Below are 56,916 nucleotides of genomic sequence, written 5' to 3' on the forward strand. Positions count from 1 at the left end.
CCTGCCCCCGCAACCAAACTTCAAACATCCCCAGCAATACATAAACACCCGCCCCGCCAGGCTCTTGACGTCTAATGTCAATCCGCAGTGCCAAAGCCACATCGCTCCCAAAAAGATCACATAATCATCCGAACAAGGCCCGCCGGGTAAAACCAGCGGGTTTCTTGACGTTTGATGAAATCGGAAATGCAAGTGTTCGCAGCAAAACCAGTGGGTCCGGCCTTACTCCGGAACGGACTGCGTCATGATCTCGCTGCGCAGAACCGGTCCTTCATCTCCGAAATAGGTCTTCAACAGCTTCGGAAAATCATCGGACTGGTAAAATTCGGTAAGCGTCTGATCCACGAGGAGGCGGAAGGTGGAATCGTCGCGCCGTAGCGCGATCCCATAGGGCTCATGTGTGAACAGGCGGTTGCCGATCGCCAGCGCCGAGGGCGCGCGCGCATGCGCGGCAAGGCTGATAAGGAGGGCGCGGTCGGCGAAATAGGCGTCGATCTTGTGGTTTTCGAGCGCATACAGCCCATCCTGATGGTTGGGGAAATCGACGACGCGGGTTTGCGGGACATCGGGGCCGAGGGCCTCACGCAGCGTTGCGCCCGTGGTGGTGTCCGCGCGGACGCCGATGATGCTTGCCGAAGGCGATTTCGTATCCGTGGCCCGGGTCGGGCGTTTGTCGAGGAAGAGGATCTGCAGGTATTCGGGCGAATCCTTGCGCAGCAGCGCGCTCGCGCCGGTCAGGAAGATCGGCTGGGAGAAGTCGACGCTTTCACGCCTGGCAAGATTGATGGTGACGGCGCCGCAAAGAAGATCGATCTGGCCGCTTTTCACCGCGTCGAAGCCGTCGGCCAGAGTGATTTCGATATAATTTCGCTTCACCTGCGGAAGCTTGCGGGCGACCGCATCGGCGATCTTGCCGCAGAGATCGATGGTATATCCCGCCGGATTGCCGTCCTTCTTCTTGAACGAGAAGGGGGCCTCGTCGGTGATATAGCCGATCCGGATGGTTCCTTTCTGCGCGATAAGGTCGAGCGTTTGCGCGGCGGCAGCGTTATGCGCTGCAAGGCCAAGGGCGAGGCCTGCCAGAACCAACCGTCCGATACATTTCGCCAGCATGATCTTCATCTCCGAAAGAATGGTGGCGATTGCAAGCGCTTGAGGGGAGATTATGGCCTGCCCGACATTTGTCAACGGTGGATTGTTTTCGGAAAATTTCGCGGCAAGCTTGCGTATCTTAGGGATCACGAAGAGTTTCGTTATCATCCCGCGCGTTTTCACTTAATCCAGGGTGCATGATCAGGCCAATGCGACCTTGGGACTTGGAGAGAGGGACGTCATGAGAGATATCGGCGGTGTGATGCGGAATTCGGGCTTTGCTTTCGGCATTGGTTTGATGGCGCTTAGCGCGGTCCTGAGCCCCTTTGGCGCTTCAGTGGCTTCCGCCCAGACCATCATCGACGACTGGCAGACGGTGAAACCGCCGGCGGCGCCGGAGCTGAAGCCGGTGACGGTCGATTTGAAGACGACGGCGCTGCTGATCCTTGATTTCAATGGTGCGCAGGATCCGACCAAGGGGCCGTGCAACAAGAATACCAAGCCGCGCTGCCTTGCCTCCGTGCCGAAGGTCAAGGCGATGCTGGACGAGGCGCGCGCCAAGAACGTGTTCGTCGTCTATAGCCTCGCAGGCAAGGGTGAGCCGCAGGACATCGCAACGGATCTTGCGCCGCTGGCAAGCGATCCGATCGTGAAATCCGGTCCGGATAAATTCATCGGCACCAATCTTCGCAATATCCTCGCCGACAAGGGCATCCAGACAGTCATCGTCACAGGGACTGCGTCGGAAGGCGCGGTTCTCGATACTGCTACCGATGCGGCGCTGAACGGCATGAACATCATCCTGCCCGTGGATGGCATGTCTTCGACCGAGCTTTACGCGGAGCAATATGTGGCCTGGCACATGGTCAATGCGCCCGGCGTCTCGCAGAAGACGACGCTGACCCGGATCGATATGATCAAGTTCTAGTCGCTCGCCTAGTTTGCCGGTAAATTCATAACACACCCCACTCTCGCGTTCGGAAGTGGGGTGTTTTCGTTTGCAGCGGACAGATCTTTCAGGACAGGGTTTCGCCGAACAAATTCAGCAGGCGTTTCCAATGCCGTTCAGCGCCCGTTTCGTCGTAGACGCCGTGGTCGGGGACGGTCCAGCCGTGGGCCATGCCGACGTAGTTCTCGATGATATGATCGACGCCGCCAACGCGGAGCGCCTCGGCGAGGCGGGCGGATTGTTCCGGGGGGAAACTGTTGTCGACGCCGGCCACGCCGACATAGACGCGCGCCTTGATGTCGGCGGCAAGACGATGCGGGCTGTCTTCGGCGTCGCTGGCGAGATTGCCGCCATGGAAGCTTGCGGCGGCCGCGATGCGGTCGGTATAGATGGCAGCCGCAGTGAGTGCGCGGCCGCCGCCCATGCAATAGCCGACGGTGCCGACCGGGCCTTCGGCGCCGGCCGCCGTTAGCGCGTCGAGGAAGGCGGCGCTATCGCGCTTGGTCATGTCTTGCGTCGTGCCGCGTAGCATCGTCATGATCGCTTCGCGCGAGGCCGGGTCGCCGAAAGCGTTGCCATTGAAGGGGCCATAATCGCCGAAGCGATAGAAGAGATCGGGCAGAAGCACGGTATAGCCGGAATTGGCAAGCCGCTGCGCCATGCCATAAAGCGATGGGCGCGGGCCCATGGCATCCATGTAGAGAATGACACCGCGCTCAGCGGAGGCACCATTGTCGGGGCGGAAGAGCGAGGCTTTCGCGACGCCATCGTCTGTATTGATCTCAATATCCTGTTTCATCGTCAAATCCCTTGCGGTCCTGGTTCGAATGGTCGTTCCCCCAAGCCGGCACTTTGGCAAATGGCCGGCAGGCGCTCAACGGCATTTGCCTTTTAAAGGGATGCGGCGGAGAGATCGGCGATCAACATCTCTTGAGTTCCCGCTTTTGCCATCGGTGGAATAGTATCCCGGACGACGGCGTCGATGCGCGGGGCCGATGGAGGATGCATTCCCATGTCTTTTCGTCAGATGGTTCCGGGCCTTGCGCTGGTCTTTTCCCTTGTCTCGACGCTCGCCTTTGCCGCACCGCCGGAGCAGGGCCACACTGGCGGCGGGGGTGGCGGCAGCGTTCTTTCCCTGTTGCCGGCTGATGCGGTCAGCGAGCATCTGCTCAATGCCGATGGCAAGAGCATTCCCTATACGGCGACGGCCGGAACGCTTGATCTTTTCGGCCAGGATGGCGCGCGCACGGCTGCGATCTTCTATACCGCCTATGTCGCCAAGGATCGGGATGCCAACAGGCCGATCACCTTCGTCTTTAATGGCGGGCCGGGGGCGGCCTCAGCCTTCCTGAGCCTTGGCCTGGTCGGCCCGCGTATTCTCGATTTTGGTCCCGACGCCCGCGACGGCGCCAATGCCAAGCTGGTCGACAATCCCAGGAGCTGGTTGAATTTCACCGATCTCGTCCTGATCGACCCGATCGGCACCGGCTGGAGCCGGACGGTCAAGCCGGACGACGCCAATGACTTCTACGATGTGCGTGCGGATGCCGACAGCCTCGCCAAGGCGGTTGCGCTTTATGTCGCCCACAACGGGCGGGCCTCTTCGCCGAAATATATTCTCGGCGAGAGCTATGGAGGGTTCCGTTCGGCAAAGGTCGCCACCAGCCTGCGGCGGGAGCAGGGTATCCTGCTTTCCGGCATCGTCATGCTGTCGCCGCTGATCGAGGGACGGCTCGTCTTTGGGGCGAATGATCTGGCGTTCGGCGCGGCGCTCGGATTGCCGTCGCTGGCGGCCGCCGAACTGGAGCGGCAAAATGCCTTTAGCGAGCAGGGGGTGAAAGACGCCGAGACATTTGCGCTGAACGAATATCTTCCGGCGCTGGCAGGCCCGCCGCCGACCGGCGATGCAGGCCGCGCCTTCTATGGGCGCGTGGCCAAGCTGACGGGTATCCCCGAAGATGTCGTTGCTCGGAACCAGGGCTTTCTGGGCGGCGTCTATCAGAAACACTCCGATGGCGCCGGCGCGGATGTTGCCAGTATGTACGACGCCTCGTTCCTGGCGCCCGATCCCTATCCCCAGTCGGATGCCGAGCATGGCGGCGATCCGATCCTGGATGGTTTTGTGCGTGCTTATGGCGGCGCTTTTTCGAGCTATGCGCGCGACGAACTCGGCTTCCATACCGACATGACCTATACGCTGTTGTCGAATTCCGTGAACGAGCAATGGAACTGGGGCGGCCGTAAAGGCGGTTCGCGGCTGAGTGCCAGCGCGACGGACGATATCAAGGAAATGTTGTCGCTGGTGCCATCCTCCCGGCTGCTGGTGGCACAGGGCTATAGCGACATCATCATTCCCTTCGGCGTCAACAAATACGTGCTCGATCACATGCCGCCGGCCTTTGCCGACCGCGTGGCGCTGAAGCTCTATCGCGGCGGGCATATGTTCTACACGCGGCCGACGTCGCGCGAGCAGTTCACCGCGGATGCTGAGGCATTCTTCACGGCGAAGCCGGCAACGCCGCCCGCGGCGCAGTCGAATTAGAGCGGATGCATGCCGCTGTCAGACGTTCCTGGCAACCATGCCGACGATGGTTTCGAAGAGTTCGGCCTGTGCTTCCTCAGCGGTAATATCCCCGGTCGCCGCGGCATAGGATAGCGCTTCGGCCGCACCGAGCATGGCCCACAGACCGGCGGAAGCGATGGTGCCGGCCTTTGCAAACGGGGAGAGGGCGATCCGGCATTTCTCGATGAACACGGTCTCATAGTCGCGTTTGATCTTTTCGAGCTCGGGTGAGCCAGCCAGTGCCGCGATTACGCCGGGTATTTCACGCCCCTGAAGCAGCACGCAATCGACATAGGCGGCGGCGATGACCGATGCCCTGTCGGTCAGGGTCGGCTCGCTTGCCTGAAGTGCAGCGTCCATGGCTGTCGTCTGCCGCGCGTCGAAATCCTGGTAAAGGGCCGCCAGCAGGCCCGGGCGCGTGCTGAAATGATCGTAGACCACAGGTTTGGTGATGTTGGCCCGCTCGGCAAGGCGGCCGAGCGTCAGCGCTTCCGTACCCTCGTCGCGGATCACCTGCCATGCGACGGCCAGAAGCTGGCGATGCCGCTCCTCTCTCGTCAACCGGCGGCGCGGTGGCGAGTTGGAAGCCTGTTCCAGATCTTCGGTGCTTGACATCACTATATACCAAAAGTAACTTACTAAAAGTATATAAGATGTTCTCCCAACCCGCAATCCGTTCGCAGGAGCTTTTGCCATGCACGCGCTTATCGTTGTCGCGCATCCCGATCAGAGGTCACTCAGCCATAGTGTCGCGGCACATATTGCCGAGAGCATGTCCCTGTCCCGAGAAGGCGACACCTCCGAAATCGCCGATCTCGCGGCGGAGGCTTTCGATCCGCGATTCACCGCAGCCGATATCGCTCTCCATCTGAGGCAGGCGCCGCCCGCCGCTGATGTCGCCGCAGAACAGGCGAGGATCGATCGAGCCGATGCCCTCGTGCTGGTCTATCCCGTCTACTGGTGGTCGATACCGGGGCTTCTCAAGGGATGGATCGATCGGGTGTTCACCAATGGCTGGGCCTATGATGAAGATCCGGACGGAAAATCGGAGAAGAGGCTTCGCCATCTCAAGGTTCATCTGGTCGCCATCGGCGGTGCCAGTCTGCGCACCTATGCGCGGCACGGCTATTTCGGCGCGATGAAGACGCAGATCGACCACGGGATCTTCGGCTACTGCGGCGCGCGCGTTGTTACATCAGAGCTTCTGCTCGGATCGGAGCCGCAGGATGTGGCATCTCATCTGAAGGCGGCGATCGCCATCGGCCGCAATCTCTTTCATGCACCTGAGCGACAAGAGACGGCGGACGCTGCGTGAACGGGTAGCGGCTAATCGTGCTGTATCTGAAACAGATGCTTGATGCGGGCGCTCAGCGAGCTGATGGGAGCGCCGTTGACCAGCATGTCGCTGGCGCCGAAGAGGTGATGCTCGGCTTCGACACGCTTTGAGAGGATGGCGCCTAGCTCTTCGGCGAGGGAAGGTCGGTCGCGCAGCAGCGGCGCCAGGCAATCCTCGCCGATCTCGTAGGTCACGACGAAGGTCAGTGCCCGGATCGTGCCGACTTCATTGGCATCCATCAGCAGACCGCCTTCGCCGAAATAGTCGCCGGGGGCAAGTCGTGTCAGTTCGATTTGCCGCTGAGCCTCTTTGCGGGTGATGCTGACGACGCCGGAGCGCACGATCGTCAACGCCCGCAGCCGGGTTCCCTGCTCGGCGATGACGGTGTCCTTGCGATAGGTATGGCGCTGCATATGCGATGCGAGGTGTTCCTTTTCGTCTTCGGTCAGCGACGAGAACAGCGGAATATTGTTGAGCAGCCGCCAGGGCGTACCCGGATGCTGGGCGACGCTCGCCGCCGCCTCGGCTCGCTCTTCCGGCGGCATGATGATCGCACCGGGAGGGCCGGCAAGCTTCAGGCCGCCGGCTTTCGAATGACGGTAGATGAGATCGTAGATTTCGTTCTTGGCGGCGGTGGTCTGCGATATGTCGCGGATGCGGAAGGTCAGTTGCAGCTCCACGGCCTGCGCGTCGATCGAATTGACCATCACACTGGGCTCGGGCGTCTTCTGGATCGTGTTGCAGCTGATCAGCACGTTGCGCATCACCTCGGCGATGACGTTCGGCTGCGTGGTCGGCTGGACACGCACGGTGATGGTGACGCCGTGGCTCTCGTCAGGGCTGGAGAGATTGGTGATCCGCGTCTTGGCAAGGGTGCTGTTCGGAATGACGACGAGGTCGTTGGTGCCGTTGAGCAGATGCGTGGCCCGCCAGTTGGTTTCGACGACGCGGCCCTGGATATCGTTGTCGAGCACCACCCAATCGCCGATGGAATAGGGCCGGCCGAGATTGAGCGCCAGGCCGGAGAAGACATCGCTCAAGGTGCTTTGCAGCGCCAGGCCGAGAATGATGGCGAAGACGCCGGAAGTGGCGATCAGCGTGCCGATGGGAACGCTAAAGACATCGGCGACGACGGAGAGAATGGCGCCGAGATAGATGATGCCGACGACCACATCCTGCAGCAGCCGGCCTTCGCGCGGCTTGCGCTCGAAGATCAGGAACAGCCGGACGAAGGCGACCAGCACCCAGGCGGCGTTGAGCCACCAGACGATCTTGGCGAAGCCGGTGAAGACACGCAATGTCACCGTGCCCTCAGGCGAGCTCTGCTCATAGGGCACGATGCCGTGGTAGAGTAGAAGCGCGGTGAGGCTGACAAAAAAGGCGATCTGCCCGATCAGTCGGCCGGCGCGCCGGTGGCGAAGCAGGAAGCGGCTGACGAATGTGCCGATGACCACCAGGATGCAGAACTGGACGATGGGATCGGCGAGAAGCGCAATGGACATGAGGACTTGGCCGCAATCGGTCGTTCGGATGACCGGTAAATTGGCACGAACGCTGCCGCAATACCATATAGGATGGTGTGCTCGTTTTCCCGCCCCTTCAGCCTTGATCCTCGGGCAGGGCCGGCGCATAAGGTCGTCATCGTCTTATCCTCGGGATAAGACTTGATATTTAGATGACGATTATCATCTTACATCTGTCATTTCATCCTGCTATCTGCTCCTGACGGGCGCACCTCCCAGCGCCCCGGCATCATCAAGGAATACCCATGACACAGTCTTTTGTGATTAGCGGCGATCTGCTGATTGGCGCGGAGTCGACCGGTAAAAACAAGTCCGCGCGCGCCATCAACCCGGCGACCGGCGGAAATCTCGAGCCTGCCTTCGCCATTGCCAGCGAAGCGGAGGTGGCCCGCGCCTGTGAGCTTGCTGGCCAGGCGTTCGACACCTATCGCGCTACCACGCCCGAAGCCCGGGCGACGTTTCTCGAGACCATCGCCGACAAGATCATGGAGATCGGCGATGCGCTGATCGAGCGCGCCACGGAAGAGACCGGCCTGCCGGTCGCCCGCCTGCAGGGCGAGCGCGCTCGCACCGTCGGCCAGCTCCGCCTGTTCGCGCAAGTGGTTCGTTCCGGCGAATGGCTCGACCTGCGCGTCGACCCGGCTCTGCCGGAACGCAAGCCGTTGCCGCGCCCGGATCTGCGCCTGCGCCAGATCGCGCTCGGCCCCGTCGCCGTCTTCGGCGCCAGCAATTTTCCGCTCGCCTTCTCGGTTGCCGGCGGTGATACGGCTTCGGCGCTGGCGGCCGGCTGCCCCGTCGTCGTCAAGGGCCATCTCGCCCATCCGGGCACCGGCGAGCTGGTCGGCCGTGCCATCCGCGCGGCCGTTGTCGCCTGTGGCCTGCCGGAAGGCACCTTCTCGCTGCTGACCGGCGCCAACGAGACTGGCGCAGCACTGGTGCGTGATCCGCGCATCAAGGCTGTTGGTTTCACCGGCTCTCGTGGCGGTGGCCTAGCGCTCGGCGCGATCGCAGCCGCAAGGCCAGAGCCGATCCCGGTCTATGCCGAGATGAGCAGCGTCAATCCGGTCTTCCTGTTTCCGGCAGCGCTTGCCGCCCGCGCAGAGGCGATCGGCAGCGGTTTCATCGATTCGCTGACGCTCGGCGCCGGCCAGTTCTGCACAAATCCCGGCCTGGTCTTCGCCATCGACGGCCCCGATCTCGACCGTTTCGTCGATGCCGCCAGCGCGGCGCTTACCGGCCGTGCCCCGGCGCCGATGCTAACGCCCGGCATCCATGCCGCTTTCGACAATGGTGTTGCGGCTTTAGCCGGCCATGAGGCAGTAAAGATCGTTGCTCACGGCGCGCCTGCCGAGGGCGTCAACCGTAGCCCCGGCATCTTCTTCGAAACCGATGTCAAGCAGTTCCTTGCCGATGAGCGGCTCGGTCACGAGGTCTTCGGCGCTGCGAGCCTGCTGGTGCGCTGCAAGGATATCGACCAGATGATCGCGGTTGCCGAAAAGCTGGAAGGCCAGCTCACCGCGACATTGCAGCTCGATGCGGGCGACCATGCCATTGCCGTCAAGCTGCTGCCGGTGCTGGAGCGCAAGGCCGGACGCATCCTCGCCAATGGCTGGCCGACCGGCGTCGAAGTCAGCCACGCGATGGTGCATGGCGGCCCGTTCCCGGCGACATCGGACAGCCGCACCACTTCGGTCGGCACCCTTGCCATTCGCCGCTTCCTGCGCCCGGTGTCCTATCAGGATATTCCGGACGGCTTGCTGCCGGTGGAATTGCGGGATGAGGAGGTCAAGGGGTTGCCGCATCTGCTGGATGGCATCCGCAAGGGCAATTGAGCGAGACCTCAATATCTAATAGCGATTGAGGAGATTGCCACCCTTTGGAAACGGGCCATTTTGGCCCGTTTTCTGCTTCCAGTTGATGTTATGCCGCTGTGCTGTGGCGGGCTTCGAGATGCGCCTTATAGTGCTGGAGCGATAGCTCCGCTCCGAGATGGGATAGTTCGGTGGCGACTGCCTCCGCCGCATGTTCTGCTGGCTCCATGACGCGTTCGAACATCTCTGCTTCATAGGCTCTGACGGCATTTCTCCAGTCGTCGTTTTCCAGAAGCTGACGGCCAAGTTCGGCCGCATCCAGCATAGCCGCGTTCACGCCTTCTCCACCGAAGGGCGACATCACATGCGCGGCGTCGCCCAGAAGCGTTATTCCGATACGGTTCTGCCAGCGATGCCCGACCGGCAGCGCATAGATCGGCCGCGAGACGATATGGTCATTGCTTGCGTGGATGAGGGCGAGGATCTTCGGCGCCCAGCCTTCGAATTCCGCGGCCAGCTGTGCGCGGGCTGACGCCGGCGACGCAAAGTCAAAGGCTTTGTTGGCCCAGTCGGCGGGCACGCGGAAAATCGCGTAGCCCCTGATGTGGGCATTGCCGTTGCGTTGCACGATCATGCCTCTGCCGTCAGCCTCGACACTGATCTTGCCACGGCCGACAAGGGCAGCGAGCTCGGGATGGCTGGCGTCGACGTCGTCGATGCCGAATTCGATGAAGCTGATGCCGCTATATTGCGGGCGGTAGTGGGAGACCAGCGGCCTTACCTTGGACCAGCTGCCATCGGCACCGACGACGAGATCAAAGGGGCCAGCCGTTCCGTGTTCGAAGAACAGGTCGTAGGCGCCGTCGTCCCGAGGACATACCTCGCGCAGGTCGTGGTTCCAGCGGATGATGTCCGCCGGCAGGGAGGCGAGCAGGATCTCGCGCAGCGCCGTGCGGTCCACTTCAGGCCTGTCGGATTCGTCGGCCTCGTCATCGGCAAACAGCAGCGTACCGTTCTTGTCATAGAGCCGGCTCCCCTGATCTTCGTAGCGCGCGATCTGCAGGAATTCTTCGTAGAGGCCGGCGTGGCGCAGCGCCAGCTGGCCGGATTCGACGTGCAAGTCGAGCGTTCCACCCTGCGGCCGAGCGAGTGCGTGCTCCTCGCGTTCGAAGACGGTGGTTTTCACTCCGCCCTGGTGGAGAATGCGGGCGAGTGTCAGGCCGGCGGGGCCTGCGCCGATGATGGCGATACGGGGATAAGATGTCATGGACAAGATTCTCTTCTTTCTGTAGATAGGTACCTATACAAATCAGCATAGGTACCTATACAAGTGACGAAAATATGACCGATTGGGACTTGTTCGAGAATCCGGCGCCGCTCATCAACATGGCGTCGCGCAGCTTTGCGCGGCTCGGCGAGCGTCGAGTGAAGGCGTTGGGCTTCAACATCGGTCAGCTGCCGGTGCTCTACCTGCTTCGGAATGGAGCGCGGATGTCTCAGAAGGAATTGGCGAAGTTCGCCAAGATCGAGCAGCCGTCGATGGCGCAGATGTTGGCCCGCATGGAGCGCGATGGTTTGATCCGGCGCACGCCAGACCCGGCGGATGGGCGCAGCAGCCTCGTGTCATTGACCGAGGCGGCCCTCGCGAAGCTTCCCGCAGCCCGCGATGCTTTGGACGAGGGACGGGAGATGGTTCTGGCGGGATTCAACGACGACGAGGTTCAAATGCTGCTGCAATTGATGCGGCGACTTAATCGGAACCTGGAGCGGATGATCTTGGAAGAAGATGTGTCGTAGGCACGCTTCTTTGCGTGCCTACGGTATGGGTTTGGCGTCGCCGGTTGGTCAGATTTCCGCGTAGACAATCCCCGTGAACGAGCCCGCATGATGCAGCAGCTCGCGTTCGCCTGAGCCATCGAGGCTGGCCGAATAGAGATTGCCGCCGATGTCCGTGAAGAACATGCGGTTGTTGGGGAGGTCCAGCGACAGGCCGATGCCTTCGTCGAGGCCCTCGAGGACGACTTCGGAGGTTGCCGCGAGATCGTCCATCTCGGCGCGGTTGACGGTATTCCCGCGTGGAAGATTACCGCGGTCGGTCCAGTAGATGGTGTGGGTGGCGAGATCGAGTTCGAGGTCGATCGGCTCCGGCAGCTTGTCGAGCAGGACTTCTATATCGCTGCGGCTCGTTGCCGTCTCGCCTTTCGGGATATTGATGCCGGCGCGGAAGATGCGGCCGAGGCCGGCGTCCGGTGGACCTTTCTGCGTCCAGTAGATCTGCCCGAGCGGCAGGTCGAGCGCGATGCCGACGCACCAGCGTTCGATATCGGCGCTGTCTTCCGGGCTGTCGCCGTTCTGCACGAGGGTTTCAATGTCGGAGCCGTCGATGTTGGCGCGCATGACACGCATGCCTTCACGATCGCACCAGTAGAGCTTGCCGTTGCCGTAATCGATCTGGATCTGCTTCGGCGTTACCAGCGTACTGCCAGGCGGGATCAGCGTCACATGGTTGCTGCCGTCGAGATCGATGCGCTCGATCGAGCCGTCATGGGCATTGTAGTCCGTGCCCATTTCCGTCCAGTAGAGCCAACCGTTTTCGCTGTCGACGAGAATGCCGTCCGGGCTGCGGCCCGGTCGCTGGTTGATCAGTTGGAGGTCGGTACCGTCGATGGCGGAGGAAAGAATTCGGCCGTCATTGATGTCGAGGAAGAACAGCCGTTCGGTGTTTTCGGGGGAGGTGGCAGGCGTCCGTGCTTCTGCTTCAGACATGAGAGCATCCTTTCAAAGGGGCGGATCTGCGGATCACAGCAGCGCGATGATGACATCGCTTGATGACAGCATCATTCGTCTTCGTGGTCTTATTGAGGATCTGCTGCGATGCAGCGAAGATCAAGCGCCGAGATGTCGCGGGTCATGCTTCGCCCAATGCGATCGCTGTCATGTCGAACGCGGTCGGCATCTGCGATTCCCGCCAGCGCCCCGGCGTGAGGCCGACAGATTGCGAGAAGACGCGCGTCAAATGGCTCTGATCGGAGAAGCCGCACATCAATGCGATCTCAGCAAGCGGCGTTCCCTTGCGCATCAGCTCCTTGGCGCGATCGACGCGGCGCTGCATCAGCCAGCGATGCGGCGGGATGCCGGTGCTGCGGGCAAAGGCGCGGGCGAAATGGCTGGTGGAAAGGCCGCAATTGCTGGCAAGCTGCGCGAGGGACACATCCCGATCCAGCCGGGCATTGATCGTATCGCGGGCACGTCGCAACTGCCATGGCGTCAAGCCGCCGATAACAGCGGATCGCGCCATCGGCGCGCGACCATAGCGCTCCGCGATATGTGCGTTGAACGCCCTGCCGATGGGATCGATGAGCAAAGAGCTTGTCTTATCCGGATGTTCGACGGCCGGGATCAGGCGGGACAACAGGTTTTCGAGGACGGCATCGCCGCCAGCGCAGCCGGGTGCGAGCGAGAGTTCGATGATCCGATCGAAGCTGTGGCGTGACAGATAGAGGCTGATGGTCTCCTTGTCATTCGTCTCCGCAGGCGGGTCGAGGATCAGGCGGGCAAGCGCGATCATGCCGTGAGGAAAGGGGATGATCGGAATGACGTATTCGCCAAGCTTGACCTGATGCATCGCCGGCTCGTGACGCTGTAATTCAAGTACGAAGGCAGGCGCCTCGGGACAGTCGAGGTCAATGCCGTTTTTGCAGAGGATAGCGCGAAGCGGACGCACCGGCGCGCTCAGCCTGAAATAGTCTTCGGACCCTGCGGTATCACGCATCGTTGCTACGCCCCAGCCTCACAACAGCCGGCCCCTCCGGGACCAATGCCAGTTACGATTACCAATTTTCGCGCCACTATCCTAGATAGTGCGGTGCGAAAGCAGTTAGTCGCGTTAAAATATGATATAAATATACCATTGCTAATATAGAAATTGCGCCAGCGCCAATCGAAATCGGACCCTGGCGCAGCCAAAGTTACAAGTGCTGTTTTTCCCAAGAGGCTAGGCGATCTTGTAACGCTCCGCTGGTTTCGTGCGCGATAGATTGGGCATCATGGCCTGGCGGGCGTTTTCGTAGGCGTTCCACTGCGCAATGTCGGCAAGGGCGGGCACGGTGGCGAATTCGCCCTGATCGAAGCCGGAGAGCGCCGCATCCACCAGGTTTTCGGCCGACATGACGATTTCATTTGGCAGATGCTCGACGGGCGTGCCGGCGATGCCCCAGAAATCGGTGGCGGTGGCGCCGGGCAACACGACCTGGACCCTGATGTTCTTGTCGGCCAGTTCATGCTTCAGCGACTGGCTGAAGGCGAGCACGAAGGCCTTGCTGCCGCCATAGACGCCATTAAGGGCTTCGGGCGCCACGGCGACGATCGAGGCGATATTGATGATGGCGCCGCCGCCCCGGGCGACGAAACCGGGCACGGCCGCATAGGTCAGCCGTGTCAGCGCCGTGACATTCAGGGCGATCATCTGCTCCATCTTGTCGATGTCGGTGGTCAGCAGCGGCGCGGTGCCGCCGACGCCGGCATTGTTAACCAGCAGTGTGATGCTGGCATCCTTACGCAGGGTCTCTTCGACGCGGGCGAGATCGGCCTTCTCGTTGAGGTCCGCCGCGATGGTTTCGACCGTGCGGCCGGTTTCGGCGGTAAGGCGCTGCGCCAGCGCCGTCAGGCGGTCGCCATTGCGGGCGACCAAGATCAGGTCGTAGCCGCGCTTGGCGAGCCGGTGAGCATAAAGCGCGCCGATGCCGGTGGATGCGCCGGTGACGAGTGCCGTGCCTTTGTGTTCGATGGTCATTGGGTCTCTCCTTCGGTTGAGAGCGGCGGCGGCTGCCGTTCGCTTGGAGAGAGTCATAGCCCTACTTGTTTCCGTCTCAAATGTCATATATGCCACCTTTTAGGACAAGGTAGAGATTTCGGCCATGCAGCGTATCGCCTTTCTTCTATATCCCGGCTTTCAGGTGATGAGCCTTGCCGCCGCCTCGGTGTTCGAATTTGCCAATATCGGCGTGCGTGAGCCGATCTACGATATTTCCTATGTCTCCGAGACCGGCGGCAGGATCGTCAGTTCGATCGGCATGGCCGTGGAGACGATTGCCTTCGGCGACCCGGCCTTGGATACGCTGATCATCAGCGGCGCGCCGGCGGAGGTGGTGCCGACGGAGGGGGAGCGCCGCTTCATGCAGGCGGCGCTGGCGGCATCGCGTCGTCTCGCCTCCATCTGCACCGGCGCTTATTTCCTCGCGCATGCGGGACTGCTCGACGGGCGGCGCGCGACGACGCATTGGTCTGTCGCTCGCGATATTCAGACACGCTTTCCCAGGATCAAGATGGAGGAGGATCGCATCTTCATCATCGACGGCCCGGTCTGGACGTCGGCGGGCATGACGGCCGGCGTCGATCTGGCCCTGGCGATGGTGGAGAAGGATCGCGGCATCGATCTGGCGCGGGCGGTGGCAAAGAAGCTCGTGGTCTATCACCGTCGTGCCGGCGGCCAGTCGCAGTTCTCGGCGCTCTTGGAGATGGAGCCGAAGTCGGATCGGATCCAGAACGCGCTCGCCTACGCCAAGGGCAATTTACGCACGCCGCTCTCGGTGGAACAGCTTGCCGAGGCCGCGCATCTGAGCCCACGGCAATTCAGCCGCGCGTTCCGCTCCGAGACTGGCCAGTCGCCGGCAAAGGCTGTGGAGAATCTGCGCGTCGAGGCGGCGCGGCTGATGATGGAGGAAGGGCGGCATTCGATCGATGTGGTGGCGCAGGAGACCGGATTTGCCGACCGCGAACGCATGCGGCGCGCCTTCCTGCGGGCATTTGGGCAGCCGCCGCAGGTGATCCGGCGGAATGCGCAGCGTGACAGTCTGGCATGAGCCGGTGCCCGTGCTGATCGCGAACGTGCCTCACATTTCGAGCCCATTCAAATAACTGTCATCGAACTGCTATAAATCCCCGCCATTCCCATGGCCTGCCGGCCTACAACGGCGGACCTGAAGCCGGAGATGCATGAGATCATGTCGACGCTCCAGCAAGTCGCCTTTCGCGCCGGCTGCTCGATCGCGACCGCAAGCCGGGTGCTGAATCATAACGGCCCGGTCAGCGACGAGATGGTGCGGCGCGTGCGCCGAGCGGCGGCCGAGCTGGGTTATCGCGCCAGCGGTCGCGCCGGCAGCTATACCAGTCGTCGGCCGGCGATCGGAGTCCTTATCCCCAGCATCACCAACCCGGTCTTTGCCGCTTCGCTTTCCAGCATCCAGCACCGGGCGCTGCATGCCGGCCATAGCGTGCTGATCGCGCAGTCGAACTACGATCCGGCGCAGGAGGCTGATGCCGTCGCCTCGCTGCTCCAGCAGCAGCCGACCGGGCTCATTCTCACCGTTTGCGACCCCGAGCACAGCCCGGCTCTTTCCTCCGCGCTGCCGCCGACCGTGCTGCTCGGCAACCTGCCGACGGCCCGCTTCACCGCCGCTGTCGCGACCGACAATTTCGGCGCCGGCCGGGATCTGACCGATCATCTCCTGCGTATGGGACATCGCCGCATCCTGTTCATCGCCGGGCATTTCTGCGCGTCGGATCGGGCAAGGCTGCGCTATCGCGGCCATGTCAAGGCGATGGAGGCCGCTGGCCATTCGCCCTTCGATGTGCTGGAGATTTCTTTCACAGACGGCCTCGAGCAGCTCGATCTGGCGGATGTCATATCAAGCCTGAGCCCGACCGCGATCATAGCCTCCAACGATCTCTTGGCCCTCGGCGTGATGGGAGCGTTGCGACGTCAGGGGCTTTCCATCCCGCGCGACATCTCGGTGGCCGGTTTCGACGGAATTTCCCTCGGCCAGCTGATGGAGATGTCGCTGACGACGGTGGATATACCGGACGCGACCATGGGGGCGGCGGCCGCCTCGCTGCTGCTCGACATGGCGGAAAATGCCGCGCCGCCACGCCACCTGACCGTGCCCTACCGGCTGCGGCCGGGCGGGACTGTCCGCAACCTCAACACCTCGCCCTGACGCATTCACGGACATGGAAACGCCGCCTCCGGGAAAGGAGGCGGCGCATCTGGCGGTCAATGAAGCTTAGCTGCGCGGCAGCATGCCTTCGACGTCGGACGCGGCGTCATCAAGGGCTTCCTTCGGCTCGGCCGAGCCGTCAACGATGCGCGACAGGTTGTCGACGATGGTCTGCGTGACCTTGACGCCGTTGGCGCCGGGGAAGGCGTACCAGGGGATCATCACCGGCATCTGGCTGAGGCCGGCCTGGAACAGCGGGTTCTTCTTGTAGAAGTCGCCGAGATACTCGGCCGACTTGGCGGCGAGCTCGTTGTTCGGGACATAGCCCGTGCCGGGAACGACGACCGAGGCGCCATAGGGGCCGGCGGCGAACTTGGCGAACTTCCAGGCAGCTTCTTCCTTGACCGGATCATGCGTCAGGATGACGACGGCATTGCCGCCGGTCGGCAGGCGGCCGTTGACCGGGTCGATCAACGGGATCTTGGCGGTGCGCAGGTCGAACTTGGCGCCGACATTCTTGACCGTGTTGACAAGCGCGCCGGTGGTCTGGAATTCGAAGCCGACCTTGCCGGCGGCAAAAGCCTGTTCGCCGGCAGCCTTGGTGAAGACCGGCATGCCGCCTTCCTTGACGAAGCGCTGGATCAGCGCGACGGCCTTCTGTCCTTCAGGACCGTTGAAGGCGACCTTGCTTTCATCGTCGCTCAGCATCTTGCCGCCGGCGCCGAAGAGGAGGGCGGAGAACATCCAGTCGTCGCCCTGCCAACGGAAGTCCATGCCGTCGACGCCGTTGCCGAGTGCCTTGATCTTGCCGGCAAGCGTGATGACCTCGTCCCAGGTCTTTGGCGGGTTGTCCGGATTGCCACCGGCGGCCTTCACGAGATCGGCGTTGTAGTACATGATCGGGTTCGAGGTCGCGAAAGCGAGGCCAACCTGCTTGCCCTTGACCTGGGCGAGCTTCAGGATCGTGTCGGAGAAGCCCTGCTCGGCCATATTGCCGTCCTTCTGGACGAGCGGCCCGAGATCGACGGCGACATTGCGCTCGTCGATCATGCGCAGGCGATTGAGGCCGATGAAGGTGACATCGGGCATCTCGCTGGTGCCGGCCTGGCGCAGGATGGTCTGGATGCCTTCCTCATAGGTGGCCGAGGGAGCGGCGAACTGGATCTTGATATCCGGATTTTCTTCCATGAACTTCTTCGAGATCGTGTCCATCACGTTCTTGAAGAAGCCCGGCATCGGATAGTGAACCGTCAAGGTCGTCTCGGCATAGGCCGGGACCGACACGACCATCGAAATGGCCGCGGCGGCGAGAATCTGGGTGATATGCTTCATCGCTCGTTCTCCTGTTGTGGAACCGGTCAGCCCTTGAGACCGGTCATGGTGATGCCCTCGACGAAGCGCTTCTGTGCGAGAAGGAATGCGGCGACGAGGGGAAGGGTGATGATCAGCGTGGCGGCCATCAAGGCGCCGTAGTCGTCGCCGGATTCGGCGGCGCGGAAATACATGAGGCCCAACGGCGGCGTGGCGTAGGCCTGATTGCTGATGACGATCAGCGGCCAGTAGAAGTCGTTCCAATGCGCCACGACCGAGAAGATCGCGAAGGCGGTGACGGCTGGCCAGGCGTTCGGCACGATGACGCGAGCGACGATGCCCAACTCCGACATGCCGTCGAGGCGGGCGGCGTGGATCAGATCATCAGGCATGGCGCGGAAGAATTGCAGGAACATAAAGATCGCGAAGACCGAGATCGAGAAGGGCGCGACCAGAGCGGTATAGCTGTTCAGCAACGACAGGCTGTTGAAGGCGACATAGAGCGGCAAAGCGACGGCGTGGATCGGGATCAAGAGGCCGAGCATGATCAATACCATCATCAGCCGCGCGGCCGGGAATTTCAGCTTCGCCATGGCGTAAGCGCAGGGAATGGCGATCAGCACCTGGAAGAAGAAGATCAAGCCGCAGACGACGACGCCGTTGAGCAGCAGCGTGCCCATCGGCACCTTGCTCAGCGCCTTGGTGATGTTCTCGACGTAGAAGAAATGCGTCGGGATCAGTCTCAGCGCCGACGTGAAGATATCGTCCTGCGCCTTGCCGGCGGTCGAGATCATGAAGATGTAGGGCGCCAGGAAGACGAGGGAGCCGAGGATCAGCAGCGAAAGGCGCAGGATGCGGCCGGGAGTGAAGCCTGTGGAGGTCATGTGTAATGCACCTGCCGGTCTTGGACGCGATATTGCAGGAAGGTCAGCACGACGAGAATGGCGAGAAACACCGATGTCATCGCCGAGGCATAGCCGACCCGGAGATAGACGAAGCCTTCCTGGTAGATGGTGAAGAGCAGGACTTCGGACGCATGGTTCGGGCCGCCTTCGGTCAGTACCTTGACGGTGTCGAAAACCTTCACCGCATTGATGATGCTGATGGTGATGACGAACAGCGTCGTCGGTCCGAGCATCGGCCAGGTGACCAGCCAGAAGCGATCGAACGCCGATTTCGCGCCGTCCACCTCGGCGGCTGCATAGAGTTCGCGCGGGATGGCGGTGAGGCCGGCCAGGAACAGCACCATGTTGAAGCCGACCGTCTGCCAGACGCCGATGATCGACAGGCTGTAGAGCGCGGTCGATGAGGAAGCGAGCCAGTTCGGGCGCGGCAGACCGATTTCGCCGAGCAGGGCGTTGATCGGGCCGATGGTCGGATGGAAGAGATATTGCCAGACGGTTGCCATGGCGACGATCAGCGAGGCAACGGGGAGAAAGTAGGCGGTACGGAAGAAGCTGCGGCCGATGCCTTCGCTCTCAATCAACAACGCGACGCCGAGGCCGAGCAGGATCGAGACCGGGGCGACGATGGCCGTATAGACCGCCGTATTCCACAGCGATTTCTGGAAGGTCCGGTCCTTGAGCAGATGCGCGTAATTCTCGAAGGCGACGAAGCGCAGGCCCTTGTCGCCGAGCTGGAAATCGGTGAAGCCGAGGACGACGACGGCAATGATCGGCAGCAGGATGAACAGCACGATCAGGATGATGGCGGGCAGCGCGAAGAGCAATGCGGTGCGGGCCTCGCTGCGCTCGTGCTTCACCGCCGACCGCATCGGGATAGCCGTGGCGGCAATGCTAGCCATGTGCCTTCTCCCTGCCGGCTTCGACCATAACCGGGGTCGTGCGCAGGCGGCGGCCGTCTTCGGCGAAGACCATGGCCTGTTCCGGTGCCAGCGTCAGCGCGACCGGCATCCCGGCAGAGAGGCCTGAAGTGTCAGCGGGCGTGAGCTTAGCGACGATGCTCTCGCCGATGCCGTCGAGCTTGGCATGCAGGATGACTTCCGAGCCGAGGAATTCCATCCGCTCGATATGAGCGGCGAGCGCATCCTGGCGGTTGCCGGCGAGACGAACGAATTCCGGGCGGATACCCAAAGTGACGGCAGAGCCGGCAAAGGAGCTTTCCTCCAGCGCCAGCCTGATGCCGCCGAAGGCGACGGTGCCGTTTTCGGTGAGCGCCGGCAGCAAGTTGATGCGCGGCTGGCCGACGAAACGGGCGACCTCGACATGGGCCGGATCGTCATAGATCGTCTGCGGTGAGGCCAGTTGCAGCAACTGCCCGCCGATCATGACCGCGACGCGGTCGGCCATCGACAGGGCTTCCGCCTGGTCATGGGTGACATAGACTGTGGGAACGCCGGCGCGGCGGTGCAGATCGACGATCTCGCCGCGGGCATGGACGCGCAGGTTGGCGTCGAGATTGGAGAGCGGCTCATCCATCAGGAAGACGCTGGGACGGCGCACCATGGCGCGGGCGAGCGCCACGCGCTGCCGCTGACCGCCGGACATCTGGCCAGGCTTGCGGTCAAGCAGATGGTCGATCTTCAGCGAGGTCGCCATCTCACGGACATCGCGGATGATGCCGCTGCGGGTCGCGCGCTGGCCGGGGATGAGCGCGCCGATGAAGGGCAGGCGCTGCATGCGCGTCAGGCGGCGCATGGCGAGCGGCACGGCGATGTTTTCGGAGGCCGTCAGGTGCGGATAGAGCGCGTAGGACTGGAAGACCATGGCGATGTTGCGGTCGGCGGCCGCGACGCCCGAGATGTCGTTGCCGGCAACGAGGATTTCGCCGGTATCGGCATGATCGAGCCCGGCCAGAATACGCAGCAGCGTGCTCTTGCCGCAACCGGATGGGCCGACGAGGGCGATGAATTCGCCCGGTTCGACGTCAAGGCTGACGCCCTTCAGAATGGCGTTGCCGCCAAAGGATTTGGTGATGCCGCAAAGCGAGAGCGCGCTCATTCCGTCGGCTCCTTCGCCTTGGGAGTTGCCTGCGGATAGACTTCCATGACGACGTCGTCGAGGAAGTAGGCCGTCATGTCGGGGACGGCGACGATTTCGGTGGTGACGGTGTCGCCGAGTTCGTGGATCGCGGCACCGATGAGACGTTCGCCCGGCATTTCGCGCTCCATCTTATCAAGGATGAAAGCGGCGGGCGGCGCCCAAACGAGCGCGGTATCATTGAACCGGCCTTCCCAGGTCCAGTGCAGGTGACCGCTGCCGAGCAGGGCGACGTCGTGGGCTGATATCAGATCGTAGAGACGGCGGCGTTGCGCCGGGCGCACGCTCCAATAGCCGGTGTCGCCCTCGTCGGGTGCATCGACGAACAGCGGCTTGTGGGCGAAAAGCGCCACGCGACGGTTGCCGCGGCTTTCAAGCGTCTCCTGTAGCCAATCGAACTGCTTCTGCTCTTCGGCGTCCTCGAAGCCCATCAGCAGGCTGTTGAGGCCGATCAGCCGCCAGTTGTCTACGTCCTTCGCCCAGTAGTCCGGGCCGACGAGACGGCGCCAGCGTGCCAGGCGCTCCGGGTTGACGGGCTGATAGGAGCCCGGCAGATGGCCGACATCGTGATTACCCGGCACGATCAGCATCGGCACCGAGACCTGCCGCATCAGGTCCATGGAGAAAGTGAGATCCTCATCCTTGTCAGCGCCGTCGACGCTGAGGTCGCCGGTGTGGACAATGAGATCAGCGCCGCTTGCCTCGATCCATTTCGCCAATGGCTCCCAATTGCCGTTGAAATGCGGCTTGTTCGGGCTCAAATGTGTGTCGGTGATCTGGATGATCTTCAAGGCGCGTCTCCGGAAAACGAAAAGAGAGAGCGCTTGTGGAGGGAATTTCCTTCAAAACCGGCGCTTCTTGCTGATCTCTTTAGAAGGCCCCGATGTCAGTTAGGTAACGGGTCTTTTCATCTGTTTTCCAGTTTTGTCATATATTCGTCAAATGGCGCCGGTGCCTGTCATATGCCTAATTGAAAGACTATACGTTGGCGGTTCGGGTGATATAGATCGCTGCCGAAAGAGGAACAGAGATGTCAGACGAACAAAGCCGCATCACCACGCTCGAAGAGCTGGTGGCCTATCAGGCAAAGACCATCGAGGAATTGTCCGACCAGGTGGCGGAACAATGGAAAGTGGTCGAGCAGACGAGGCTGAAGCTGGACCGGCTGGCCGAGCGCTTCCTGACGCTGGAAGAGCAAACGCTGGATGCGCCGGCCATCACCAAGCCGCCGCATTACTGAGCGGACGGTGTCGACGGGACCGGCTTGGACACCATCACGTTTCGGTGTTTCACGCGGGCGTGTGTAACAAAAGCCTCTCTCCTCCCGTATTCCTTTTGACCGGAGAATTTACACTCGCGGTCGAGAGGAGTTCATCATGAAAGATACGATCCGCAAGGCCCTGTCGCATGTTGCCCGCCCGGCGGCCTTTGCCATTGGTGTCGTGTTGCTGGCCGGCGTTGCTCTGCAATTCGTGAGCCACGCCTCGGCTGAAGACGCCCGCGTCATTCCGGCGCCGGCCGTGGATGAAAAGCTGGGCTCGGGCAGCACGGAAACCACCGTTCTTGCCGGCGGCTGCTTCTGGGGCGTGCAGGGCGTGTTCCAGCATGTCAACGGCGTCATCAGCGCCACGTCGGGCTATGCCGGCGGCAAGAAGGATACGGCTCAGTACGAGACGGTGAGCGGCGGTGATACGGGCCATGCCGAATCCGTGCGGATCGTCTTCGATCCGCACAAGGTCAGCTACGGGCATCTGCTGCAGATCTATTTCTCGGTTGCCCATGACCCGACCGAGCTGAATTATCAGGGGCCGGACAGCGGCACGCAGTATCGCTCGGCGATCTTCCCGACGAGTGCCGAACAGGCCGATGTCGCCAAGGCCTATATCGGTCAGCTCAATCACGCCAAGGTCTTCGATGCGGCGATCGTCACCAAGATCGAGCCGGAGCGGCAGTTCTATGCGGCCGAGGGCTATCACCAGAACTTCCTGACGATGAACCCCAATTATCCCTACATCGTCGTCAACGACCTGCCGAAGGTCAAAAACCTGCAGCGCATGTTCCCTGGAGATTATCGCTCCGATCCGGTTCTGGTCGCAGCGAACGCCTCGGAAAATTGAGGAAAACCGGCTAGCAATGCGGGCCGGTCAGAGCGGGTTTGCAGGAAATGCTCGTTATTCTGCCGGTGTCTGGTGTATTGCTCGGCAACGCCAGACATCAATCGAGAGCGCTTCCCACCATGATCGTCCGCGACCGGCCGAACCTGTTTCAGCTTTTCTTCATTCTCCGCGGGTCGGTGATCCGGCGGATATTGCCGCAGATCGTTGTGATCTTCCTGCTGTCGGCGCTGATCGTCTGGGGACATGAAGAGCGGCCGAACGTCATTCTCTCCTTCAACGGATCGCCCTTCGCGCTGCTCGGCATCGCGCTTTCGATCTTTCTCGGCTTTCGCAACAACGCCTGCTACGACCGCTGGTGGGAAGGGCGGCGCGATTGGGGGCAGCTTATCCAGGTCAGCCGCGGCTTTGCACGGCAGACATTGATACTGGAAGCTGCCGGTGAGGCCCGGAAGGACTTACTGCGGCTGACGATGGCGTTTGCGCAGGCACTCGTCTGCCATCTGAGGCCCGGCGGCGACGAGAACAAGGTGCTGCAACATCTGGCGCCCAGCGAAGTCGATTTCTATCGCGCGGCTCAGAACAAACCGGATCTCCTGCTGCGCCTGATGTCGGCCGATCTGGCGCGGCTGAAGGCGGCGGGCGGGATTTCGGATATCCAATATCAAATGCTCGATGCCAGCGTCGCTCAAATGGGTGCGGTGCAGGCGGCCTGCGAGCGTATCCGCAACACGCCGCTGCCGTTCGGCTATACGCTGCTTTTGCATCGCACGGCCTATCTTTTCTGCTTTCTGCTGCCCTTCGGCTTCGTCGATACGCTCGGCTGGGGTTCGCCTTTCGTGGCCGCACTGGTCGCCTACACCTTCTTCGGCCTCGATGCGCTTGGCGACGAGCTGGAAGACCCCTTCGGCAACCGTCCGAACGCGCTGGCGATCGGCGCTCTCGCCGATACGATCGAGATCAATCTCAGGGAAGCGCTCGGCGAAACTGACTTGCCGCCGATGCCGCAGCCCAAGGATTTCGTGCTGATGTAGGCGCCTGCAAAAAAATATCTGCCGGACCATGGAATAAGATCGGCCCGGCTTCCGTATATTGGGGTATGGAACGCAACAAACGGACATTCGACGTTTTAGGGCAGCTCGGTTCGCTGAGACGCTATGCCCGTTCGCTTGTCCGCAACGCGGATGAGGCGGAAGACCTGGTGCATGATGCGCTGGTCAAGGCCTATGAGCGCAAAGCGAGTTTCCGGCGCGGCGCAAACCTGCGCACCTGGCTGCTGTCGATCCTGCACAATGCCCATATCGACCGCTTGCGCCAGAAGCGCTCGCTGAACCGTCGCCATGAAGAGGCGGCCGTCGAGTTCGAGCCTGCGCTGCCGGCCTCGCAGGACCATGCCGTGCGCCTGAGCCAGGTGCGCGATGCCTTTTTCAATCTGCCGGAAGAGCAGCGCGAGGCGCTGCATCTGGTGGCGATCGAGGATCTTTCCTACCAGGAGGCGGCCTCCGCGCTCGGCATTCCCATGGGGACGCTGATGTCGCGTATCGCCAGGGCTCGCGCCAGCCTCCGGAGCTTCGAGGAGACGGCACCCAAGATTTCGCATCTTCGGCTCATCGACGGAGGCGGCAATGAAAACAATTGATCCGATCATCGATAGCGATCTCGACGCCTATGTCGATGGCGAGTTGACCGTGGCGCGCCGTGTCGAGGTGGAATCCTATCTGTCCGAGCATCCGGCGATTGCCGCCAAGGTCATGGCCGATCTCAGCATGCGGGGTGAACTGCGCATGGCGCTGGCGGGCGAAGGCTTGGCGGCAAGAGCGGAAACCCGTGAAGCCGCCCGGCGGCTGGAGCGCGGGCTTGCCTATGGTCGCGTGCTGAGTTCCTTCCAGCGGGTAGCGGCCGTCGCCATGCTGATGACGGCCGGCTGGGTGGCGCATACATCCTTCGGCGCCTTCACCGCGACCGAAGTCAATGCTTCTGTTCCGGCGCCGGCTTTCGTCGATGACGCCGTGCGCGCCTATCAGGCGACCGCCATGCGCGACACGACGAAATCGCAGCCCGGGCAGACGAGCTACAATCCGGAAGAGATCCGTGCCTCGACGGCGATCGTCCTTCCAGAGATGCCCGTGGGCTGGCGCGTCACTGATGCGCAGATCTATCCGTCCGAATTCGGTCCGAGCGTCGAAATGACGGTCGATGCCGGCAAGGGCGGGCAATTATCGCTGTTTGCCATCCGCCCGGGCAACTTCGCCGTCCAGAAGGTCAGCCATGTCACGCGCGACAACGTCCAGGCTGCCTATTGGCAGATCGGCGAAGTCGCCTACGCCCTGATCGGCGGCGGCAAGGCGAACGAACTCGATGGCGAGGCTGAAAAGCTCGCCCGTACTCTTTATTAGTTTTGATCAAAGGAGATCGACTATGAACCCGACCAATCCGCGCTTCGGCTATGGCGCCGCCGCCGGCTCGCAGGCGCTCTTCGACGAAGGCCTGCGCAAGCACATGCTGCGCGTCTATAACTACATGGGCATTGGCCTTGTGGTGACCGGTATCGTCGCGATGATCGTCGGCACGACGCCGGCGCTCTACGTGCCGATCTTCCAGTCGCCGCTGAAGTGGGTCGTCATGCTGGCGCCGCTCGCCTTCGTGCTGTTTTTCTCGTTCCGCATCCAGACGATGTCGGCGAGTGCGGCGCAAACGATGTTCTGGGCCTTCTGTGCCGTCATGGGCCTCTCGCTCGCATCGGTGTTCCTGGTCTTCACCGGCACCAGCATCGCGCGGACCTTCTTCATCGCCGCCACCATGTTCGGCGCGACAAGCCTCTACGGCTATACGACCAAGCGTGACCTCGCCAATATCGGCTCGTTCCTGATGATGGGCCTGTTCGGCGTGATCATCGCCAGCGTCGTCAATATCTTCCTGGGTTCCAGCGCGCTGCAGTTCGCCATCTCGATCATCGGCATCGTGGTCTTCGTCGGCCTGACCGCCTGGGATACGCAGAACATCAAGGAACAATATGCCGAGAACCACGATCAGGAGACCTCGCAGAAGCTCGCTGTTTTCGGTGCCCTGTCGCTCTACCTGAACTTCGTCAACATCTTCCAGCTCCTCCTGAATTTCACGGGCGAGCGGGAATAGCATCGGACTTTTAAGCTTGGGCATGATCTGAAAGTTACTCCACTCTTTCGTTTGATCGTGCTCCGGGAATGCGTCTCCCTGGGGGTTTGTGAGACGCATGACGCGCCTGCGGTATCTGCGCCGATACCGCAGGCGTACTTTATTTTGGGGTAGGGATTGGGGTGGTTGGCTGCCGAGTTCACGGAGAGTTCGTCACCCCCTCTGTCACTCCGTGACAGAGGGGGTATCAGAGGTGCGGCATATTCAAAACTCTCGCCCTCTGACACCCACTCCTCAAAAAATATCAGCGACCTACCACTCGGCTACGCTGCCATCCTCATGACGCCAGACCGGGTTGCGCCAGCGATGGCCTTCCTTGGCGCGTTCGATGACGTAGGCTTCGTCCACTTCGATACCGAGGCCGGGGCCTTGCGGGATCGAGACGAAGCCGTCGGCATAGTGGAAGACTTCCTTGTTGGAGATGTAGTCGAGGATGTCGTTGCCCTTGTTGTAGTGGATGCCGAGGCTCTGCTCCTGGATGAAGGCATTGTAGCTGACGGCATCGACCTGCAGGCAGGCGGCAAGGGCAATCGGTCCGAGCGGGCAATGCGGCGCCAGCGCCACGTCATAGGCTTCCGCCATGGCCGCGATCTTGCGGCATTCGGTGATGCCGCCGGCGTGTGAGAGGTCGGGCTGGAGAATGTCGACATAGCCGTCCGACAGAACCTGCTTGAAGTCCCAGCGCGAGAAGAGCCGCTCACCCAAGGCAATCGGCGTCGAGCAATGATTGGCGATTTCCTTCAAGGCTTCGCGGTTTTCGGAGAGCACCGGCTCTTCGATGAACAGCAGCTTGTAGGGTTCCAGCTCCTTGGCGAGGACCTTGGCCATCGGGCGATGGACGCGGCCGTGGAAATCGACGCCGATGCCGACATAGGGGCCGATCGCTTCGCGGATGGTGGCGATGGTCTCGACCGCCTTTTCCACCTTGTCGTAGGTGTCGACGATCTGCATTTCCTCGCAGCCGTTGAGTTTGATCGCCTTGAAGCCGCGGGCAACGACTTCCTTGGCGTTGTTGGCAACGTCGGAAGGACGGTCGCCGCCGATCCACGAATAGACCTTGATCTTGTCGCGCACCTGGCCGCCGAGCAGCGAATGGATCGGCTGGCCCAGCGCCTTGCCCTTGATGTCCCATAGCGCCTGGTCGATGCCGGCAATCGCGCTCATATGGACGGCGCCGCCGCGATAGAAGCCGGCGCGGTACATGACATTCCAATGGTCTTCGATCAGGAAGGGGTCCTTGCCGATCAGATAATCTTCAAGTTCGTGCACGGCGGCCTGGACGGTGAGCGCGCGGCCTTCAACGACTGGTTCGCCCCAGCCGACGATGCCTTCGTCCGTTTCGATCTTCAGGAACATCCAGCGCGGCGGCACGATATAGGTCGTCAGTTTGGTGATTTTCATGGGAATGCTTCCGTTTCGGCTCTTTGGTCACATCGGCGGCGGAAGGCCGCGGATTTCGGGGTTTCAGGTCTTGCTTTTTTCCGCTCGCCCCGTCGCCTTTCCGGCGGCAAGGTCGCGTGCGGCAAGGTCGAGCAGGCGATGGGTACAGTCGCGCGCGGCGGTACCGTTGCGCAGGCGCAGCGCCTCCACCAGCTCGCCATGGACGGCGATCGCCTCGTCGCGGCTGTCGGCGGCGACATTGGACGCGTGCAGCGCATATTTGAGGCCGGCATGGATGGCGCTCGACAGGCGGCGGAAGACCTGGTTGTGGCTGGCGCCCAGCAGCACCGTATGGAACATCACATCGGCTTCGGTGAAGCGCTCCGGATCATCGCCGGACTCGCACATTTGCCGCCAGGCCCGGTCGAGATCGGCGATTTCCTGGGCGGTGGCACGCTCGGCGGCATATTCGGCAGCGACTGGCTCGATGGTGCGCCGTGCCTCGAGGATACTGCCAAGAATATTAAATTCGGCAATATACGGCCCTATCCATTCGAGCACGTCCGGATCGAGGATGTTCCAGTCATCCTTGTCGCAGACGGTGGTACCGATGCGGGGCTTGCCGCGCACGAGGCCTTTCGATTCCAGGATCTTCAGGGATTCGCGGATGACGGTGCGGCTGACGCCATAGAGCTCGCAGAGATCGTTTTCGCGCGGCAGGGCCGAACCGGAGGAATAGCGTTCGGAGCAGATATCTTCGGCAATCGCCGCCGTTACGTTCCGGCGCACGCGCGGGCGGCGTTCCGGCCGATCGACCAAGCCATGCTCTTGCCGTTCAAACGAATCCAACTATCTCTTCTCCCGCTCCTCGCAGTGGAAATCACATTACTACAATCATCATACACAGGCAATTCCCTGGTATGATGATTTGTGCGATTGATCTGTGCGATCTGAGGGGAGGCATGCTATTTTGAGACGATAACACGCTTGCGTTACTGCGCTGTCGTCATCGGCGGATAGAACACTATATTGCTGATTGGGGCTGCCAAAAGGCAGTGTCCCATCGGTCATTGCCGGGAGGGCAGGGGCCCTTTTTTCAATACTCAATCAACGACAAGGAGGACGGTATGCAGATCAATCGCACAGGTTCGGCCCAGTGGTCCGGCGGTCTGAAGGACGGCAAGGGCCAGATCTCGACCCAGAGCGGCGCGCTCAACCATTATCCCTACGGCTTTGCCAGCCGTTTCGAGGGCGTTGCGGGCACCAATCCCGAGGAGTTGATCGGCGCGGCCCATGCTGGCTGCTTCACCATGGCGCTGTCGCTGATCCTGAATGAGGCGGGCTTGACCGCCGAGAGCATGGAAACGACGGCTAAGGTCACGCTTGAAAGCGTCGAAGGCGGGTTTGCGATCAGCGCGATCCACCTGACGCTGACGGGCAAGGTTCCCGGCGCCGATGAGGCGAAATTCACCGAGCTTGCCAACAAGGCCAAGGCCGGCTGCCCGGTCTCCAAGGCGCTGGCCTCGGTGCCGATCTCGCTGGACGTGCGCCTCGCCTAGGCTTTAAATCCAATGATTCGACAGGCTCTTCGCGATGCGAAGAGCCTGTCGAACGCTGCCCGTGATGGCAAGGTGGCCTATTTCTGCACACCAACGGGTATTGGTGGTCTTACGAGCCGGTTTCCGCTGCAAGGCGTCGCTTGACGATCAGGGCCAGCGGCACCGTGTAGAAGAAGTGCGACATGAAGCCGCCGATGACGACCATCGGATCGAAGTAGTTGGGATGGTCCGTGGTGGCGACCATGATCGCCGCATGCATCACGATCCAGATCACGACAGCATAGAAGAGCGCGACGAAGGTCGCCTCATAGCCGCGACGTCGGAAGTACGGCCAGATGCAGGCAAAGGCGATGCCCCAGGCAAAAACGAAAGAGAAATGGATTGCCGTGCCGAGAAAATAGGCCATCAGCCCCAGGGATTCCTGCACACCCTTGCCGAAGACAAGGCCCGTGGCATTGCGGGGAATGCCCGCCAGCGGCATCAGTTGTTGGATACCGACCCAGAAATCGCCTCATATACCCAGATCAGGACACCACCCGCGATGCCCCCGATCAAGCCTGCTTTTATGGTCGACCATAGGGCCGGTCTATCCGTGATGTTCGTTCCCAAGCCCGCATCCCGACGGACCTCGCCATAATTGGTGCTCATGCCTGATTTTCCTCCCTGTTCGTTTCGTTCTCGGCTTTTGCTCAACCGCCTTAATCGCGGCTGCGCGTAGGCTCTCCTCCTCCAGAGGATTCCATAAGGGGAACGGGAAAGACGTATCGAGAGCCCAGACAAGGGCCGGTCATGACGGCCGGCTATTCATCAATCACATCACTGACAGCGCTCTCGACATTTCGTCTCGCGATCCGGCCATTCATCTGATGAATAGAGAGGATGCCGTGGCGGCGCCAATTCAAACAGCCGGCGGCTTCATAAGAATTGGCTATACTGCAGGGTTCGCGAGACTGCATGCGGCCGGTGGTGTTTCCTTGTTTTGTGACGCGGAGGCGTGGTTTCGCGCATAAATCTACAATCCTTCATCGCGTCGCCGAACTAGGCTAGCCATGGAAATGTCGCGCGCGATGGAGACTGTTCGCATGTCATCACTGACCTTGATTCATGTCATCATAAGCCTGATCGCCGTCGTCTCCGGCATCATCGTCGCGCAGGGATTGATCGCCGGCGACCGTCATGAGCGGTCGACGCTCATCTACATGGTCACGATCCTGCTGACGAGCCTGACCGGGTTTCTCTTTCCCTTCAACGGCGTGACGCCGGGCATCATATTCGGCATCATCACGGTTCTGATCTTCATTCCCACCGCGATTGCGCGCTATAAATTTCAGATGAGCGGCATCTGGCGGCTTGTCTTCATCATAGGCAGCCTGTTCATGCACTACCTTAACTGCGTCGTGCTGATCGTTCAGTCCTTCCAGAAGATCCCCGCGCTGAACGCGCTTGCGCCCCAAGGGAACGAGCCGCCGCTTCTGGCGGTTCAGGCCGTGCTGCTCATTGCGATTCTGATCGTCGGCTTCCTGAGCATACGTCGTTTCCGCCCGCAGATTCTCGGCGCCTGACCTCTGATCACAATTGCTGTTTGAACCGCCTCGTCGCCGGGGGCGGTTTCTTGACAGTTGTGGCCTTATGGTTTACGAGTGACGAAAATTGAAATTCGTCACTCGTAAACCGAAAGTAAACCATGCTTGATCTTTCCGATGTCAGTGCCGATCCGGCGCGTCAGGAAAACATCACGAAAATCCTCGACGCGGCCGAAAGGCTGTTTCGCCACTATGGCTATGCCAAGACGACGGTCGCCGACATTGCCCGCGACCTCGGCATGTCCACGGCGAATATCTACCGTTTCTTTGCTTCAAAGACTGAAATTCGCCAGGCGGTTTGTGGTCGGATGCTTGAGGCCAGCTATCAGATGGCGCTGGAAATCCGCCGCCGCCCGATCAGCGCCTCCGACCGGCTGCATGCCTATGTGTATGCGCAATACAAGCAGACCTGCGAAAACATGCTCGACGAGCAGAAGGTGCATGAGATGGTGGTCATTGCCATCGAGCACGATTGGCACGTCATCGAAAAGTTTATCGATCGCATTCACGATTTGATAGCCGAGATCATTGCTGACGGTATCGCTGCCGGAGAATTTCTTGAACAGGACCCCTATGTTGCCTCGAAATGCTTCGGCGCGGCGACGGTCAATCTCTGCCATCCGCAGATGGTAGCGCAATGCCTTGCCAAGCCTAATCGGGCCGAACCCGAAGACCTTATCGAATTCGCCATCAGGGCGCTGAAGAAATAGCAGTCCGCGTGCCGAATGATCGGCCGTGCTTGCATTCCGTTTGACTAAGGAGAGCGACATGCGTTCGCTGACGACCACCACGATACGATCCATAGCCGGCGCTGCATTCATTGCCGCTATTGGTCTCACGCTTTCCGGTTGCAACGAGAAGAAGGAAGAGGCCGCGGAGGTGATCCGGCCGGTGAAGGTGGTGGAGATCGCGCAGGCGGATACGACGCGCAAGCTCGACTATTCCGGCTCGGTCAAAGCACGAACGGATATGAACCTCGGCTTCCGCGTCAGCGGCAAGATCGTCGAGCGCAAGGTGGATATCGGCCAGAAGGTGAAGCCCGGCGACGTGCTCGCCCGCATCGACCCTACCGATTACGCCCTGGCGGTGCGCCGCTCGCAGGCGGACCTCGATTCGGCTCAAAATCAGGTGCAGACGACGGAGCTTGCCCGCAATCGCGCCCAGCAGCTCTTCGACAAGGGTGTCGGGTCGAAGTCGCAGCTCGAACAGGCCGAACTTTCCTATGATCAGGCCGTTTCGACGCGGGATTCCGCCGTGTCGGCGCTGACTGAGGCGAAGAACCAGGTCGCTTACAGCGATCTGACATCGGACATGAACGGCATCGTGACGACCATCAATGCCGATGTCGGCCAGGTGGTGAGCTCCGGCACGCCGGTCATCACCGTCTCCGTCGATGGCGAGAAGGAAGTGCTGATCGCCGTGCCGGAAATGGATATCGCGCAATTCAAGGTCGGCAAGGACGTCAAGGCGCGCTTCTGGTCCGATGATGCGCTGGTGCTTGACGGCAAGGTGCGCGAAGTCTCGGGGAGCGCCGATACGCAATCGCGGACCTTTGCCGTGCGCGTCAGCCTGCCGAGCGATCCGCGCGTGCTGCTTGGCATGACCGCGACGATCGAGGCTCAGGCCGGCAATACCCAGCCTTACGTTTCCATTCCCCTGAGTGCGCTCGCGCAGAAGGACGGCCAGCAGATCGTCTGGCTGGTCGACCGCAGCGCCGGCACGGTACATTCCCGTAACGTCAAGGTCGCCGATTTTGCCGATGACGGCGTGCGCGTCGCCGATGGCCTCAAGGCCGGCGATGTCGTCGTTGCCGCCGGCACGCAATTCATGACCGAGAATATGAAGGTCAAGGTGCCGGATGCCCAGCAGGCATCGGCCGCGACCAATGGTGGTGCCGTGACGGCCGCTGCCGATATCGTGCGTTAAGCGGATCGAGGGGCGAGACCATGACTATCAACAGCACCTCGGAAGAGAAGAAGCCTTTCAACCTGTCGCGTTGGGCGATCGCCCATCCGAGCATCGCGCGCTTCCTGTTTGCGCTGATCATCATCGCCGGCGCGTTCGGCCTGACCCATATGGGCCAGAAGGAAGATCCTGATTTCACCTTCCGCGTCATGGTCGTGCAGACCATCTGGCCCGGCGCCTCGCTGCAGGACATGGAAGACCAGGTGGTCAACAAGATCGAGCGCAAGCTGCAGGAAACACCGCATCTCGATTGGGTCAAATCCTATACCCGCGCCGGCTTTGCCATCACCACCGTGCAGATCAAGGGCGACACCAACACCGCACAGGTGAAGGATGCCTTCTACCAGGTGCGCAAGAAGGTCGGCGATATCGCCAATACGCTGCCGTCCGGCCTGCAAGGCCCCTATTTCAACGATGAGTTCGGCGATACTTTCATCACCCTGCATTCGATCAGCGGCGACGGTTACAGCTATCCCGAGCTGAAGAAATTCGCGATCCAGGCGCGCGACATGCTGCTTGCGACGCCGGGCGTCGAGAAGGCCGTGATCATCGGCGACCAGCCCGAGCAGATCTATATCGATGTCTCCTCCAAGGTGCTGGCGGAGCGTGGCCTGACACTGACCGCCCTGCAGAACGCCATCGTCGGCCAGAATAATGTCGATCCGGCCGGCACCGTCGACACCAGCACACGCTCCGTGCGCATCTCGGTCGAGGGTGACGTCAACAAGATCGAGGACATCAAGAACCTCCGGCTGACCGCCGGTGGCCAGGTGACGCGTCTCGGCGACATCGCAACGGTGAGCGCCGGGCTGCAGGATCCCTATACGGCCAAGTTCCTCTACAACGGTCATGAGAGCGTCCAGCTCGGCGTCGTCATGGCCAATGGCAACAAGGTGACCGATGTCGGTGCCGCTGTGGAAGAAACCTACAAGCGCTTTACCGCCTCGCTGCCGGTCGGCGTGCAGGTCGATCAGGTTTCCAACCAGCCTGAGGTCGTGACCGACGCCATCAGCGAGTTCATGCATGCGCTCGGCGAGGCCTTGGTGATCGTGCTGATCGTCTCATTCCTGTCGATCGGCTGGCGCTCCGGCCTGGTGATCGCCATCGCCATTCCGCTCGTGCTCGCGGCGACCTTCGCCATCATGTACGAGCTCGGCATCGACCTGCAGCGCATCTCGCTCGGCGCTCTCATCATCGCGCTCGGTCTTCTGGTCGACGACGCCATGATCGTCGTCGAACTGATGGAGCGCAAGCTGGAGGAGGGGCTTGCCAAGCTCGATGCGGCAAGCTTTGCCTATTCCTCGACCGCCTTCCCGATGCTGACCGGCACGCTGATCACCACCGCCGGCTTCATTCCGGTTGGTTTCGCTGCCTCGACCGCGGGTGAATATGTCCGCACGCTCTTCTACGTCGTCGGCATCGCGCTGGTGATCTCGTGGTTCGTCGCGGTCTATTTCACGCCATGGCTCGGCTACATGATCCTGAAGCAGCGCCACCATGTCGGCGAGCATCACGATGTCTTCGACACGCGTTTCTATCGTCGCCTGCGCTCGTCGGTGGCCTGGGCCGTGCGTCATCGCGTCATCGTGCTGCTTCTGACGATCGCCGCCTTCGTCGGCAGCCTGTGGTCCTTCCAGTTCATCCCGCAGAACTTCTTCCCGCAGTCCTCGCGCCCGGAAATCCTCGTCGATCTCTGGCTGCCGGAAGGCACCAGCATCAAGGAGGTCGAACGGCAGGCGCAGGCGCTGCAGGCGCGCGTGGCCGATGATCCGGACAAGCGCTTCGTCGCCACCTATGTCGGCCAGGGCGCGCCGCGCTTCTTCCTGCCGCTCGACCAGCAGCTCACCAATCCGAACTATGCCCAGATGCTGGTCATGGCGAAGGACGAGCCCGCGCGCGAACGGCTGATTACCAAGCTGCGCGGCATTCTTGCCGCCGACTTCCCCACGGTCCGCGGCAAGGTCGACCGCCTGTTCCTCGGCCCGCCGACCGGCTGGCCGGTGCAGCTTCGCGTCATGGGTCCGGATCGGCAGGAGGTTCGCCACATCGCCGACGAGGTGAGGCAGCGCTTCGCCCAGAACCCGCTGCTTGGCGCCATCCATGACGACTGGCTCGAGCCGGTGCCGGCGATGAAGCTGGTGATCGATCAGGACCGCGCCCGCGCGCTTGGCGTCACCTCGCAGCGCATCCGCCAGATGCTGCAGGCCACCATGTCCGGCGCCACCCTCGACAATTACCGCGAGGGCGAGGAGACCGTCGGCATCGTCGTCAGGGAGCCGCAAGCCAGCCGTCATCTGCTGACCTCGGTCAATTCGATCTATATCCCGACCGATAGCGGTGGTTTCGTGCCGCTGTCGCAGGTCGCCAAGATCGAGCCCGTCATGGAGCAGAGCATCGAATGGCGCCGCGACCGCCTGCCGACCATCACGGTCCGGGCGACATTGCCCGACAACGTGCAGTCGAACGATGTGACGGCCAAGCTCTATAACGACATGGCGGACCTTCGAAACAGCCTACCGGCCGGCTACAAGATCGAGATCCAGGGCGGCGCCGAAGACAGCGCCGAAAGCCAGGCCTCGATCGCCGCCAAGGCGCCGATCATGCTGATCATCATCGTCGTGCTCTTGATGGCGCAGCTGCAGCACTTCGGCAAGGCGATGCTGGTGCTGGCCACCGGCCCGCTCGGCATCATCGGCGCGGCGGCTGCTCTTTTGATCAGCGGCGCGCCTTTCGGCTTCGTGGCGATCCTCGGCGTCATCGCGCTGCTCGGCATCATCATCCGCAACTCGATCATCCTTGTCGACCAGATCGACCAGGATATCGCGGTGGGCATGGACCGGAAGGAAGCGATCATCGGGGCGGCCGTGCGACGTTTCCGGCCGATCGTGCTGACGGCGCTGACGGCGGTTCTGGCGCTGATCCCGATCTCGCGCGGCGTCTTCTGGGGGCCGCTCGCCTACTCCATGATGGGCGGCATCCTGGTTGCCACCGTGCTGACCATCTTCGTGCTGCCGGCGGGCTATGCGCTGTTCTTCGGCCGCGAGCCGAAGAAGAAATCGGCGGAGCCGACGGTCGAGCAGCCGCAGGAAAGCAACGACGCCGTGGACCATCTGCCGCCGGCCATGGCCGCGGAATAACAGGCACGGACGAAATGAAAAAAAGGGGCCTCGGTCTATGCCGAGGCCCCTTTTTTACTTTTGCGGGATGAGCGTTCAGAGGATCGTCGGCTGACCGTCGACAATCTTGAGGACGGTCAGGGTTCCGCCCATGGAAACGGCGGTGTCGATGCCGATGCGGCCGTTGCCGAAGGTCGGGCGCGGGCTCGGCGTATGGCCATGCACCACCAGCACCGGCAATTGCGGCCCCTGGGAGAGAAAGGGCTCGCGGATCCAGATCAGGTCGTCATCGGTCTGCCCCGCCAGCGAAATGTTCGGCTGGATGCCGGCATGGACGAAGATGATGGAACCGACGGTGACGGCGACCGGCAGCGAGCGCAGCAATTTGACATGCGCCGGCGGAATGGCCCGCCGGGCGGCCTCGCCGAGTTCCTCGAGGCTCCGGCCCTCTTGCCCCAGCAGATAGTCCACATCGATGCCGTAGGAGGCGAGCGTCGGGCCTGAGCCATATTCCAGCCAATCGCGGTTGGCGCGCGGATCGTCGAGGAATTTCAGGAAGACGTCGTCGTGATTGCCCAGCAGACTGTAGCGGTCGAAGCCCGTGGGCGGCGGCTCGCACAAATGCTGCAGCACATCGCTCGATCGCGGGCCGCGATCGACATAGTCGCCGAGGAACATCAGCAGCTTCCGGCCGGGAATCTTGGCGGCATCGGCGACGATGCGGCTCTCGGCCTCGATCAGCGCATCATGGCAGCCATGGATGTCGCTGAGCGCATAGATGGCTGTGTAATTCTGAGCCGGAAGATCGATGCGGGCACGCCGGGATTGTTCCATGGATTTCGCCGTTCTGCTGCTGAATAACCGATAAATTAATCCCATCATCGACATCCGCAAGCGCCGGCACGGCGGCGCAACCTTTTATTGAATATACCAATAATTACGACTACTTACGTTACAAGGCGACGGTAGGCCCGCCGATGTTGCAGTGCAAGATGCGTTGATGGATGAGGCTTGTGTGCGGTTAAGAGACGGGAAACTATAAATGACGCTGTGGGTCAATCTGACCCGTAGGCGGGTGGGCGGCGGTTGCATTGAAGCGTTCCGGGACGGGTGTACTTCCCGCCGGCGGCGCACGCCGGCTGAACGGCCTTGACGATCGCGTGGCCTTCTGCTCCCCATGGCTCCGGTCAGGGAGACTGACACAAGAGGAGGAATCGCGCGTGAAGCATGTGAGATCGATCGGCCATGTCGCCGTCAGCGTCAAGGATATCGAGCGGTCGCTCGATTTTTACGTCAACAAGCTCGGCTTCGAGGAGATGTTCCGGCTGGAGCAGGACGACCGACTCTGGATCGTCTATCTGCGCATCACCGATACGCAATATCTCGAGCTGTTTCCCGATGCGGTCGGCGACAGCGCGCCGCCATTCGCCAATGTCGGCTTCAATCACCTCTGCCTCGAAGTCGACGATATCGATGGCGCGATTGCCGAGCTGACGGGCAAGGGCGTCGCGCTCACCTCCGAAAAGCAGCTCGGCGTCGATCACAACTACCAGGCCTGGATCGCCGATCCCGAAGGCAACCGCATCGAGCTGATGCAGCTCGGCGAAAAGGCCCTGCAGCTCCAGGCGATCGCGCGGCTGCGCAGAGAGCGGGTCTGAGGGCGATCGGTCTCGGATGCTGCTAGGGCGCTCCCGCCCGCCAGCGCAGCGGAATCGCATAGAGATGACGCCGTTGCCGCGCAACCCCTTCTCCCCGAAGGGAGAAGGAACTTACGGCGCTGGCATGCCCCCATATGCAATTGCCCTGCTCGCCAGCGGCATCGTTTGGGAGCCTCGTGTCGGGGTCTGCCCAAGCTATCCGCGATAGGCCGCCTGCAGGCCGGCAATGTCGAGCTTGATCATCTCCATGATCGCCTGCAGCACGCGACCGGCCTTGGCCGGATCGGGGTCGGCCAGCATCTGCTTGACCACTGTCGGGACGATCTGCCAGGAGACGCCGTAGCGGTCCTTCAGCCAGCCGCATTGCTCGATGGCGCCGCCGGCGGAAAGCCCGTCCCAGAGCCGATCCACCTCGGCCTGGTCGTCGCAATCCACCTCCAGCGAGATCGCATGGGTATATTCGAAGCGCGTGCCGCCATTCAGCGCCATGAAACGCTGGCCGGCAAGCGTGAAGCTGACGACCAGCACGCTGCCTTCCGGGCCGCCGGGTGTTTCGACGACATTCTTCTGCACATGGTCGATACGCGAGTCCGGAAACAGCGACACATAGAAATTGGCCGCTTCCTCGGCTTCGTTTGCGAACCATAGGCATGGGGCAATTTTAGACATGGGATGCTCCTCTTGTCGGTCGGAATGTTCCAAGGACGGGTGCTGAGAGGCAAAGCCGACAGCGGAGTGGAAAGTTTTTTGAGTTTGCGAGGCCGCCGCGCGCGATCTCTCCCGGCATGATCATAAATCGACCGCCATCATGCGCTTTGCATTTACGAGCCGGTGCATATGCGAATATGCTTGGCGCCTGACGACAGGCGGTGCAGGAGCGTCGCTTCAAGGAGATGAGAGTGAGCTACGATTTCCATGTGGGCCAGAAGGTCGTCTGTATCGATGACAAGTTCAAGCATGTCAGCATCGATCAGCTGATCCGCAAGGGCACGATCTACACGATCCGCTGGGTCGGCGAATACTCGCATTATGTCGATGGCAATTTCATCGGCGTGAAGCTGGAAGAGATCCACCGCGGCAACGACGACGGCCCCGAAGGCTACGGCGCCGCCGACATGCCCTACCGCGCCACCCGCTTCCGCCCGCTGGTGAAGGACAAGATCGCGACGTTGCGCAAGTTGTTGGCTCCGACGCCGGATGCGCCTGTGGAGCCGAAGGTGAAGGTTAAGAAGACGGAGAAGGTTTGATTTTTGGGACGGCGTGGTTGGAGAAGAGAGAGTGCCAATTCTGAGGTGTACAATTCTCCGAGGGCTTGTGCAGGTAAGGGTGTCCCATGGCGCTTGTAAGTGTCTGTAAGTTGAGACAGACTGAGCTGGAGGATCACAGGTTTCCACATGCTGACACGTATAGAAATTGACGGCTTCAAGACCTTTGAAAATTTTGAATTAAATCTTCGACCGTTCACAGCTGTCGTCGGACCTAACGCAAGTGGCAAATCAAACCTTTTCGACGCGATCAGGTTTATCTCCCTACTTTCACAGCAAGATATTCGAACCTCGATGATGGAATTGCGGGGAGAGCCTCAAGAGCTTTTCCGAATAACACCAGTAAAGACGTATGACAGGATGCGCTTCGCGGTAGAGGTGCTGCTCAACCGAGAAGGAAAAGATCCATTTGGAACGTCTTACTCATTGAAATCTCAGCGTCTTAGATATGAGCTTGAGCTTTATCTAAAGAAAGATGATCGAGGTTTCCCCGTAGGGATTTTTGTGCAGCACGAGACATGTACACCTATTAAGAAAAAAGATGACACATCTGACTTCATCAAGATGCTAAAATGGGTGAAGTATAGCGGAAACCTGACCCCGTTTATTCGGATGAAGGAAGACGGTGGCGAAGCTAGCCGAAACGGTATCGAAATTCGCCAAGATGGAGAAATGAAACGCGGTAAGCCCGTTACGCTTCCTGCAAACGAAGCTTCTCGTACTGCCCTTTCGACAGTCTCAACTGCTGAATTTCCCCATTTATATGCTCTGAGAGAGCTTTTAAGTTCGACAAACTTCTTGGAGATCAACCCAACGGCAGCGCGTAAGGCGAGCGACCGGTATGAGAGCAGAACCCTCAAGCCAGATGCCTCTAATCTTTCCGCAGTCCTTGCAAAACTCCAACAGGAGACAAGAAATGAAATCGAGCCAGATGGGGCCCTTGCCGACATCGCTAGCGACCTAAGTTCGCTTATAACAAGCGTTCGCGGCATCCGAGTGAACAACGACATAGAGGCAAAGGACTACTCTTTTAGCCTCCGATTGGCGGACGACCTAAATTTCAGTTCACGGGTTATCTCGGACGGAACGCTCCGACTTCTCGCCCTGCTGACTATACTGAATGATCCCAAGCGGCGAGGTGTCCTTTGTTTCGAAGAGCCTGAAAACGGAGTTCATGAGGGAAGAATTGCACAGCTTGTAAACTTGCTACGCACCTCGACTGATATCGGGCCTTCTGAGCCTAAGCGCCCTCTCTTTCAGGTTGTTATCAATACCCATTCCCCGACAGTGATGCTCAATTTAGTGGATAATGAGATTGTTCTTGCGGACGTTGTTTCTCATGTGGTGCCAAAGGTAGGAAAATCTTTGAAGACGAGGATGCGCACAGGGATTGTAACCGAGCTAGACGGGGTTGATCCTACTCGTCTCACGCGTTTTGAGGCGAGTCGTTTGCTTAAGCAACCGTCGGAGGGTGTATAGTGTATCTGAGTTGGGCCCTATATGCCGAAGGCAACTCAGATCGGGATTACTTTGAAGCTCTCTTACCTCGTGTCCTTGAGGAGCTAATCCTTACAGACGGAAAATTTTCGGTAGATATTCCAACCAATTACGCTGTGCAGCTAGGAAAATATGGTCGCACTGTTGAAGAAGTTGCTGCTGAAGCTTGTGCGGCTAAGAACGCCTTCGAATTGTTGTTTATCCATGCTGACACTGGTGGAAGAGCGTTAGAAGACGGCATCGAAAACCGCGCTCAGGCTTATGTCAATAAAATGAACCACATCTGTGAATTTCGTGCAGACAGGGCCGTTATTATTGCGCCGAAACATGAGACAGAGGCTTGGCTGTTGGCAGATCGGAACGCCTTGCTGGCAACGCTAGGCTATCGTGACACTGCAAATGCTCTTGGTTTACCTGACGATGCTGATAAAGCGGAGAAATTGATTGACCCTAAGGCGGCGCTAAGGTCTGCCATAGATGCGGTTTATGGCAACCGTATAACGGCTAAGCGCGATGTAAGCTTTGGATCAATAGCGTTGCAACAGGATTTGCAGAGCCTTCGCGGATCCGCGTCGTACAGAAAGTTTGAGGCGGACTTGCGCGCATCGCTTTCAACGTGGGGCATATTGTAACGCACTTTCCTATGCGAACCAGAATGTGCAGTATTTTTAAGGAAGAAAACTGGTGCTGCTAGAGAGATTTGAACTCGATGGATTAGCGCTAAAAGTCCCGCATTTCTGGGATTTTTCGCAGGTCTCGTCAAGTGCCTGTGTACCACCTATGTGGCCTAGTGATGACCATCGGTGGTGATGCTAACGATACTCACTGACCGTCGTGTAACTCAGGAGGCCATCGATAATAGCTTTGGCCTTCTCCTGCTCGGCAGCTAGGCGCTCCATCCTGCGCTTCATCACTTCTATGGCCTTGAAGATAACCTCGTCCTCACAAGTCTCCCCAGAGACAACATGCCACTCACCCACGGTCGGTAGGTCGTCCCGTCGGATTGACGGCAACACAACTCGGGCGACCCAGTTCCACAGATGCTTGGCCTCGGGTCTGTCGGAGTACATGGCAATCTTGTAGAGGCTTTCCCGAGAGATAATCGTGGCCGACTTGGCCTTCGTGCCTGAGAATAGCTCTGGATGAGCCAGACGATTAACAGGCTTCTTCTCAATGACGCCATATCCGCGAAGCCAACGGCCTGAACCCTTGCCAGTGGGCAAACCTAAGGCGGCACACAGGTCACCCGCGATGAACCACAGTTCACCATCGATCACCATAGTCCGAACCTCGTGGCCCTTGAAATTGAAGAGCGATACGTCGTTGGCCATGGGGGATTTCCTTTGTTACGATTGAACCAATAGAGGTCGGCACCTCCGAGCCCCCAAGATCATCAGCCTCGTTTGTATTCGATACAAATAGGATGATGGCAGGCGTGGGGATACCTTCGGATAGCCTATAGAACCCGCGAATAGGCCGGGCGCGGGGAATGTAGCTGCCGACCAAGGAGAGCGCCCGCTGGCACTCAAAGAGTTTCTTCGCGCGTTAGCACCCTGAAAAGCCGACCTTCGCCACCCGAACCGGGCACAAAGTTCTCGACGCTAAAATCATCGTCCTTCAAAGGGAGGTTGGTGAGATAGTGTTCGATATATCCCTGAGGTAGCGCAGTGCCCGGAATGCCGTTTTCTTTGAACAGAAAGCCGTATAGGCGCATCACCGCGCGGAAGCCATTTGTCCTGTTCAACATAAGACCTTCGCGCCGACGATCATCCCACGCGTCGGGCCAGCGATTTTTCACTGCGTTGAAGAGTTTGTAGATTTCCTCGGCGATCTGAACATCCTTGCCGTCTATGAACAAGTTCCGGAAAGGCATTCGGTAGATATCTTGGTCTTTTGCCAATTTGAAGAGGGATTTCCCCCGCAGTAATATATCGCGATCAACCTTCGCGTCAGCGGTTATGTACCGCATCAGGCTTTCGACGAAAGTTGCTTGGGAAATTGGCTCAAATCGACCGTCGATTGAAGCCCCACCCAACCGCTTGATGCGCTCGTACAGTGCGCAATTTGGGTCCTTATCGAGTGCGACCGCGACATTGTGGCAGGTCTTCTGGGGGCTGCGGGACTTTGCCAGAGAATACAGATCATAGACCAAGTTCTTATGGACTTTAGTCTGCTCCAAGTTGACGGTGGAGAAAATATGCGCCTGATCTGCAACGTCAGCGCCGAGAAAAATCGAGACGGGGATGTCGAACTTAGTTCCTTGGAACTTGAAAAGCCCGGCAATTCGGTGCTGGCCGTCGATCACTCGCGCAATATTGCTGATCGCTATCGAAGGCTTTAGCTCCCCCTCTCGATAGTTGCGGAGGGTTATAGTGCCTGTCGCTTCGTCGAAGTTGCCGTACTGGTCGTCAATTGCGATGATAATAGCTGTCGGAAACGAGGCATCGAAGAAGTTCACATACTCTTCGAGCTTCTTGACACGATTGACTTCCAGCGGCCGCTGAATGCCCAAATAGCGTTCTACGTCTCGGTCCGTTTGGATCACACGGCGAACGTCGAAGAAAGCGATCTTCGTGATGACGTTGTAAGGAATGGACGCCAAAAATACGTCCCCTACCGGTTGTTCCGCCTTGATGGCCTTGAACGAGTATTGTGTGTTGTCCGGATCGACGGGATTATTTCCGAAAAGATCATCCATTGCGGCTGTTCCATTCTTTCAGGAAGTCGCGGGCATTATCCGTTTCGGAAAATTTGCCGCTAGCTAGCTCGTTGCGGTAAACGGACACGCAAAATAGGCAGAACGTCGAGAAAGCATAGATGCCGACGGAGAAGTAAAACAGGTTTCCGATATTCAATTGCGCAGCGATTTCGCCTGTCGTAGAGAAGCGAACAAACCCGAAGCACATTCCAGCCATAACGCAAACAATGAGTGAGATGATAAAAAACCAAGTTCCATAGGGAAAGGAAAAAGTCAGCTTTCCGAGACGAGAAGTTCCGGGGCTAACGGCTTCATCATCCCATGAGGCATAATTGGATGTAATAGCGAATATCAGAGGCCCGACTAAAGACGCGGCATATATATATAGATCACCCTGCGAAATCGTAGCGTAGATTCGCTCCCCCAATGTGGCCTTGGTGGTTAGAAAAGCGGCTGAGAAAATCGGAAAAAACCAAATCGGAACGGTCGAGAAGACGGTAGAAAAAATAGTCTCGATTAGGGCAGATTTAATAGAACTCCAATTTGAGTTCGGCAGCTCCCCAATAAGCGGCACCCATCTCATCACTCTATGACCCCCATCGTGATTAAGCTTTCCGAAGTTCCTTTGCGACCTCGGTTGTTCCCACTAATTACTGACGCCCTCGGAACCTCCACGATTGTGGCTGATCCGCTATAGAGGTCTATGACGCTCTCATGCCAAGCATTCGTCGCAACAACCTTCGCTCCCCGGTCGACCGCATTTACGAGCGCATCACGGAGCCGCACCTGGTCCTCCCACGAGAATATCTTCTGGTTGTACTTGATGAAGCCATTCATGTTGTGTGCGGTCGTATAGGGTGGGTCAACGAATATCGCGTCACCCCCACGGGCTTTACTGATAGTTTCTTCAAAGTCGCAGCAACGAATATCGGCAGATTTCAACACCTCCGAGACTGACTTGAAGTTATCATTCTCAAAGATTATCTTGGATTTGGTACCAATCGGAACGTTGAACTCTCCCTTTAGGTTCTCCCGATACAAGCCATTCCAGCACGCCCTGTTTAGATAGAGGAAATGCGCCGCTCGGGACGCTACGTCTTGATGCTCAACACCGCGCTGCGAATAATAATAGTCTTTGGAATGCCTATCGTGATGCTCTTCTAGTCGATCAACTACTGACTTCCAGTCTTCTTTGATCGCTTGATAGGTTGCAATCAGCTTAGGGTTGACGTCAGAAAGAAGCGACGCACGTGGCAAAAGGCTGAAGTATATAGCACCACCGCCGAGGAAAGGCTCAATATAGCGACCGGAAAATGCCGGGATTGAAAACTCGGGGCGATCCACCAGCCATCTCTTACCGCCCGCCCATTTTAGAAAAGGTCTGATCGCCATGTTGCCCCTAGTTCGCAAACCAGCGATTGTATGGTTCGAACTCCTTGAAGATGTATGAACTCGTATAAAGGTTGTTTCCTTTCGTCAACTTAACTTTGGTTTCCACTACTTTCAGAGGAGTAATGAAAGGTTGAAAATACAAAATAAAGATCTCAAATCAAGCATGATGTCGGCGACTCTCTGCCCTTCAGCTTCCTGAAAGTTACAGTCGCCTAACCCCAGCCAGTGCCTCAGGCTGAAATTCACCGGCCACTAAAACGGCAATCAAAGTGTGTAGAATCGAGCGCTTGCTCTGAATTGAAGCCGACATTCAAGTGTTTTGGGGTCAGAAACCTCAGGCGGCATCATCATGGGGGATCGCTCGAAGCATCCCCCATACCCCGGTCGAATCTAATGGTCATATGGATCGTCTCCTTGAAACTAGGGAGTGCATAGCACCGCTATTAGATTGCTCGTGAAAGACCATCTCGCCTTTAACGCGAATGCACCTTAGAAAGAAAAAGGGAATGCAAATCGCTTCAAGGGGGATATCTTGGTTAGGGCGGGCACATGGCTAGATGACTTGATAGAAATCTATAATGATCTTGGTGGGGAAGCTCCGTATAGACAGGTCTACCCTTTGGCGCGAGAACGTCGGCTGGCGAGAGGCGCGTCTTGGACAACACAGGCAGAGGCATCAATTAGGCGAACGGTCGAAGACCACGCACGAACATCCAATAATTTTCGCGGTGAAGAGGTGTTCTACACGGTACACGGACACGGTAAGGGTGTCTGGGCCCTCATGCCGAAATATCTCCGTTCAAATCCAGTTATGCCTTCGATGGGCGGGGCTTCATATACTGCCGGAGTTGAAGGTATTATATTGGAATATACCTATTTGAGGCGCTCTCGTGACCCAAGGCTTGTGGAGGAGCGAAAAAGGATCGATGACTACACGTGCCAAGTCTGTGATTTCCGCCTTGCTGTTGGTGATGAAAATTACGTTATTGATGTCCATCACTTGCACCCATTAAGTACGGCCGGCCCTGTGGTGATCACCAGCGTGGAAGATTTAGTTTGCTTGTGCCCTACATGCCATCGAGTGGCGCATTCGCGAAAAGAAAGACCTCTAACCTTGCCGGAGGTTCGTGATCTCAGGTCGCGGCGATAGCGGGGCAGCGCCTCATCAGAGCAGGCATCCTACCGTCTAACCTTGCATGCTTTTAGTCCACATGGTCGGGCGTCCTAGAGGAGCCCTGCTGCATTCTGCCCGTTGTCGTCCTTACGCATGCGTCCCACGCCGGATCGCCTTCGTCAACAACCACAACCGCTAATGATGCTGTGTCTCAAAATGTATGAGCGGTGAGACCGTCTCTTGACCCGTCTCAAATGTCATCTTATAAGCCTCTTATCGCAACCCCTAAGGACTTACAAGACAATGGCATTGATCGGATACGCCCGAGTTTCCACCGTAGGGCAGTCGCTTGAGGTGCAGATCGGCAAGCTGACGGCGGCAGGGGTGGAGACCGACCATCTCTATTCCGACAAGAAGACTGGTGTGGACCGGGACCGTCCCGGCTTGAAGGACGCGCTGCGCTTCGCACGTAAGGGTGACACCTTCGTTGTTTGTAAGGTCGACCGTCTAGCGCGATCTACAATCGACCTGATGAACATCGTCAGCGAACTCGACAAGAAGGGCGTCCAGTTCAAGGTATTGGACCAGAGCATCGATACCACGACCAAAGAGGGCCGAATGATGCTGGGGTTCCTTGCGGTCATTGCGCAGTTCGAAACCGAGATCAGGCACGAAAGGCAGATGGACGGCATCGCACAGGCGAAGCAGAGCGGCGTCAAGTTTGGTAGGAAGACCGTCATGACCGATGATGTCGTGGAAATGATCAGGACCATGAAGGCTGACGGGAAGCCAATAGCGGAAATCATGAAGGCATCGGGGATGTCCAGGCCGTCAGTCTATCGGGCTCTCGGCTCCGTAGGGGCATAACCGGCCGAGGACGTTAGGTGTACCCCTAGCACAACGAAAGCGATTTGGGTGACCACCGGCACGAAGATTGCCGCCATTGACGTTAGGTGGACGACTAGCAATTACCTGACCCCTAGCACATTAGGTGCCCCACTAGCACGGCATCGCTGTGATCGGGTTGCCCCCTAGCTGATGAAGGCGCATGGGGTCGAAGCCGGACGCCTCAGGTGTGGCCGGTTAACCCACCCCCTTGCTCTACTCTCGAAATCCACACGTTAGCGCCCGCCTGTCTGACCCGCTGCTCCTCGGGGCGCGATGGGTTGGAGCGCTGCCGTGTGCATTTCTAGAGCATGCACAGAACTGGCTTAGCGGGACTCCCCACTAAAATCTTGAGACCGCGTGTCTTGCTATCGATGCCTGAACAGCATGAGCAGATGCAGACGTCCTCACCATCACCACCGTCGAAACCTCAGACCACAGGAGCAACCTATGAGGACCATGAATGACCGCTAGAACCTATAGCAGACCGAAGAAGACCATAGTTCTCAAGGCGAAGAGGAAAAGGGCTCGTAACCTTACCGCCGCCGTGGCCTACGCCGTCGAGAAGGACAACCGAAGAGAAGCCCGAGAGCAGGCAAGAGCAAGGATCGAACAATGAGCGGTGACGGAATGACAATCACCCTCGATCTTGGCGCTCTCCTCATGCTGGAGGAAAACCAGATACGGGAGAAGACCGAGCGGCACACCGTAAGGCGCTACGCTGAACAGATGGCAGGCGGAGCGATATTCCCGCCTATCAAGGTTACGCTAACCGATCCGACCGACGTGACCAGAGGCTACACCCTGGTGGATGGATGGCACCGCGTTGAGGCAACGAAGGAGAACGGCGGCGGGTCCATTGTGGCCGAGGTTGTCGTTGCGAGAGCTGAGGAAATCCCATGGTTGGCCGTGGAGGCGAACAGGGCTCATGGACTTCAACTGAAGCTCACCAGAGTGGTTCGAAGGGCCATCTTCAGAGCCTACGTACATGCCGGTAAACACCGCACGGGACGTGGCAGGAAGGTGAAGACGGCGAGCGAAATGGCCCAGGAGCTGAATGGTATCGTGTCGCGGCGGCAACTGCCGTCGTGGATGGCTGCCGATTTCCCGGCAATCTACAGGGCAATGAATGGCAATGGTCTTGAAGAGCAGGACCATGGTGGACCGAAGGGCCGCGATAGGGACGAAGAATGCGCTAAGGCAGCCCTTGCAGCGTTGGACGAGTATGAGGCCTGCATGCGGGCGATGACGGACAATCGTAAGGCTCGGAAGGTTCTGGTAGCCGCCGCCGCACAAGTCCTTGAGGTTGCCGCATCTGTCACGGGGAAACGGGAATGGCCTAAGGCTGGTTCGGTATCTTCAATTGATGATTTCTGACACGATATCCCGTAATATCAAAGCCTTAGCTAAAAATATGGCAATTGCCACTTCACATACGCATTCGGGACCTTGAAAGCACTGGGAAACAGGGCGCGTAGCGGTTTCACCCCCGACATTACCATCAGAAACAATACCACGAAGGCTCGGAGCGATCCGGGCCTTTTCGTATTTCCAAAGGACACAGAATGAAATGAGAGCAGATATCCGATGCGGGCAGAACGCAAAGGTCCGCAGGACCCAGCCCAATTGGCTTGTCGAGTGCATCAAAGCAGGCATTCCGTTGAACCAACTCCCACCGGCACCAAAGGCCGACGCAAGCCACAAAGAGAAGGTCCAGCACACGTGGAAGCTTCGCAAGCTATGGGCGGAGAAGACCGGCAGGACCATCGAACGCCTCACGCCACCCGGCTACAACGACAAGCTTGCGGAGGCGAGACGGAAGGAACGGCAGGGTGCTGAAATCAGCCCTGAGGCGAGGGACCGGATCATACGGAGAGTGTTGGAATAATGCTGCGTCGAAAGAGAAGGGCCACAGTCTCGATCACCGTGGCCCAGCCAACCCTCTAGCGAAGTGGGCAGGGGGAAATTTAAGTTTCCCAACTCAGAGACATAGCCAATCTCACGAAGCGGGGCAAGCCAACGCAGGCAACCCCAATCCAGAATACGCAACAATAGCGCCATAGCAACCTATCAGGGCGCTTCCACATTCAACATTCAAGCACCAGAAGAGGTACAATGACCGACGCAATTTCCGTCATCAAGGGATTTGAGGGCTACATCGACCACGCGAAGTGGGACCGCACCGCTTATCGCGCTGGCTATGGTTCCGACACGACCACCCTTGCCGATGGTACGAAGGTTCCGATCACCGCAGACACCGTAGTCACCCGCGAGGACAGCGAACGTGACCTTGCACGCCGTGCTGTCGAGTTTGAGAATACCGCAGCCAAGCAGGTCGGTGAGGATAAGTGGGCGGCTCTCCCAGGCAATGTCCGTGCAGCCCTTACGTCCACCACGTACAACTACGGCAGCCTTCCGCACGACGTGGTTGCTGCCATCCAGACCGGTGACATCAACGCTATTGCTTCGGCAGTCAAAGATCGTGGAAGTGACAACGGCGGGATCAATGAAGGTCGACGGTCGAAGGAAGCCGAGATCATCCTAGGTGGCCCTATGTCCGCCGCAGACAACGCCCCGTATCGCCCTAAAGCTTCCCCGGGCGTCCAGTACACCGCAGGCACCGAAGTCAACCTTCAGTCTGACACGGCTCAGATTGATGGCGCACCCCGCGCTGAAGATCCCGAAGGCACAAGCCTCTGGCAGCTTCAGAAGGATGCCTTCAATCAGGAAAGTACCCTTGCCTACCTGCTGAACAGCAACCCCTACCGGGACGACCCCAACTTCAAGGCACCGTCTGAGGAACAGCGCCTTAAAGACCTCACGGATCGCGGTCTAGACCCTGAGCATTACGCCAAGTTCACAGGTGGCGCTACGTCCGCTGAAGGATACAATCGCCAGCTTCAGAACGCTCAGGAAGACAGTGAACGTCTTCGCCGCCTCCAAGGTGCGGGCATGACAGGGGCAGCGCTACAGATCGCCAATCAGTTCCTCGATCCGGTCTCCCTGGCCACCGATGTCGCCGTTGGTACCGTTGCGCCCCAGATCGTATTCGGCAAGCGGGCCGGTCAGGTGTCGCGGGTTCTCGTCGGTGCCCTCAGCGCAGGCTCAGGGGCAGCGGCCTCGACTGGGTTGAACTATTCCGTCAACCCTAATGCCACCAAGGCAGACCTCTTGATGGGCGTTGCGTTTGGCATAGGTGTCGGCGGTGTCGCCGGTAAGCTCATGTCCCGTGGTGCAACCGTCACAGAAGGCGCTCAGCTTCAGCGGCTCGCACAGCGCGTGGTCGATGACCACGAGGGCGTCAAGATGGGCACCGGTTTCGGCGGCGCAGCCCCTACAGGCATCCATGAACCGAGGCTCCCGTTCGAAGCTCCGATCTCTGAACTGGACCATGCTGACGTTGCAAAGACCGCCTTCGGTGCTGTCCGTGCCGACCTCTCTGCTCAGCTCGATAAGTCACCCTTGGTCACCACTCGTGCCCTAGGTGGCGCTTTGGTGCAGGATGGTACCGGCAAGATCGGCGGTGCTGTCAACGGCAAGGCAGCATCCGAAGAGGCTGAGAACCTCGTGACCGAGTTCCGCGCTGTCTACTTCCGCACATACAAGGCTCAGCTCCAGAAGGTCTTCGACAAGGAAGGCACTGGGATCGTCGACAAGTTCTGGAAGGGTACGACCGAGCATAAGTTCAACGAGGAAGTGGACCGCTACGTGCGGGACCGCACTTACATGGGTGGTGAGAAGTACAGCGAAGAAGTCCGCGCGGTCGGCAAGGTGATCCGTGATAACCTCAGAGAGCTTAACCAGCTACAGAAGAACCCATGGAAACGAGAGGGCACCGTTGGGCGCTCTGTGTTCGGCCATGAGGACATTCCGGACAACCCCTACTACATGCCCCGTGAATGGCAGTCTTCCAAGATCGCTGCGGCATATCACGCCTATACCAAGGGCACTCTCGACGATCTTTTCTTCGGTGCCTTCCGGTCGGCGAACGCTGATATGGATGAGGCAGCACTGCGGAAGTTGTCGCAGGGTTTCGTCAAGAGCCTCACAGACCGTAGCCTTGGACTGGACGACAACTTCATCAGGACGCTCTCTGGAGACAACATTGATGAGATGGTTGACCTCCTAGCCAAGCACAAGGGTCTGTCTGAAGCCGACGCCGCTGAGATCGCTGAGAGCTTCCGCAAGGTGCCCAACGGTGACGCTGGTCGTGATACGCACCAACGTCGCCGGTCGCTGCTGGATGAGGAGTATCAGCTCTCTTACAAGCCCCGCACGGTCCATGGTGTCACGGAGGACCAACCGCTATCCATCCGCGACCTCTTCAACACCGATGCCACTTCGGTCCTCGACCGCTACACCCGAAATGCGGCCGGAAACATCGCCATGGCCCGCATTCGCGTTGCTGATCCCAAGTCGGGGAAGCTCGTGATTGACGGCCTTACCAGTCAAAAGGAGATCGACAACTATCTAACGAGCATGAGGCAGGAGGCCGCAGACAGGGCTGTTCCGAAGCAAACCATTGAGAAGGATATCAAGAACGTCACGCTGGCAATCAACGCTATCAAGGGTCATCACGTCGATGGGCTTGAGGGCACCGAGTGGGGCTTTTGGCTGCGGTCTATCCGCAAGTTCAACTTCTCCCGCATCATGAATCAAGCTGGCTTCGCTGCCGTACCTGAGATCGGGAACATCGTCGGGTCCGTTGGCCTGAAAGCCTCGTTGTCGCAAATGCCAGCCGTTCGGCGCATGATGACCGATGCAGGTGAGTTGGCCCTGAAGGATGGTCTGGCCGACGACATCGAGTATGCCTTGGGCATCGGCACCGAGCGATTGACCCGATACGCTCCCAGTGACACCTATGACGACGTCATGTCCATGGTGGACGATGGTAGCCGGGGATGGCGTGATCATGTCAGCAACGCCCTGGAGAGAGCAAACCGGGTAACCGCAGACACCTCAGGTATGTCCTTCATCGACGCAACGACACGGCGGTGGGCTTCTAAGGCCATCATCCAGAACTTTGCCAACATGGCGGTGAAGGGTAAGGGTATCTCAGCCAAGCGACTTGCTGACCTCGGCATCGACGGGGAAATGTCAAAGCGTGTCCTGGCTGAACTGACGAACCGTGACTTCCTGCCCATGAAGGGTAAGAAGGTGGCTGGGTTACGCTTCGAGGGTGCCAGTGATAAGGAAGCTGCGGAGTTCTTTCGCCGTGCGGTCATCCGAAAGACCAATCAGGTGATCCAGAAGAACGACGTGGGCAACCTGATGCCGTTCATGAACACTGCGGTGGGCAAGGTGATCATGCAGTTCCGCTCGTTCATGGCTGCGGCCTACGTCAAGAACTCCCTCAAGTCCCTGCACATGCGGGACACCGAGGCCGCTGTCGGCGCGGCAGTGACCACAGGCATTGCAGCCCTCACCTACTCGCTCCAGATGCAGGCTCAGGCTTTGGGTCGTAACGACAGGGAGAAATTCCTTGAGAAGCGGCTGGCGCCCGACAATGTCCTCAAGGCGGCGATTGCTCGGTCTGGGTGGTCATCGATCGCACCGATGTTGATAGACACGGTCGTGCCGGCTCTGGGCGGTGACGCTCAGTTCTCCTACGCCCGTACCACCGGTCAGACGTCGAACAGCCTCTTTGGTAACCCAACCTTTGGGCTGCTCGATGATATCAGCACGGCCACCAAAGCCGCCGCTGGTGCCGCACGTCCCGGCTCGTTGTCTCAAGAGGAGTGGCGGGCATTCGCTAAGATTGCTCCGTATGGCAACGCTCTGCCTGCTCTGGGCCTTTACAATCTCTTGATCTCCGAGCAGCCCGAGCGGATGCCCCGCAGCGCCCGGTAGTCAACCTTAAGACAATGGGCGGCGTATTCGTATGCCGTCCATTCCTTCACGCAGCAGTGACCTCACGGTCGAACCATAGGCCACCGCAGCGCCGCATAGCGACTCAGCCATTGCGTTTGCGAGGCGGAATGAAGCTTTCCCCATCCGGACGATGGAACGCGCCCAGGGAGGCGCTGGGGGCTTGCGATTGCTTAGGTGACCACTGCCGATCATTTGCACTGTCAGGATAGTTGGAGGCGTGCAACTAAGTATTTGTTTTATTTGATAAATATCCACTAGACAGATTTCCGCGAAGCACATACGCAGGCTCGGCACCGCAATTGGTGCTTCGTTACATGGAAAGATGACATCATGCATATCGCGACCAAGCGCTTCGAACTCGAAATCCACCGTGACAGCCTTTATCTACGTGCCTCGGCCTTCGGGAAGATGTGCGCCACCTTCCTAGATTGGTCTGGCAGTGGCCTAAGCGCCACGGACTGGATGATCGTTGACCCAGCGTGGGGGCTGGCATCAGCCGGCGAACATTAACTCATTCGTCTACTTGCGGTGAAACTTCTGGGCCGATGACGTATCGCGGCATCTTCTGGATTTCGCGGTACAATGCTTTCATGGTTTTCTCACCATATTCCGTGGACGAACGACCATCGGCATGGCCTTGGATCGCGTCCATGTAGGTTGGCGCAATGTCCACATCACGAGCTATCGTCTTGAAGCGGTGCCGCCATGCATGGTTTGGCTGAACTCGTTTGTCAGTAATCTTGGCAACTTCTCTCACCCAGTCACTCACCTTGCCGCGTACGCTCGCTGCCTGAGTATGCCCAGGCTTCCTCTTGTCGTCGTTAGGCAGGTAGAAGAGAGGACCGGACGGTCTGCTCGACACCCATTCAAGGAGCCCAAGTTCAACTAGGTGAGGATGGATAGGCACCATCCGGTATTCGCCCGTCTTCACACTTCCGGCCTCAGGCGTGACCATGAGGAATGGATGGCCGTATTGTTGCGACACATCTTGACGGCGGAGCTGCGTAATCTCACCCGCCCGTGCGCCTGTATACGCGCATATCCAAGGCACCCACCGGCAGGCCAGCTTATTCAGCTCGGTCATTCTGCCAAGCCTCTCAGGATCGCTTAAAGCGCACTTGAGGATAGCCACTGCTTCTTCGTCGGTGAAGCCCTTGGGACGCTCCTTGACACGCTTCGGTACCGAAACCTTGATGTTGACGGTAGGATTAGACGTCAACAAGGACTTGGCTAAGCCGACCCGATAGATGACACGGATCGCGGCAAGGTACTTGGTGCTGACCGTCTTTGCGGCAATACCCCGTTCATGCCGAAGAAACTCGCAGTAATCGGCAACATTCAAGCCGGTCACTCGGGTCGCGTCATCGTGCTTGAGATATGCCTTGAAGTCTTCAATCTTCTGGAGGAAATCTGCAGGCGTCTTAGGCGCCCCGCCATTTGCGAGGTGATCGCGTTCCCAGCGTTCGAACAGTTTCGTCAAAGTGACCTTACCGACCTTCGACTCCTTATCCGCAATCGGTGGAAAACGAACAACGTTCGGATCGGGGCTATAGTCACCTTCGGCTTTCTTACGTTGCTGATCGGCGGCAAGAAGGAGTGTTTGATGAACCTGCTGGATAAGACGATCTCGGCTTGGGCCATCGGTGACGATGCCCTCGCTTATGAGGAGTTCATCAATCGACTGACCATACCACTGTTCCCATAGGCCTTCGACTGCTACACGCTCAGCCAGCTCACGGATGCCCTTCCAGACTTCAGCGGGACCGGGCTCATCATGAAAACCGTCAACGATCTTTCGATAGACCTTGCCGCTGAGCGCAACGATCTGCTTCTGGGTGAGAGGCTCCGGCTGGGCACGCATCATCTTCCAACGCGCCGTGACTTTCTGCTCTTGCGAAGAGAATAGCTCCTTCGCGAGGACAGGGTCCTTTGTCTGAAGGGAAATCTTGACCTCGGTCTTACCGACAGTGCTGACCAAATCTGCCGGCACACGCGCTCGATAGTAGTAGACGCCAGTCTTAGGATGCTTGAAGGGACGGGGCATTTGCAGAACCATGTGGCCACCTCTGTGTACCACCGAGGCGCTTTCAAGTCCCTGATAACAGTCAACTATTTGGAAATCAAATAGAAAAAATGGTGCTGCTAGAGAGATTTGAACTCTCGGCCTCTCCCTTACCAAGGGAGTGCTCTACCCCTGAGCTATAGCAGCAAACCGTGGCGCGTCGGGCGCGCCGTATTGGGCGAGGCGGCTATTGCCATAGGTCGGGGCCAAGTGCAAGCCGCAAATTTCAACTTCTGTGAAAGATCGCGGGAAAAAATGCGTCGGCCTTTTGAAGTCGGGGGATTTCGGCTATGGGAAGCGCATGGGTGTGGATAAGACGAAAAATGATGAAAAGCCGATCTCGCAAGGCGGTTTGACGGCCGGCGAGGTGGGCGAAGGCGTGGTTGCGGCACCGGTTACCGAGGCGGATCGGCGGCGGGAGCGGGCTGCGCAGAAGCTGCGTGAAAATCTCGGTCGTCGCAAGCAGCAGGTGCGGGCGCGTCGCGCGGGCCAAGCGGACGAGACCGATGGGCTGCCGGCCGCAAATACCGCGCCGGAGAAAGCCGCCGCCGCAAAAATGGACGAATCGTAATGATTCATGTCGCCCATCATCAAACAGCCATCAAACGAATTGAAGCTTTAATCTATTTCGTCTAAAGAGCGCCTTTTCCCAGGTGGCATGGAACTTCAGGAAAGGCGGGCTCGGCCCGTAGTCATATATGGATCGTATCAGGATTGTCGGCGGCAACGAGCTTAACGGTATCATTCCGATCTCCGGCGCCAAGAACGCGGCTCTGCCTCTGATGATCGCCTCGCTGCTGACCAGCGATACGCTGACGCTCGAAAACGTGCCGCATCTGGCCGACGTCGAGCTGCTGCAGCGCATTCTCGGCAATCACGGCGTCGACGTCGCCGTCAACGGCCGGCGCGAGCGCCAGGAAGACGCCTATTCCCGCACCATCCATTTCACCTGCCGCACCATCGTCGACACTACCGCTCCTTACGAGCTGGTTGCCAAGATGCGCGCCAGCTTCTGGGTCATCGGGCCGCTGCTTGCCCGCGAAGGCCAGGCGCGCGTGTCGCTGCCCGGCGGCTGCGCCATCGGCACGCGCCCGGTCGATCTGTTTATCGAGGGCCTGACGGCGCTTGGCGCCAACATGGAAATCGATGGCGGCTATATCAACGCCACCGCGCCCAAGGGCGGCCTGATCGGCGCGCGCTATGACTTCCCGAAGGTTTCGGTCGGCGCGACGCATGTGATGATGATGGCGGCGACCCTTGCCCGCGGCACGACGATCATCGGCAATGCGGCGCGCGAGCCTGAGGTCGTCGATCTCGCCAATTGCCTGATCGCCATGGGCGCCAAGATCACCGGCGCCGGCACCAGCACGATCACCATCGAAGGCGTCACCTCGCTCTCCGGCGCGCGTCACCGCGTCCTGCCGGACCGCATCGAGACCGGCACCTATGCCATGGCCGTTGCCATGGCCGGCGGCGATGTCACTCTGGAAAATACCGACATGGCGCTGCTCGATACGGCGCTGGACAGCCTGCGCCGCGCCGGTGCCGATATCTCGGCGACCAATAACGGCATTCGCGTCAAGCGCAACGGCGGCGGCATCCAGCCGGTCGATGTCGTCACCGATCCCTTCCCGGGCTTCCCGACCGACCTGCAAGCGCAGTTCATGGCGCTGATGACGCGCTCGACCGGCACCTCGCATATCACCGAGACCATCTTCGAAAACCGCTTCATGCATGTGCAGGAACTCGCCCGCCTCGGCGCGAAGATTTCTCTCTCCGGCCAGACGGCCAAGATCGAGGGCGTCGAGCGGCTGAAGGGCGCACCGGTCATGGCGACGGACCTTCGCGCCTCGGTATCGCTTGTTATCGCCGGCCTTGCCGCCGAGGGTGAAACGCTGGTGTCGCGCATCTATCATCTCGATCGCGGCTTCGAGCGGCTGGAAGACAAGCTGACGCGTTGCGGCGCGATCGTCGAGCGTATCAGCGACTAATTCCCGCTATTGCCGTGAACAGACCGGAGAAGCCCGTTTTCTCCGGTTGCGTCTTTCGTGGCTGCACCCTATTTCCATCACGAGGAAATGCCGCTATCGGCATGTCCGTGGGCGATCAGGGATAACAGGCGCATGACCAATCTCAAGCTAATGGCACTCGACAACGAAGACCTGGGCGTTATTTCCGCGCATATGCAGGATAGCGTCTTCAAGGTCGGCGACATGTCCTATGCGCCGAAGCTCAAGCAATTTTCGCTCGCCGCCAACCGTTTCGTCTGGGAGCTCTCGGATCAGAAGCGCAAGACGTTCGAGCGCCGTCGGGCAGTGCTGGTGTTCAAGCGGGTGCTGGCGGTGCGCTCCAGCGGCGTCGACCGCCGCCGGCGCGACGAGGTGCTGTCGCTGCTCGCCATCCGCTTCGACCAGAAGGGTGAGGGGCCGGATGGCACCATCGAGCTGACGCTTGCCGGCAAGGCCACCATTGCGCTCGATGTCGAATGTATCGAAGTTCAGCTTGCGGATATCGGCGGCGCGTGGGAAACGGCTAATAAGCCCAGTCATCCGGACGAAGCGCTCTAGGCCGGACGGAAAACGAGTTTCGGTCGCCGGCGGCGGCCTCGATGTAAAAGGATTATCAGCGTGGCTATCTGGCTGGATCAGGCGTCGGAAGGGTTCGAGGAGAAGTTCGCCGCTTTTCTCACGACCAAGCGGGAAGTGTCCGAAGACGTGAATGCCGTCGTGCGCGCCATCATCGACGATGTCAGGGCGCGGGGCGACGCGGCGCTGGCCGATTATTCCAAGAAATTCGAAGGCATCGATTTCGCCACGACGCCGATGCGCGTCACGGAAGCCGAGATCGACGCGGCGGTTGCCGCCGTTCCCGCCGAAGTGCTGGGCGCGCTCAAGGTCGCGGCCACCCGCATCGAATCGCACCATCGCCGGCAATTGCCGAAGGACGATATCTACGAGGACGATCTCGGCGTCGGTCTCGGCTCGCGCTGGACGGCGATCGAGGC

General features: G+C 59.5%; 53 protein-coding genes and 1 tRNA gene (1 of these 54 only partly in view). 30 read left to right on the plus strand and 24 right to left on the minus strand.

The features are described 5' to 3' along the window. Nucleotides 1-222: 222 nt before the first annotated feature. Nucleotides 223-1,113 (minus strand): amino acid ABC transporter substrate-binding protein, encoded by an 891-nt coding sequence (locus tag AB6803_RS29980; RefSeq protein ID WP_371112349.1) that lies wholly within the window; start codon nt 1,111-1,113, stop codon nt 223-225. A 220-nt stretch (nt 1,114-1,333) separates the two neighbouring features. On the opposite strand from AB6803_RS29980, the gene AB6803_RS29985 reads away from it, so the two are divergent. Then, on the plus strand, nt 1,334-2,020 hold the full coding sequence (locus tag AB6803_RS29985; protein ID WP_371112291.1) for a cysteine hydrolase family protein: 687 nt from the start codon (nt 1,334-1,336) through the stop codon (nt 2,018-2,020). Nucleotides 2,021-2,108: 88 nt separating this feature from the next. Here the strand turns inward: AB6803_RS29985 and AB6803_RS29990 are convergent, their stop codons facing one another. Further along, complete coding sequence (locus AB6803_RS29990) at nt 2,109-2,840, minus strand: dienelactone hydrolase family protein (RefSeq protein ID WP_371112292.1); 732 nt, start codon at nt 2,838-2,840, stop codon at nt 2,109-2,111. 213 nt (nt 2,841-3,053) lie between these two features. On the opposite strand from AB6803_RS29990, the gene AB6803_RS29995 reads away from it, so the two are divergent. Beyond that, on the plus strand, nt 3,054-4,583 hold the full coding sequence (locus AB6803_RS29995; RefSeq protein ID WP_371112293.1) for a S10 family peptidase: 1,530 nt from the start codon (nt 3,054-3,056) through the stop codon (nt 4,581-4,583). Between the two features lie 18 nt (nt 4,584-4,601). Here AB6803_RS29995 and AB6803_RS30000 read toward each other — a convergent pair whose 3' ends face one another. Further along, nucleotides 4,602-5,219 carry a TetR/AcrR family transcriptional regulator gene (locus AB6803_RS30000; protein WP_371112294.1) on the minus strand — a complete coding sequence of 206 codons (618 nt, stop codon included), beginning with the start codon at nt 5,217-5,219 and terminating at the stop codon, nt 4,602-4,604. A gap of 79 nt (nt 5,220-5,298) precedes the next feature. Here AB6803_RS30000 and AB6803_RS30005 point away from each other — a divergent pair, with 79 nt between their 5' ends. Next, the gene (locus AB6803_RS30005) at nt 5,299-5,919 is read left to right on the plus strand and encodes an NAD(P)H-dependent oxidoreductase (RefSeq protein WP_371112295.1); all 621 of its coding nucleotides are present in this window, start codon (nt 5,299-5,301) and stop codon (nt 5,917-5,919) included. A gap of 11 nt (nt 5,920-5,930) precedes the next feature. On the opposite strand, the gene AB6803_RS30010 is transcribed toward AB6803_RS30005, so the two are convergent. Then, complete coding sequence (locus tag AB6803_RS30010; RefSeq protein ID WP_371112296.1) at nt 5,931-7,442, minus strand: mechanosensitive ion channel family protein; 1,512 nt, start codon at nt 7,440-7,442, stop codon at nt 5,931-5,933. Nucleotides 7,443-7,708: 266 nt separating this feature from the next. Here AB6803_RS30010 and AB6803_RS30015 point away from each other — a divergent pair, with 266 nt between their 5' ends. Then, nucleotides 7,709-9,295, plus strand: a complete 1,587-nt coding sequence (locus AB6803_RS30015) for an aldehyde dehydrogenase (NADP(+)) (protein ID WP_371112297.1) — start codon at nt 7,709-7,711, stop codon at nt 9,293-9,295. An 88-nt stretch (nt 9,296-9,383) separates the two neighbouring features. Here the strand turns inward: AB6803_RS30015 and AB6803_RS30020 are convergent, their stop codons facing one another. Further along, on the minus strand, nt 9,384-10,541 hold the full coding sequence (locus tag AB6803_RS30020) for an FAD-dependent oxidoreductase (RefSeq protein ID WP_371112298.1): 1,158 nt from the start codon (nt 10,539-10,541) through the stop codon (nt 9,384-9,386). A gap of 74 nt (nt 10,542-10,615) precedes the next feature. Here AB6803_RS30020 and AB6803_RS30025 point away from each other — a divergent pair, with 74 nt between their 5' ends. Then, on the plus strand, nt 10,616-11,071 hold the full coding sequence (locus AB6803_RS30025) for a MarR family winged helix-turn-helix transcriptional regulator (RefSeq protein ID WP_007699234.1): 456 nt from the start codon (nt 10,616-10,618) through the stop codon (nt 11,069-11,071). A gap of 48 nt (nt 11,072-11,119) precedes the next feature. Here AB6803_RS30025 and AB6803_RS30030 read toward each other — a convergent pair whose 3' ends face one another. From AB6803_RS30030 to AB6803_RS30040, 3 genes are all read right to left on the minus strand, one after another. Further along, nucleotides 11,120-12,040, minus strand: a complete 921-nt coding sequence (locus tag AB6803_RS30030) for a YncE family protein (protein WP_371112299.1) — start codon at nt 12,038-12,040, stop codon at nt 11,120-11,122. Between the two features lie 142 nt (nt 12,041-12,182). Beyond that, the gene (locus AB6803_RS30035; protein WP_371112300.1) at nt 12,183-13,046 is read right to left on the minus strand and encodes a helix-turn-helix domain-containing protein; all 864 of its coding nucleotides are present in this window, start codon (nt 13,044-13,046) and stop codon (nt 12,183-12,185) included. A gap of 222 nt (nt 13,047-13,268) precedes the next feature. Further along, nucleotides 13,269-14,066 carry an SDR family NAD(P)-dependent oxidoreductase gene (locus AB6803_RS30040; protein ID WP_371112301.1) on the minus strand — a complete coding sequence of 266 codons (798 nt, stop codon included), beginning with the start codon at nt 14,064-14,066 and terminating at the stop codon, nt 13,269-13,271. 124 nt (nt 14,067-14,190) lie between these two features. Between AB6803_RS30040 and AB6803_RS30045 the strand changes: the two genes are divergently transcribed. After that, nucleotides 14,191-15,135 (plus strand): GlxA family transcriptional regulator, encoded by a 945-nt coding sequence (locus AB6803_RS30045; protein ID WP_371112302.1) that lies wholly within the window; start codon nt 14,191-14,193, stop codon nt 15,133-15,135. A 141-nt stretch (nt 15,136-15,276) separates the two neighbouring features. After that, a complete protein-coding gene (locus AB6803_RS30050) occupies nt 15,277-16,269 on the plus strand; it encodes a LacI family DNA-binding transcriptional regulator (protein ID WP_371112303.1) in 993 nt (330 codons plus the stop codon). 66 nt (nt 16,270-16,335) lie between these two features. Here AB6803_RS30050 and AB6803_RS30055 read toward each other — a convergent pair whose 3' ends face one another. From AB6803_RS30055 to AB6803_RS30075, 5 genes are read right to left on the minus strand one after another with little or no spacing between them, the layout of a single operon-like run. After that, nucleotides 16,336-17,601, minus strand: a complete 1,266-nt coding sequence (locus tag AB6803_RS30055; RefSeq protein ID WP_371112304.1) for an ABC transporter substrate-binding protein — start codon at nt 17,599-17,601, stop codon at nt 16,336-16,338. A gap of 26 nt (nt 17,602-17,627) precedes the next feature. Continuing rightward, complete coding sequence (locus AB6803_RS30060; RefSeq protein ID WP_371112305.1) at nt 17,628-18,464, minus strand: carbohydrate ABC transporter permease; 837 nt, start codon at nt 18,462-18,464, stop codon at nt 17,628-17,630. Then, nucleotides 18,461-19,384 carry a carbohydrate ABC transporter permease gene (locus tag AB6803_RS30065; RefSeq protein ID WP_371112306.1) on the minus strand — a complete coding sequence of 308 codons (924 nt, stop codon included), beginning with the start codon at nt 19,382-19,384 and terminating at the stop codon, nt 18,461-18,463. The genes AB6803_RS30060 and AB6803_RS30065 overlap by 4 nt, the downstream gene beginning before the upstream one ends. Continuing rightward, a complete protein-coding gene (locus tag AB6803_RS30070; RefSeq protein ID WP_371112307.1) occupies nt 19,377-20,540 on the minus strand; it encodes an ABC transporter ATP-binding protein in 1,164 nt (387 codons plus the stop codon). Before AB6803_RS30070 ends, AB6803_RS30065 begins: the two co-directional genes overlap by 8 nt. After that, on the minus strand, nt 20,537-21,370 hold the full coding sequence (locus AB6803_RS30075) for a metallophosphoesterase (RefSeq protein ID WP_371112308.1): 834 nt from the start codon (nt 21,368-21,370) through the stop codon (nt 20,537-20,539). Before AB6803_RS30075 ends, AB6803_RS30070 begins: the two co-directional genes overlap by 4 nt. A gap of 239 nt (nt 21,371-21,609) precedes the next feature. Here AB6803_RS30075 and AB6803_RS30080 point away from each other — a divergent pair, with 239 nt between their 5' ends. From AB6803_RS30080 to AB6803_RS30105, 6 genes are all read left to right on the plus strand, one after another. After that, entirely contained in the window at nt 21,610-21,819 is a 210-nt protein-coding gene (locus AB6803_RS30080; protein ID WP_371112309.1) for a SlyX family protein, read from the plus strand. 136 nt (nt 21,820-21,955) lie between these two features. After that, nucleotides 21,956-22,696 carry a peptide-methionine (S)-S-oxide reductase MsrA gene (msrA, locus tag AB6803_RS30085; RefSeq protein WP_371112310.1) on the plus strand — a complete coding sequence of 247 codons (741 nt, stop codon included), beginning with the start codon at nt 21,956-21,958 and terminating at the stop codon, nt 22,694-22,696. Nucleotides 22,697-22,815: 119 nt separating this feature from the next. After that, on the plus strand, nt 22,816-23,727 hold the full coding sequence (locus AB6803_RS30090; RefSeq protein ID WP_371112350.1) for a bestrophin family protein: 912 nt from the start codon (nt 22,816-22,818) through the stop codon (nt 23,725-23,727). Nucleotides 23,728-23,792: 65 nt separating this feature from the next. Continuing rightward, entirely contained in the window at nt 23,793-24,332 is a 540-nt protein-coding gene (locus tag AB6803_RS30095; RefSeq protein WP_007699204.1) for a sigma-70 family RNA polymerase sigma factor, read from the plus strand. Further along, nucleotides 24,319-25,089 carry an anti-sigma factor gene (locus AB6803_RS30100; protein WP_371112311.1) on the plus strand — a complete coding sequence of 257 codons (771 nt, stop codon included), beginning with the start codon at nt 24,319-24,321 and terminating at the stop codon, nt 25,087-25,089. The genes AB6803_RS30095 and AB6803_RS30100 overlap by 14 nt, the downstream gene beginning before the upstream one ends. Before the next feature lie 22 nt (nt 25,090-25,111). After that, nucleotides 25,112-25,828, plus strand: a complete 717-nt coding sequence (locus AB6803_RS30105; protein ID WP_012652482.1) for a Bax inhibitor-1/YccA family protein — start codon at nt 25,112-25,114, stop codon at nt 25,826-25,828. Nucleotides 25,829-26,119: 291 nt separating this feature from the next. Here AB6803_RS30105 and dgoD read toward each other — a convergent pair whose 3' ends face one another. Both dgoD and AB6803_RS30115 read right to left on the minus strand, forming a co-directional pair. Beyond that, nucleotides 26,120-27,268, minus strand: a complete 1,149-nt coding sequence (gene dgoD / locus AB6803_RS30110; RefSeq protein WP_007699196.1) for a galactonate dehydratase — start codon at nt 27,266-27,268, stop codon at nt 26,120-26,122. A 63-nt stretch (nt 27,269-27,331) separates the two neighbouring features. Beyond that, entirely contained in the window at nt 27,332-28,096 is a 765-nt protein-coding gene (locus tag AB6803_RS30115; RefSeq protein ID WP_371112312.1) for a FadR/GntR family transcriptional regulator, read from the minus strand. A gap of 278 nt (nt 28,097-28,374) precedes the next feature. Here AB6803_RS30115 and AB6803_RS30120 point away from each other — a divergent pair, with 278 nt between their 5' ends. Further along, nucleotides 28,375-28,806: an OsmC family protein gene (locus tag AB6803_RS30120; RefSeq protein ID WP_371112313.1), complete on the plus strand. Its 432-nt coding sequence runs from the start codon at nt 28,375-28,377 to the stop codon at nt 28,804-28,806. A 109-nt stretch (nt 28,807-28,915) separates the two neighbouring features. Here AB6803_RS30120 and AB6803_RS30125 read toward each other — a convergent pair whose 3' ends face one another. Continuing rightward, nucleotides 28,916-29,287 carry a hypothetical protein gene (locus AB6803_RS30125; protein WP_371112314.1) on the minus strand — a complete coding sequence of 124 codons (372 nt, stop codon included), beginning with the start codon at nt 29,285-29,287 and terminating at the stop codon, nt 28,916-28,918. A gap of 601 nt (nt 29,288-29,888) precedes the next feature. On the opposite strand from AB6803_RS30125, the gene AB6803_RS30130 reads away from it, so the two are divergent. From AB6803_RS30130 to AB6803_RS30145, 4 genes are all read left to right on the plus strand, one after another. Then, nucleotides 29,889-30,368 carry a hypothetical protein gene (locus AB6803_RS30130; protein WP_371112315.1) on the plus strand — a complete coding sequence of 160 codons (480 nt, stop codon included), beginning with the start codon at nt 29,889-29,891 and terminating at the stop codon, nt 30,366-30,368. A 122-nt stretch (nt 30,369-30,490) separates the two neighbouring features. Next, the gene (locus AB6803_RS30135; RefSeq protein WP_371112316.1) at nt 30,491-31,099 is read left to right on the plus strand and encodes a TetR family transcriptional regulator; all 609 of its coding nucleotides are present in this window, start codon (nt 30,491-30,493) and stop codon (nt 31,097-31,099) included. A 58-nt stretch (nt 31,100-31,157) separates the two neighbouring features. Beyond that, entirely contained in the window at nt 31,158-32,315 is a 1,158-nt protein-coding gene (locus tag AB6803_RS30140) for an efflux RND transporter periplasmic adaptor subunit (RefSeq protein WP_371112317.1), read from the plus strand. A gap of 20 nt (nt 32,316-32,335) precedes the next feature. Beyond that, nucleotides 32,336-35,491, plus strand: coding sequence for an efflux RND transporter permease subunit (locus AB6803_RS30145; protein ID WP_371112318.1), 3,156 nt, complete (start codon nt 32,336-32,338; stop codon nt 35,489-35,491). Nucleotides 35,492-35,566: 75 nt separating this feature from the next. Here the strand turns inward: AB6803_RS30145 and AB6803_RS30150 are convergent, their stop codons facing one another. Then, on the minus strand, nt 35,567-36,304 hold the full coding sequence (locus AB6803_RS30150) for a metallophosphoesterase family protein (RefSeq protein ID WP_371112319.1): 738 nt from the start codon (nt 36,302-36,304) through the stop codon (nt 35,567-35,569). Between the two features lie 386 nt (nt 36,305-36,690). Here AB6803_RS30150 and AB6803_RS30155 point away from each other — a divergent pair, with 386 nt between their 5' ends. Continuing rightward, nucleotides 36,691-37,128 (plus strand): VOC family protein, encoded by a 438-nt coding sequence (locus AB6803_RS30155; protein ID WP_371112320.1) that lies wholly within the window; start codon nt 36,691-36,693, stop codon nt 37,126-37,128. Nucleotides 37,129-37,323: 195 nt separating this feature from the next. Here AB6803_RS30155 and AB6803_RS30160 read toward each other — a convergent pair whose 3' ends face one another. Beyond that, nucleotides 37,324-37,797, minus strand: coding sequence for a VOC family protein (locus AB6803_RS30160; protein WP_371112321.1), 474 nt, complete (start codon nt 37,795-37,797; stop codon nt 37,324-37,326). A gap of 230 nt (nt 37,798-38,027) precedes the next feature. Here AB6803_RS30160 and AB6803_RS30165 point away from each other — a divergent pair, with 230 nt between their 5' ends. The 3 genes from AB6803_RS30165 (at nt 38,028) to AB6803_RS30175 (ending at nt 40,522) form a co-directional block, all read left to right on the plus strand. After that, complete coding sequence (locus AB6803_RS30165) at nt 38,028-38,375, plus strand: hypothetical protein (RefSeq protein WP_007699162.1); 348 nt, start codon at nt 38,028-38,030, stop codon at nt 38,373-38,375. A gap of 147 nt (nt 38,376-38,522) precedes the next feature. Beyond that, on the plus strand, nt 38,523-39,872 hold the full coding sequence (locus AB6803_RS30170) for an AAA family ATPase (protein ID WP_371112322.1): 1,350 nt from the start codon (nt 38,523-38,525) through the stop codon (nt 39,870-39,872). Then, the gene (locus AB6803_RS30175; RefSeq protein ID WP_371112323.1) at nt 39,872-40,522 is read left to right on the plus strand and encodes a hypothetical protein; all 651 of its coding nucleotides are present in this window, start codon (nt 39,872-39,874) and stop codon (nt 40,520-40,522) included. The genes AB6803_RS30170 and AB6803_RS30175 overlap by 1 nt, the downstream gene beginning before the upstream one ends. A 180-nt stretch (nt 40,523-40,702) precedes the next feature. On the opposite strand, the gene AB6803_RS30180 is transcribed toward AB6803_RS30175, so the two are convergent. From AB6803_RS30180 to AB6803_RS30195, 4 genes are all read right to left on the minus strand, one after another. After that, nucleotides 40,703-41,221 (minus strand): BRO family protein, encoded by a 519-nt coding sequence (locus tag AB6803_RS30180; RefSeq protein WP_234905266.1) that lies wholly within the window; start codon nt 41,219-41,221, stop codon nt 40,703-40,705. Between the two features lie 194 nt (nt 41,222-41,415). Further along, entirely contained in the window at nt 41,416-42,588 is a 1,173-nt protein-coding gene (locus AB6803_RS30185; protein WP_371112324.1) for a DGQHR domain-containing protein, read from the minus strand. Then, on the minus strand, nt 42,581-43,171 hold the full coding sequence (locus AB6803_RS30190; RefSeq protein WP_174075585.1) for a hypothetical protein: 591 nt from the start codon (nt 43,169-43,171) through the stop codon (nt 42,581-42,583). Before AB6803_RS30190 ends, AB6803_RS30185 begins: the two co-directional genes overlap by 8 nt. Further along, entirely contained in the window at nt 43,171-43,980 is an 810-nt protein-coding gene (locus AB6803_RS30195; protein WP_371112325.1) for a DNA adenine methylase, read from the minus strand. Before AB6803_RS30195 ends, AB6803_RS30190 begins: the two co-directional genes overlap by 1 nt. Before the next feature lie 820 nt (nt 43,981-44,800). Here AB6803_RS30195 and AB6803_RS30200 point away from each other — a divergent pair. The 4 genes from AB6803_RS30200 to AB6803_RS30215 all read left to right on the plus strand — a co-directional run bounded on the left by AB6803_RS30200 (nt 44,801) and on the right by AB6803_RS30215 (nt 51,829). Next, nucleotides 44,801-45,130, plus strand: coding sequence for an HNH endonuclease (locus tag AB6803_RS30200; protein ID WP_371112351.1), 330 nt, complete (start codon nt 44,801-44,803; stop codon nt 45,128-45,130). Nucleotides 45,131-45,397: 267 nt separating this feature from the next. Then, nucleotides 45,398-45,961 (plus strand): recombinase family protein, encoded by a 564-nt coding sequence (locus AB6803_RS30205; RefSeq protein WP_174075582.1) that lies wholly within the window; start codon nt 45,398-45,400, stop codon nt 45,959-45,961. A 633-nt stretch (nt 45,962-46,594) separates the two neighbouring features. Next, nucleotides 46,595-47,356: a ParB N-terminal domain-containing protein gene (locus tag AB6803_RS30210; RefSeq protein WP_174075581.1), complete on the plus strand. Its 762-nt coding sequence runs from the start codon at nt 46,595-46,597 to the stop codon at nt 47,354-47,356. A gap of 738 nt (nt 47,357-48,094) precedes the next feature. After that, complete coding sequence (locus tag AB6803_RS30215) at nt 48,095-51,829, plus strand: hypothetical protein (protein ID WP_371112326.1); 3,735 nt, start codon at nt 48,095-48,097, stop codon at nt 51,827-51,829. Nucleotides 51,830-52,361: 532 nt separating this feature from the next. Here the strand turns inward: AB6803_RS30215 and AB6803_RS30220 are convergent. Beyond that, the gene (locus AB6803_RS30220) at nt 52,362-53,906 is read right to left on the minus strand and encodes a DUF6538 domain-containing protein (RefSeq protein ID WP_174075578.1); all 1,545 of its coding nucleotides are present in this window, start codon (nt 53,904-53,906) and stop codon (nt 52,362-52,364) included. 78 nt (nt 53,907-53,984) lie between these two features. Further along, a tRNA-Thr gene (locus tag AB6803_RS30225) sits at nt 53,985-54,059 on the minus strand. Nucleotides 54,060-54,213: 154 nt separating this feature from the next. Between AB6803_RS30225 and AB6803_RS30230 the strand changes: the two genes are divergently transcribed. From AB6803_RS30230 to hisD, 4 genes are all read left to right on the plus strand, one after another. Then, entirely contained in the window at nt 54,214-54,483 is a 270-nt protein-coding gene (locus AB6803_RS30230; protein WP_371112327.1) for a hypothetical protein, read from the plus strand. A 127-nt stretch (nt 54,484-54,610) separates the two neighbouring features. Beyond that, nucleotides 54,611-55,903, plus strand: a complete 1,293-nt coding sequence (gene murA, locus AB6803_RS30235) for a UDP-N-acetylglucosamine 1-carboxyvinyltransferase (protein WP_174052394.1) — start codon at nt 54,611-54,613, stop codon at nt 55,901-55,903. Nucleotides 55,904-56,035: 132 nt separating this feature from the next. Further along, complete coding sequence (locus AB6803_RS30240) at nt 56,036-56,479, plus strand: DUF2948 family protein (RefSeq protein WP_371112328.1); 444 nt, start codon at nt 56,036-56,038, stop codon at nt 56,477-56,479. Between the two features lie 60 nt (nt 56,480-56,539). After that, nucleotides 56,540-56,916, plus strand: the beginning of a protein-coding gene (hisD, locus tag AB6803_RS30245; protein WP_371112329.1) for a histidinol dehydrogenase. It continues 922 nt past the right edge of the window; the window shows 377 of its 1,299 coding nt (coding positions 1-377); it begins with the start codon at nt 56,540-56,542; its stop codon lies beyond the right edge, outside the window.

The sequence above is a fragment of the Rhizobium sp. RCC_161_2 genome (assembly GCF_041355235.1).
Classification (GTDB): domain Bacteria; phylum Pseudomonadota; class Alphaproteobacteria; order Rhizobiales; family Rhizobiaceae; genus Rhizobium.

Coding starts and splice junctions, on each gene's coding strand:
- AB6803_RS29980 (WP_371112349.1), bottom strand. CDS start 1,113: ATGCTGGCGAAATGTATCGGACGGTTGGTTCTGGCAGGCCTCGCCCTT.
- AB6803_RS29985 (WP_371112291.1), top strand. CDS start 1,334: ATGAGAGATATCGGCGGTGTGATGCGGAATTCGGGCTTTGCTTTCGGC.
- AB6803_RS29990 (WP_371112292.1), bottom strand. CDS start 2,840: ATGAAACAGGATATTGAGATCAATACAGACGATGGCGTCGCGAAAGCC.
- AB6803_RS29995 (WP_371112293.1), top strand. CDS start 3,054: ATGTCTTTTCGTCAGATGGTTCCGGGCCTTGCGCTGGTCTTTTCCCTT.
- AB6803_RS30000 (WP_371112294.1), bottom strand. CDS start 5,219: ATGTCAAGCACCGAAGATCTGGAACAGGCTTCCAACTCGCCACCGCGC.
- AB6803_RS30005 (WP_371112295.1), top strand. CDS start 5,299: ATGCACGCGCTTATCGTTGTCGCGCATCCCGATCAGAGGTCACTCAGC.
- AB6803_RS30010 (WP_371112296.1), bottom strand. CDS start 7,442: ATGTCCATTGCGCTTCTCGCCGATCCCATCGTCCAGTTCTGCATCCTG.
- AB6803_RS30015 (WP_371112297.1), top strand. CDS start 7,709: ATGACACAGTCTTTTGTGATTAGCGGCGATCTGCTGATTGGCGCGGAG.
- AB6803_RS30020 (WP_371112298.1), bottom strand. CDS start 10,541: ATGACATCTTATCCCCGTATCGCCATCATCGGCGCAGGCCCCGCCGGC.
- AB6803_RS30025 (WP_007699234.1), top strand. CDS start 10,616: ATGACCGATTGGGACTTGTTCGAGAATCCGGCGCCGCTCATCAACATG.
- AB6803_RS30030 (WP_371112299.1), bottom strand. CDS start 12,040: ATGTCTGAAGCAGAAGCACGGACGCCTGCCACCTCCCCCGAAAACACC.
- AB6803_RS30035 (WP_371112300.1), bottom strand. CDS start 13,046: ATGCGTGATACCGCAGGGTCCGAAGACTATTTCAGGCTGAGCGCGCCG.
- AB6803_RS30040 (WP_371112301.1), bottom strand. CDS start 14,066: ATGACCATCGAACACAAAGGCACGGCACTCGTCACCGGCGCATCCACC.
- AB6803_RS30045 (WP_371112302.1), top strand. CDS start 14,191: ATGCAGCGTATCGCCTTTCTTCTATATCCCGGCTTTCAGGTGATGAGC.
- AB6803_RS30050 (WP_371112303.1), top strand. CDS start 15,277: ATGTCGACGCTCCAGCAAGTCGCCTTTCGCGCCGGCTGCTCGATCGCG.
- AB6803_RS30055 (WP_371112304.1), bottom strand. CDS start 17,601: ATGAAGCATATCACCCAGATTCTCGCCGCCGCGGCCATTTCGATGGTC.
- AB6803_RS30060 (WP_371112305.1), bottom strand. CDS start 18,464: ATGACCTCCACAGGCTTCACTCCCGGCCGCATCCTGCGCCTTTCGCTG.
- AB6803_RS30065 (WP_371112306.1), bottom strand. CDS start 19,384: ATGGCTAGCATTGCCGCCACGGCTATCCCGATGCGGTCGGCGGTGAAG.
- AB6803_RS30070 (WP_371112307.1), bottom strand. CDS start 20,540: ATGAGCGCGCTCTCGCTTTGCGGCATCACCAAATCCTTTGGCGGCAAC.
- AB6803_RS30080 (WP_371112309.1), top strand. CDS start 21,610: ATGTCAGACGAACAAAGCCGCATCACCACGCTCGAAGAGCTGGTGGCC.
- msrA (WP_371112310.1), top strand. CDS start 21,956: ATGAAAGATACGATCCGCAAGGCCCTGTCGCATGTTGCCCGCCCGGCG.
- AB6803_RS30090 (WP_371112350.1), top strand. CDS start 22,816: ATGATCGTCCGCGACCGGCCGAACCTGTTTCAGCTTTTCTTCATTCTC.
- AB6803_RS30095 (WP_007699204.1), top strand. CDS start 23,793: ATGGAACGCAACAAACGGACATTCGACGTTTTAGGGCAGCTCGGTTCG.
- AB6803_RS30100 (WP_371112311.1), top strand. CDS start 24,319: ATGAAAACAATTGATCCGATCATCGATAGCGATCTCGACGCCTATGTC.
- AB6803_RS30105 (WP_012652482.1), top strand. CDS start 25,112: ATGAACCCGACCAATCCGCGCTTCGGCTATGGCGCCGCCGCCGGCTCG.
- dgoD (WP_007699196.1), bottom strand. CDS start 27,268: ATGAAAATCACCAAACTGACGACCTATATCGTGCCGCCGCGCTGGATG.
- AB6803_RS30120 (WP_371112313.1), top strand. CDS start 28,375: ATGCAGATCAATCGCACAGGTTCGGCCCAGTGGTCCGGCGGTCTGAAG.
- AB6803_RS30125 (WP_371112314.1), bottom strand. CDS start 29,287: ATGCCGCTGGCGGGCATTCCCCGCAATGCCACGGGCCTTGTCTTCGGC.
- AB6803_RS30130 (WP_371112315.1), top strand. CDS start 29,889: ATGTCATCACTGACCTTGATTCATGTCATCATAAGCCTGATCGCCGTC.
- AB6803_RS30135 (WP_371112316.1), top strand. CDS start 30,491: ATGCTTGATCTTTCCGATGTCAGTGCCGATCCGGCGCGTCAGGAAAAC.
- AB6803_RS30140 (WP_371112317.1), top strand. CDS start 31,158: ATGCGTTCGCTGACGACCACCACGATACGATCCATAGCCGGCGCTGCA.
- AB6803_RS30145 (WP_371112318.1), top strand. CDS start 32,336: ATGACTATCAACAGCACCTCGGAAGAGAAGAAGCCTTTCAACCTGTCG.
- AB6803_RS30150 (WP_371112319.1), bottom strand. CDS start 36,304: ATGGAACAATCCCGGCGTGCCCGCATCGATCTTCCGGCTCAGAATTAC.
- AB6803_RS30160 (WP_371112321.1), bottom strand. CDS start 37,797: ATGTCTAAAATTGCCCCATGCCTATGGTTCGCAAACGAAGCCGAGGAA.
- AB6803_RS30170 (WP_371112322.1), top strand. CDS start 38,523: ATGCTGACACGTATAGAAATTGACGGCTTCAAGACCTTTGAAAATTTT.
- AB6803_RS30180 (WP_234905266.1), bottom strand. CDS start 41,221: ATGGCCAACGACGTATCGCTCTTCAATTTCAAGGGCCACGAGGTTCGG.
- AB6803_RS30185 (WP_371112324.1), bottom strand. CDS start 42,588: ATGGATGATCTTTTCGGAAATAATCCCGTCGATCCGGACAACACACAA.
- AB6803_RS30190 (WP_174075585.1), bottom strand. CDS start 43,171: ATGAGATGGGTGCCGCTTATTGGGGAGCTGCCGAACTCAAATTGGAGT.
- AB6803_RS30195 (WP_371112325.1), bottom strand. CDS start 43,980: ATGGCGATCAGACCTTTTCTAAAATGGGCGGGCGGTAAGAGATGGCTG.
- AB6803_RS30200 (WP_371112351.1), top strand. CDS start 44,801: ATGGGCGGGGCTTCATATACTGCCGGAGTTGAAGGTATTATATTGGAA.
- AB6803_RS30205 (WP_174075582.1), top strand. CDS start 45,398: ATGGCATTGATCGGATACGCCCGAGTTTCCACCGTAGGGCAGTCGCTT.
- AB6803_RS30210 (WP_174075581.1), top strand. CDS start 46,595: ATGAGCGGTGACGGAATGACAATCACCCTCGATCTTGGCGCTCTCCTC.
- AB6803_RS30215 (WP_371112326.1), top strand. CDS start 48,095: ATGACCGACGCAATTTCCGTCATCAAGGGATTTGAGGGCTACATCGAC.
- AB6803_RS30220 (WP_174075578.1), bottom strand. CDS start 53,906: ATGGTTCTGCAAATGCCCCGTCCCTTCAAGCATCCTAAGACTGGCGTC.
- AB6803_RS30230 (WP_371112327.1), top strand. CDS start 54,214: ATGGGTGTGGATAAGACGAAAAATGATGAAAAGCCGATCTCGCAAGGC.
- murA (WP_174052394.1), top strand. CDS start 54,611: ATGGATCGTATCAGGATTGTCGGCGGCAACGAGCTTAACGGTATCATT.
- AB6803_RS30240 (WP_371112328.1), top strand. CDS start 56,036: ATGACCAATCTCAAGCTAATGGCACTCGACAACGAAGACCTGGGCGTT.